This window comes from Candidatus Cardinium hertigii (assembly GCF_003176915.1).
Classification (GTDB): Bacteria; Bacteroidota; Bacteroidia; order Cytophagales; family Amoebophilaceae; genus Cardinium; species Cardinium hertigii_A.
Window position 1 is genome coordinate 922,744 of sequence record NZ_CP029619.1, and the last position, 57,671, is coordinate 980,414.

A 57,671-nucleotide genomic window follows, 5' to 3' on the forward strand; every position below is an offset into this window, starting at 1 on the left:
TAGGGGTATGTAAATAGATAAAACCACGCTCATGAAAGAAACGATGTATGGCATAGCTAATTACATGCCTAATACGAAATATAGCACCAAATGTGCGTGTACGGAAGCGCAGGTGTAGCAGAGTACGTAGAAATTCCAATGAATGTGCCTTGGGTTGCAGTGGATATTTTGGTGCATCCCCCAATACTACCATTTGCTGACCATGTAATTCTACGTTTTGCTTCTCCCCCATTGAAGCAACCATAAATCCCGTAATGGCAACACTAGCCCCTGTTCCTATTTGATTGAGTAAATTTTCTGGAAGCTGTGCAGGAGATAGCACTACCTGTAAATCTTGCTGACAAGAACCATCATTAATGGTAAGAAATACAGTTTGTTTGCTTACGCGTTTGGTCCGAATCCATCCCTTGGCTGTAACCGTTTCGCTATTTGGGGGAGATTGTAAAAGTTTCTTAATTTTAATTCTACTAGCCAATATAAATTACTTTTAGTCTAAAGAGGAGGATGTGCTACGAACACTTAAGCAAAAATGTTTAATGCATTAAAAGTTAATTTATAGATAATTTTTATTTTATCCAACTGGAATGCTGGCAAAAAAATAGCATAAAAATGAAATGAAATTTTTAAAGTAAGGAGCGTGCTACAACATGTATAAAAGTAGGTATAGGGGGCGATAAGGGTATCCTTTTATTGAGCGTGTAGTACAATAAGTGCTTAGTTTCTCTTTAGATAAAATTATACTGTTGCCGTTATGCGCTCAATTTTCAACTACAACAACTGGATTAGCATGTAATGCTGGGAAGAAAATTATACGTAGTACAAAACTAGAAAAGGTAGCATGTAAGTACACTTGCTGCTATTATGATAATAAGCGGTTTATAGAAGCGCACACAGAACTTCTATTGTAAGAATAGGATAAAGCTATAAAGTATAGAAGACCACGTATGGTATTTTCTTGGCATAGTGGAGTAAACAGCTAAGTTAATAGTTAAGAAGCTAGAAGAGCATGTTGGAGGTATAGCCCACAGAATATGTTACCAGAGCAAATAGTGTTTGTTTCTGAGTATATTGAAGCATTGGTTGAGTTTGATATAGCAATAAGAATCTTGTAAGTAAATTAGGAATATGCAGGTGCATGTGGTGCACGATAGGCAATAGCTTATATGTATTGTTGATGTTGATTATATTATAAGAACCTCTAGTTTGGAGACTATGTAGTAAAGAAAATTGTTTAAATGTTTAAAAGGTATGAAAGTAATCCATAACATCCATAATACGAAATGTGATATGATCTGGTTTTTATTGTTTTCTGTTATGCTAGTGGGATGTAGCCGAGCAGGGGGTCGGTTAGGGATGATGAGTGGAACCAGTAACCAAGATCAAAAGGGCATAGTTTCAAAAGAAGAACAATTTATAAAGAAAGAAAAAGAAATAGAGAAAAGTCAGAAAAAAAAGGAATATGGAAATGAATTTTTTCCTAATGATACAATTAAAACAATGCAAACATCTAAAGGGTCGATATGCGATATAGATTATTACTATGATTTATTTGATAAGTACAGTCAGGAGAAAGACGAAATAGCAATCGATGTATTACGTAGGCATGCAAGTAGTCCATTAAATCCAATGGCTATGCTTTCCTATATTATTAAAGAAGGTTCAAGTGAAATGTATAATTCCCTCCCTACTTTGTTTATAGCTATATATAAAGGGCGTACGACAATTTGTAAATTTTTGTTAGATAAAGGTGCAGATATCAATCAATATGCTAGTGTAGGTTCTGTTTATGGTGCTATTACTCCGTTACATTTGGCTGTAATTGAAAAACGCAAGGAAGTGCTTAACTTACTGCTTCAGGATAATAAGCTGAATATAAATGCTATAAATTCTAGAAATAGTGTTAGCGGGGATAGCAGGAGTTGGACAGCATTATATTTAGCTGTATATGATGATAATAAAGATATTGTTAGCTTGTTGCTTCAACATGCTAAAATAAATCCAAATATCCAATCTGGATTTGGTCACACACCGTTACACATTGCTGCATCTAAGAACAGTTTAGAAATTATCAAGTTATTGCTTCAGCATGATAAAAATAAATCGTTTCCTATAAATCCCAATATTCAAAATTGGATTCGTGAGACCCCGTTGCATATAGCTTGTAACTTGAACTGGATAGAGATAATAAAGTTATTGCTTAAGCATGGTCAAGATAAGGCACATTCAATAGATATATATATCCAAAATAGAGATGGTAGGAAAGCGTTGGAAGTTGACGGAAATAGGTGCATTGCTGATCTTTTCTTCGGGTTGAACCTACCGTAGCGCTTTGGAGGTTTCGAAAAACTGCTTTTTTAGAATTATTTGTTTTTGCTGCAGAACTGTTTAGGGTACATAATAATGTTTGTACAACAATAGTAAGGTAATACGGAAGGTTTAATGTGGCGAGCTTGTTGATCCCATCTATTTAACTAGAGACTGTGAAAGATATTGCCATGGTTGACATAGTGCGGTTACATCCTTAGGCTATTACTTAAAAGAGATCGCTAGGGTGTTAGTTGTCTTTTATAGAGCTTTCTTGAATCATGCTATTGATTTACTTGCCTTTTTAAGGTGCATTAAAAAACCGAGTAAACAGACCTGGTATGGCTTGAAAGTTATTATTAGGGTACCCACACATGCTGGAGACCGTTGTGATAGATCGATTTTTTCTATGTTTCTACGCTTATTAGGGTTGCTTTTTGATCTTATAGGGTTAGGTGTTTTTATTATTTATTGATTTTTATAGTTTTTAATCCATTTTGGATAGACTATCTCCCTAAGTACTGCTTACTATACTATTGGGAGACCTGTATACGTTGTGGGCTATTGCTTCCCTAAGCTGTTGCGTATGGGTTTTTGCAAGGCCTATATAACGGGCTCCTGAAGTATGGAACCAATTTTTAATATTACCAAATACGCGTTCTTCCCTTATAACGTGTCTTTGCTACCAATTGATTAAACCGTTTAGCTGTAGGGGATAAGGGGAATTACTGCTATCATGGCTAGAGGCTTTTGTGGTACGGACTGCTAGGACCAACCCTCTGCTAGGACCAACCCTTCTTTACTTTCCACTAGGAGGAATCGCTTATAGCCATAGTAAAGCGTATGCTTTTTTTTGTCCAACTTGCTTCTGGACCTACATCTTTCTGATAACTTTCGGACACATTTACAGTTCCATTTTTATGGTGAAGCAATACCATTTTAAACACAAGCAGTGGATTATAGGCAGGTTTGCCTGATAAATGTAAGTATTTACGTTGATTAGCTGTTCTATCTACTAAACTTAATGGATTACTTGGTTTGATTGCCCTAGAAATAGCATAAAAAATCCTAAAAATAATAACCCAAATCAATATAAATAATTAATGTAAGTCAACCTTTGACTAAAAATAAATGTGCATGGTTAGGTAAAAATTTTTAAAGTCTATTGCAACGGCCTCCAATCAGACATTACGTAGTCTAGCGTAAAAACGCTTACTTTATTCAAGCAGAAAAGGGGAATAGGTTCTTAGAACGGATTATCTCTTTGTACCTAACTTGGAACTATAAAAGATAAATCCTTTTCAACAGCTACAAAGTATTATCGCTTTAAAACCGCTGACCTGAACAGGCAATGGCGTCAATTTAAGAGTTGTATTATACTGATTAATAGGCATTATAGTGTAATTGCATATTTGCTTTTTGTTCTTACTGTAACGTGTAAATTTTCTTTTTTTATTCCATAAATAAAGTATATAATGCGTTTTGTATGGAAAATTTTTAGGGGGATATTTTTTTTTGGGAATTAAAGATAAAAGTATATTCATTTCTATTGCAGCAAACCCATTCCAAAGGCGGAAATAGCTTTACACGCAACAGGAAACGTACTTTTTCAAAAGTATTTTCTACTATTTTAAGTCTGGTTAAGAGAAGTTTAGGTAACTTCCACTTTCTAAGCAAGTTTTTTCTAAAGCAAGGTATAAACTTGCTTATGCTAGGTTTAAGGAATTGGTGGGAAGGTAGCATCCCGCATAGCTTATTAAAATGATCCTACTTATGGGAAATGGTAAACATACAGACTTATTGCCGTAGAGGGTATTTGGGGGAGATTGTAAAAGTTTCTTAATTTTAATTCTACTAGTCTATATAAATTACTTTTAGTCTAAAGAGGAGGGTGTTCTACGAACAGTTAAGCAAAAATGTTTAATGCATTAGAGATTTATTTATAGATAATTTTCATTTTATCCAACTGGAATGCTAGATGCAAAAACTACAATTAGAACAAAAGCTAGCGCATAAGCTATCTGGACAACAAATCCAATTTATTAAATTGCTGCAGTTACCTACTACGGCATTGGATAATTATATCACGAAGGAGATAGCCGTTAATCCTTTATTAGAGGATACCCAGGAAGTGAACCAAGAAGTAGTTGATAGAGAAGAGGATGAGATCCTGATGCAAGAATATACGTATGGTTGCCCAATAGGTTCCTATCCCAAAACAGAAGCCAGGGCAGCGCGGGATACCTGGACGCCAGCTATCCTTTCGTTTCAGGAAAAGTTAAAAGCACAACTGCAGCTGCTTCATTTAAGTGAAGTAGGGTATACCATAGGGGAATATTTAATCGGAAGTTTAGATGAAGGGGGGTTTCTTCCTTATGATTTGGAAATTATTGTGCAAGATTTATATGTAATGTATTATCTAGAAATTTCTTTAGAGGAGGTAGAACAGGTATTGCGGGCTATCCAAAGCTTAGATCCACCTGGTATTGCAGCTAGAAACTTACAAGAATGTTTATTACTGCAATTGCAGGCACAGAATCAACTGGATCCAGTTGTACAATTGGCCTATCAAGTAGTTAGCAATTGTTTCCAAGCATTTACTAAAAAGCATTATGCGGTCATTGTAAAAAAGTTAGGCATTACCAATAAGCAGCTATTAAAAGAGGCCTTTGCCCATATTACTCGGTTGAATCCAAGGCCAGCAAACGTACAACATACCGCACCCTATACTAATGAGTATCTATCTCCTGATTTCATAGTAATAGAAAAGGAAGGAAAGCTTGTAGTTGATCTGCTGTATTATTCCACTTACAAGCCCTGCTTGAACCAAAAGTATCTTACCATGTTGCAGTGCTATGAACAGAAAGCCAAGCAGGATGTAGCCACTCAGGAAATGGTAGTTTTCTTAAAAAAAAAGTTAGAAGATGCCAAATGGTTTATGGAAGCGCTTAGCCAGCGCAGCCAGACACTTTTAAAGACGATGGAAGCGATTGTTGCGTTACAAACGGCCTTTTTCTTAGAAGGGGAGGAGGTAGATAAATTGCGCCCTATGATTTTGCAGCATGTGGCCGATAAAGTTGCTATGGATGCTTCTACCATTTCCAGAATCGTTAATCAAAAATCGGTTCAAGGAAAATTTGGCATTTATCCCCTTAAGTTTTTCTTTTCAGAAGGCCTTCGTAAGGTTACGGGAGAAGATGTTAGTAATAAGGCAATTAAAAAAAGAATTTTAGAGTTAATTGATAGCGAGAATAAAAGTAATCCTTATCCAGATGGGCATATTGAGGCATTATTAATAGCAGAAGGCTATTCTGTAGCGCGTCGTACAGTAGCAAAATATAGGGAGCAGCTGCATTTACCTGTAGCTAGGTTACGTAAGGCATTGGTTTAAGCATTTTAAGAATGCTTCTTTTTACTTTCTGATTCCTTACTCCCCGTTAGGGGATCCACCTTGTTTTGGTAAACAAGATGGATAAGCGTTATAGTGGGCGTTTTTTCCATCCGTTGCGGAGAGCGTTATTTTCAATCCTCATCTTCGGTTAAGAACGCATTCTTCTCATCTTCGGTTAAGGAAATAGGATCCTCATCTTCAGTTAAGAACGAATATTCCTCATCATAAGAAAGCTTATTTTCTTCCTTGTGAGCTTTTTTATCTTCCGGTTTTGGGTTTCTGTTATTATTTCCAGTAATTAGCTTTGGTAACCATGTTTTAAGCTTTGTCCAACTAAATCTGCTTCCAGATGCGCTGCCATGCTGCGTTACACTGGTTGGTTGTGTAATCTGTTCTGTACTACTGCTGGGTAAGCTATGTGTATTTATACTATTTGGAATAGGTGTTGTAGCATGACCTACATGGGTCGAGTTAGGAAGGGGCAGTATATTTCTTGTGAGGTTTTCTTCTACCTTACGATCCCCATAGGGAATGGTTGGTAAGGAAGGAGGTGGCGTGTTTATTCCTTTAGTTGTAGAAGGAATTTCTGTTGAAAGGGATAGTGTATGGCTCGCAGATTTCTTGTATGGTTTGTTTGCTTGGCCACACCGTCCGCTTAATGCTAATAAAGAAACATACCACAGAGGGGTTGCCCATCCTTTCCTTTCTAGATTGTGTATCATTTTCATGTTTTCTAGCTTTAAAGGTTGAAGAATGTATGTCCATAACAAGTCTTGGAATAGGTTGATTGTATAAGTATGAAGTCTAACAAAGAAAGATAGCTTACTGTAAAAGACCTGTTAAAGGTTACTTATGTATATTTTTAATATAATCCAAATAAAGGCCCCTTAAAATTTGTGTAAATGTATAATCAGTTCTGTTGTTCTTTTTTTCCTAATCAAAAAGCAATACCCCCTACGCACGGCACAATTTTTATTAAAGGGAAGTTTATCAGCTTGTTCGATGCAATTAGTACCATTATATGTTGCATTTATTTTCACGCAAATAAGGTAGCGCTTGTAAAATTTTATGAAGACAGAATTAATTTTTATATTTGTAGATGTTGCTTTATGGCTATTCTTATTTACCCAATCCTGGGGGCAGGTTGTATTTCAGTATGTTAGCGTATGTTAGCAGTAGGAGAAGTGAAAAATTAAAATGATACGCCAACCTTTTACAGTAAGGCTTAAGCAACAAAAGATGCTAACGCCACGTGTAATAGAGTTAACCTTTACACGTACGGATAATCTTTCGTTCCATTTTATACCTGGCCAGTTTATTACTTTTTTATTACCTAATGAAGCGGGTAAACTGATGCGTCGCAGCTACAGTTTAGCCAATAGCCCTGCAGAAGGGGCTCCTTGGGTAATTGCCGTAGCAGCTGTTGACCACGGGTTTGCTACTGCCAAGCTCTTTAACCTAACATTAGGGGATGAATTACTTTGTATAGGTCCACAAGGTCATCTTATCCTTGACGAAGGAGAACCCGCTGCCCATTACCTATTGGTAGCTACTGGTACAGGCGTAACCCCCTATCGTTCCATGCTGCCTGCCCTTGCCCAACGACTAGAAAAAGATCCCTTGCTAAAGGTAACGTTACTGTTAGGGGTACGCTATACCCAAGATCTTTTATATGAGGCAGATTTTGTTGCATTGGCTAAAAAGCAGGCACGTTTCCATTTTCATGTTTACCTAAGTAGAGAAGCCATGCCTTTAGCAAAGGATTACTATTATACTGGTTATGTGCAAAATGCATTTAATACGCTTGCTTTAAATCCTATGCATAATCTGGTTTACCTTTGCGGTAATCCTTATATGATTGATGAAAGCAAAGCGAAGCTACAAGAGATAGGTTTTAGTAGGCAACAAATTAAACAAGAGAAATATTTTCCTGCGAAGGCGTTTGTGACTGCTGTAGGGAATGATGCGCTTAAAATAGAAGGGCAAGGAAGGGAAAGATAACAGATACTACCATGTGCCACAGATTTACTATTTACCGCAATCCTATATATATGTACGGGATGGTTGGATTATTGCTTGTAAATACAGGGCAAGCTTGTCAAGAAAGTAAGCCCAAGCTAGAACCAGATTCTTCTTTTGGTACACAGGAAACGTATCCAGCTATTCCGCTGAAGCCCAAGCCAGAACCAGAGTCTGAGCCCAAGTCCAATCCATCGTCCTCTAAGTCACCCAACCAACCACCCTCTAGCAACATACCTACGCCAACTGATGAATATGAGAAGAAAAAGCAGGAAAAGATTGTTTTTTTGTTAAGAACATTAGATTTCTTGGTAAGAGTAGGTAATTTGTTGTGCGTAGCAGAAGGGCGTGAAGGAATAAACATCGCTTGTAAAGAAGTAGAAGAAAAATTGGTGAGTATGCTACAAGAAACAGGTGAAAATAAGTTAAACCAACCAATTCAGCAATTTTATCAAATATTAAATGTAGCTTTACGAAGCGGTCAACCAGAAAGAAAAGAGAAGATAGAGGCTGCACTGGCAATGTTTAAAAAAAGCATAAAAGATTACTGTAATAGCTTAAATCGCTTATAGCTTACCAGTTGTTACGTGGCCAGCTCTTCCCTGGGAAGAAAGCGGGCTGGGGGTATGTTGGCCAGCCTTCTGTCCCGTGGCTTATTTCCCAATACAAAATTTAGAAAAGATTTCCCCCAGGATCTCTTCTGTAGTAATAGTGCCTGTGATTTCACCTAGGGAATGTAGGGCAATCTGGATAGCTGATGCCAATAATTCATTGGGTAAATGCTCCTCCAACCCTGTCCGTATTGCTTCCAATGCTGTTTTACTTTTTTGCAGTCGTTCATAGTGCCGTGCATTAACAACAACCGTTTCCGCTGTTTGTATTTGCGCTTGGTTGAATAGATTTAAAATTTTGCTTTTAAGTTTATCTATCCCTTCATTGGTTTGCGCAGCTGTAAGTAGATAATTTTTGGCTTTAAAAGCTGTTAGGGCAGCAGAGGAGGCAATATCCATCTTATTGCCAATTTTAATCAACGAAGCTTTTGCTAAGTTTAAGGTAGCGATTGCTTGCTCCGCCTGTACAACGGTCATACAAGAGAGATCTACTAAGTAAAGTACTACCAATGCTTTGCTTGCTTGCTGCTTAGCACGTTCTATGCCTATGGCTTCTATATCGTCGGATGCTTTTTCCCTTAGGCCAGCCGTGTCTACAAACCGAAAGAGCAAACCATCTAAATTCAAATGACCCTCAATGGTATCTCGTGTAGTACCCGCTATAGGTGAAACAATAGCGCGTTCTTCTTGTAACAAAGCATTCAATAGGGTGGATTTCCCTACATTAGGGGCCCCTAGGATGGTTACAGCTATCCCATTTTTAATTACATTGCCTAATTTAAAACTTTCTATCAGTTGCTGTAGCGTTGCCAACAGTTCTGTCGTTAACGTTTTTAAGTGGATCCTATCTACCAACGCAATATCTTCCTCTGAGAAGTCTAATTCTAATTCCAACAATGCTGCCATATGTATCAATGCTTTGCGCAATTCCTGTAATTGGGAAGAAAAACCACCCCGCATTTGGTTTAGTGCGATTTGATGGGTTAGGGCAGAATTAGCAGCAATGAGATCCGCTACGGCTTCTGCTTGGGTCAAATCAAATCGGCCATTTAGAAAAGCACGCTTGGTAAATTCTCCCGGATCTGCTACACGAACACCGCGCGCTACAAACAGTTCTATCAATTGTGCTACAATAAAGGGCGAACCATGGCAAGAGATCTCAACGGAATCTTCTTTGGTAAAAGAATGTGGGGCTATAAAAATGGAAACCAATACCTCATCAATTACAGTTTGACCTTGTCGTATAACCCCAAAATGAATGGTATGTGAAGCTTGTTGCGTTAGATCTTTTCCTTTAAATACTTGATTTACAGCATAAATAACACCACGTCCAGAAAGTCTTATTACGGCGATGGCACTTACGCCGTTCGGTGTAGCAAGCGCAATAATGGGATCTTGCATATGCGTTGTAGTGTGATGACTTATTATATAGTTTTCCGACGTTTTTTTAAATATTTAGTAACGCTATCATTGGCTTGCTTATCAACTAAATTTATAAGTTTTCCCCCCTTTTTTGTGCCCAAGTAGAAGATACGTTCCTCAATATTAAAGGCACCTGTTGGATGTTGTGAATATACATCTATTTCCTTATAGGGCTTCAAACTTTCCATATTATCTAAATCATGGATAGTATACCGTAAAGCCTTATTTAGATCATTGATTTTCTTTCCTTCGACTAAGAAGTTAACGATAGGCAGATGCCCATTTTTAATAGCTAAGGCTAAGACCAATAAGTTAAAACCATTATCATAGGTTTCTTGCTCGTATAGGTGTTTTACAATATCGATATATCCCTGTTCAACAGCCAGGCATAAAGCTGCTTTCCCATATGGAGAAGTAGTTTTATTTATGTCTAAATTATTATCATGATTGACTTCTTGCTCGTATAAATACTTTACAATAGCGCAATTTCCATATTCAGCAGCCAAGAATAGAGGCCTTGAAAGACTTTTTATTGGATCACCAGAAGCATTATTTATTAGCCAGTAATGTGCCGAATCCAAAGAATTTTTCGTTGCAGGGTTACATAATTCGATTACTTTACCATATAAATCATTTATAATGTCACAATCTCCCTGTTCAGCAGCCAATAATAGAGGCCGCCTAAGAAATTGACTGGTTATATGTATAGGAGCCCTATTCGTTACTAAGTAGCGTACGATACCCAAAGAATTTTCCTTGATAGCGTTACGTAATGCGATCATTTTATCGGAAGGATTTAATCTTATTTTTAGCGTATGATTACTATTTAGCAATAGCTTGATTATATCTTTGTTCAAGTTGCGTATAGCATAGTCTATAGCTCCATAACCTGCCCTATCTACGGTATCTGCCTTTGCACCACATTTTAGTAACCAGTGTACTAATTTTCTATCGCCTGCTTTTGCAGCTTTGCCTAGTGCGGTCATGCCATCTGGGTCTTGGCCATTAAAGCCATCCGTTATTATGTGTGCATAGTCAGGGATCCTTAGTATTTGATTAAATTGCATCATAAGCGATTCATGCGTAGGTTCTTTGTAGTATTTTGTTGCTAATTCTGTATTTAAATCCAGTAGCAATTTATTCGTTTGTTCAATCGCACTGCCTAATGCTGTCATGTCACTTGGTCCTTGTTTTGGCATAATATTTATAGTGGCTTCTTTTTTATTACATCCTGTTAACATTAAGCTTAAACACCCTAACAACAACGGTTTTGCTAAAATAGCTTTTGCACTTTTCATACTTAATTAAATCTTATTTTATTGTACATGTATTTCATCTTTCAAGCGTTGGTATTTCCTTTTTTTATCAGTCTAGCATAGCTGGAAATAAATGCCAAATGTACGTTCCCTTTATGAACGCTCTCTTTTATTTTGTACATCTTAATAGGCTTATGCGTCTATGTGCACATGCGGGTGAACGCTCACTTTTCTACAAACAACCTTTCTGGATAACCTATTTCTGTTAAAGTCAAACCATGAGATGGGACGAGCGTAAGTAAGGGGCGTTGCGCAGGCTTGGTTCGTATCCAGTTTGACAAGGTCTCTACGCTCATCGTACCATAGCCTACCTTCAATATGGTAGCTACGATAATCCGTACCATACCACGTAAAAAACGATCTGCTTTTATACGAAATATAATAGAATTACCTAGATCAATCCAAATAGCTTCTTTTATGGTACATACAGAAGTCATAACTTGAGGAGAAACTTTACTAAAAAATTCAAAATCTGTTTGTACACAAAAGAGGGCAGCTATTTGATTCAATAAGGGGAGTGGTGGTAACCGATAGAACCAAACAGTTGTAGCAGCATAAAATGGATTTTTATGATAAACAATGGCATATTCATATATGCGGTAGCAGGCATCAAAGCGGGCATGCGCATCATCCTGTACGGGGCGAATAGCTGTAATACTGATATCAATGGGCAACATGCGGTTTAACCTATAGATTAGGTTTTCCACATCATCTATTGGTTTAATGGCATCAAAATGGGCTACTTGCTGCTGGGCATGTACCCCCTTATCCGTTCTACTACTGCCATGAATGCGTGTCTTTGTAGCTAGTAGCCTGCTCAATACTTGCTCTATTACTTCTTGCACGGAACAGGCGTTCTGTTGGGTTTGCCAACCACTGTAGGACTTACCTAGGTAGGCTATGTATAGGAAATAACGCATAAAGTAAGGTACGCTTGCTATAAAATTTAAATAAAAGAGCAGGTCCGTAAGGCTATCAATTTTAAATAATAATTATAATAGATTAAGTGCTTTTTTGTTATATTTTGCCTAATTTGCTTTTAGTACGGCATAACTATTGCTTTATTCGCTTTTAGTAGGGTATAAATATATGCTTTATGCATGTGAAAGCAACGTTTACCACAAGTGGTTGTTTACATTTATTTAGAAACTGATGCAGCTAACACCAGAAAAATTACTTATTGCCAGCTCATTTCTACTTTTTATAAGTATTATAACAACCAAATTATCTACCAGGCTAGGGATTCCCTCCTTAGTTATTTTTTTATTGGTGGGCATGGCTGCTGGTCATAAACAATTGGGTAATATCGACTTCCACAACCCTGTAGCTGCTCAGCTATTGGGTGCTATTACGTTAAGCCTTATTCTTTTTACAGGAGGCATAGAAACAGAATACAAGCATATACGTCCTATTGTATGGAGTGGTATAGCATTGGCAACCGTTGGTATTCTCATTACTACTGGGAGTGTTGGTTTATTTATTTGGGGTATAACCAAGCTATGGAAAAACAATATTCAGTTTACCCTTTTAGAGGGGATGCTTATGGGGGCTATTGTCGCCTCTACAGACGCGGCTGCTGTTTTTGCGATCATTCGGTCTAAAAATATACGCTTAAAAAATAACTTAAGCCCATTACTGGAATTAGAATCGGGCAGCAATGATACCATGGCTTGGTTTTTGATGTTTTTGTTTAAAACATTATTGATAACCCAGCAATCCATTCGTCCCATGGATGCTATTCTTATGTTTGTACGCGAAATGGTCGTAGGTGGTATAGCAGGCTTATTGGTAGGTAAGCTTATGCTTTTGCTGCTTGACAATCTACGGCTTACAAACCGCTCCCTCTATCCAGGATTGATTTTAGCGGTAGTTATTTTTACCTATTCCATTACCCATTCCCTGCATGGCAATGCTTTCTTGGCAGTTTACCTGGTAGGATTGCTATTAGGCAAGCAAAATTTCCCCTATAAGAAAAACATCATACAATTTTGCGAAGGTATTTCTTGGTTGATGCAAATTATTATGTTTATAATGCTTGGCTTATTGGTTTATCCACATAAACTGCTCCCTATTGCAGGCATAGGCCTATTGCTTTCCATTTTTTTAATGTTTATAGCCCGTCCATTGAGCGTTTTTATTTCGCTATGTTTTTCTAGAAAAATGGGCTTCAATCATAAGGTTTTTATATCTTGGGTAGGGCTTAGGGGGGCAGTTCCCATTGTTTTTGCTACGTATCCGCTGCTAGATAATATCCACCAAGCAGATGTGATGTACCATATTGTTTTTTTTGTGGTACTCACTTCTATTTTATTTCAGGGTACTACGCTTTCTCCATTAGCTAAATGGCTGCGGTTAGAGGAAGAGGCAGTGGAGCAACAGTTCCCTAGTATTAAGCTCCCAGAAGAAATAGAAAGTGAATTAGTAGAATTGATTGTGCCTAGCCATTCACCCGCTATCGGTAAAAAACTGGTACAGTTGAATTTACCAGCAGATTCGTTGATTTTGCTAATAAGAAGAAACGATACCTATGTAATACCTAGAGGAGATATCGTTCTTACAGCATTTGATTTACTCATGCTTATAGCAGAAAATAAAGAAACAATCGATACCGTAAAACAGATTTTAGCTATTGTAGATTAACTATTGTAATGGTAGCGTTACGCCAAGCAGTAATTCAACTACCATACGAACATAAGATTACAGTATAATGACCACAATGACTCCCGTAGACGCACAATATGACCTTATCGTAATTGGAAGTGGACCAGCTGGTTATGTAGCTGCCATTAGGGCGGCGCAATTAGGCATGCAGGTAGCTGTTATAGAGCAAGAGGCCGTGGGCGGTATTTGCCTCAACTGGGGGTGTATTCCCATGAAGGCATTGGTAAAAAGTGCACAGGTATTTGACTATCTGCAGCATGCAGCAGATTTTGGTATTCAAGTAACAGCTGCCCAACCAGATTTATGCGCCATGGTTCAACGGAGCAGAGCCATTGCAGCTACTATGGCTAAAGGCATTGATTATCTTTTTAAGAAACATAACATTGTACTGCTAAAGGGGCATGGCAAAGTAGCCTCTCCCCATACAGTTACCCTTACTCTTTCAGCGGGCGTTACAAGGCATTATTGTGCACAGCATATTATACTAGCAACGGGAGGTAGAAACCGCTTACTGCCTGGTTTCCCTACGGATGGGACTAAGGTTATGGGCTATAGGGAAGCACTTGCACTCTCTACACAACCGGCCACTATGCTCATCATAGGAGGGGGCGCTATTGGATGTGAATTTGCCTATTTTTACCATACGATAGGCACAAAGGTCACATTGGTAGAACGGCAACCCTATTTGTTGTCTTTAGAAGATGAGGCTATTTCCAAGCAGGTATACCAATCTTTTACTAAATCGGGCATGCAGGTTTATACAGCTGCAACGGTCACTGCAGTGGACGTAAAGGGAGCGAACCCTACTGTAACGATCCATACGGCAGCAGGAGAGATCTCCCTCGCATGTGATACTATTCTTTCTGCTGTTGGCATAATGGCTAATGTAGAAAACATAGGGCTAGAGGAAAATGGAATTCTTATAGAACAGGGTAAAATTGTAGTGGATGCTTATTATAGGACCAGTTGTGAGCGGGTGTATGCTATTGGAGATGTAATTAAGGGGCCTGCACTAGCGCATGTAGCTTCTGCAGAAGCCATTATTTGTGTGGAAAAAATAGCAGGTCTTGATCCAGAACCATTGGATTACCATAATATACCTACTTGTACCTATATAACACCAGAGGTGGCTTCTGTAGGGTATACAGAAAAAGCTGCGCAAGAAGCTGGTTATAGTGTTAAAGTAGGCGTTTTTCCTTTTTCTGCTTCTGGAAAGGCGCATACAGCGGGTGCTTCAGAGGGGTTTGTAAAGGTAATTTTTGATGCGCAATATGGGGAATGGCTCGGTGCACATATGGTAGGTACTAATGTTGCAGAAATGATTTCAGAAGTCGTGGTGGCACGTAAGCTAGAAACTACAGCGCATGAAATACAGAACAGTGTACACCCGCATCCAACTATGTCTGAAGCCATTATGGAAGCCGTTGCAGCAGCTTATGGAGGAGCGATTCATATTTAAAGGCATAGGGTCTTCCTTATAATCTTCTGGGCCATATTTTCACTTTAGCACGTATACATACAGGCCTCTATCGAAGCGTACTCGAAAGTTTTTATTGGGACAATGTCCCATAAGGACTTAACGAAGTTTCTGACGCATTACATCAAACAAAATTGAAAAATTTAAATGATAGTTAGCCTACCTTCCTTGGGTTCTAAGGCCTTGCTGAATCGCACCTATGCAAGGCTGATAGATGACACATTAATTTAATACTTTTGAGTAAGTTATCTTTATGGTAAAAAGATTAAAACATGATGGACTAGCCAAACTAATCCTTTCAGATCCAATAGCTGCTCAGGAATTTCTAACCCATTATTTACCAGAATCTTGTAAATCGTTATTGGATTTAACCACGATTAAGGTTGAAAAAGAATCCTTTGTAGAGGAAGATTTAAAGCAAAAGTTCAGTGATTTGGTTTTCTCGATCAGAATGAAAAACAATGAACAAGCATTCATTTACACATTGATAGAAGCTGAGGTTAGTCCTAAGTATTGGACGGCATACAAATTATGGAAATATACATTTTTGCTACTCGAAAGACATAAAACGAAAAAGACATCAAAATTACCCCTCATAATTCCCATAGTCGTATATCATGGGAATAGACCCTTTAATGCCCCAAGAAATTTATGGGACTTATTTAGTCACCCCGCTCTTGCTCAATCGTTTATGGGAGGAGATTATCAACTGGTAGACTTGTATGCTATGTCCGATGACGAGATTAAGCAAAAGGCACATTTAGGCATGCTCGAATACTTTATGAAGTATATATATTCTCGTGATATAATTAAGTTATGGGAAGAATTTTTAGAAACCTTTAAATCTTGTATTCTTCTTGACAAGGAAAAAGGTTATATTTATATGAGAAATTTCTTATGGTATAGCGACAGCAAACTACCTGAAGATAAACAGTCTGTTCTAGAAAAGGTTATCACAAAATATCTACCTAGAGAGGATAAAGAAGATATTATGAGAACTATAGCACAAAAATATAGGGACGAAGGGATCCAAATAGGGCAAGAAAAAGGGATCCAAATAGGGCAAGAAAAAGGGATCCAAATAGGGCAAGAAAAAGGGATCCAAATAGGGCAAGAAAAAGGAAAGATAGAAATAGCTAAGGCTATGTTTCTCAAAGGCTACCCTATGGAAGATATCGTGCTTCTTACTGGCTTGCCTTTTTCTCATATCCAAGGTCTTATAAAGGAAAAAGGTTCCTAATTAGGATAGCTCTGGTAGTGTTCAATGAGTTTTGTCAGCCTCCTGCTTCCTTAAGGAGACTAGCTATAAGAAAGGCATAAGGTCTTCCTTATAATCTTCTGGGCCATATTTTCACTTTAGCACGTATACATACAGGCCTCTATCGAAGCGTACTCGAAAGTTTTTATTGGGACAATGTCCCATAAGGACTTAACGAAGTTTCTGACGCATTACATCAAACAAAATTGAAAAATTTAAATGATAGTTAGCCTACCTTCCTTGGGTTCTAAGGCCTTGCTGAATCGCACCTATGCAAGGCTGATAGATGACACATTAATTTAATACTTTTGAGTAAGTTATCTTTATGGTAAAAAGATTAAAACATGATGGACTAGCCAAACTAATCCTTTCAGATCCAATAGCTGCTCAGGAATTTCTAACCCATTATTTACCAGAATCTTGTAAATCGTTATTGGATTTAACCACGATTAAGGTTGAAAAAGAATCCTTTGTAGAGGAAGATTTAAAGCAAAAGTTCAGTGATTTGGTTTTCTCGATCAAAATGAAAAACAATGAACAAGCATTCATTTACACATTGATAGAAGCTGAGGTTAGTCCTAAGTATTGGACGGCATACAAGTTATGGAAATATACATTTTTGCTACTCGAAAGACATAAAACGAAAAAGACATCAAAATTACCCCTCATAATTCCCATAGTCGTATATCATGGGAATAGACCCTTTAATGCCCCAAGAAATTTATGGGACTTATTTAGTCACCCCGCTCTTGCTCAATCATTTATGGGAGGAGATTATCAACTGGTAGACTTGTATGCTATGTCCGATGACGAGATTAAGCAAAAGGCACATTTAGGCATGCTCGAATACTTTATGAAGTATATATATTCTCGTGATATAATTAAGTTATGGGAAGAATTTTTAGAAACCTTTAAATCTTGTATTCTTCTTGACAAGGAAAAAGGTTATATTTATATGAGAAATTTCTTATGGTATAGCGACAGCAAACTACCTGAAGATAAACAGTCTGTTCTAGAAAAGGTTATCACAAAATATCTACCTAGAGAGGATAAAGAAGATATTATGAGAACTATAGCACAAAAATATAGGGACGAAGGGATCCAAATAGGGCAAGAAAAAGGAAAGATAGAAATAGCTAAGGCTATGTTTCTCAAAGGCTACCCTATGGAAGATATCGTGCTTCTTACTGGCTTGCCTTTTTCTCATATCCAAGGTCTTATAAAGGAAAAAGGTTCCTAATTAGGATAGCTCTGGTAGTGTTCAATGAGTTTTGTCAGCCTCCTGCTTCCTTAAGGAGACTAGCTATAAGAAAGGCATAGGGTCTTCCTTATAATCTTCTGGGCCATATTTTCACTTTAGCACGTATACATACAGGCCTCTATCGAAGCGTACTCGAAAGTTTTTATTGGGACAATGTCCCATAAGGACTTAACGAAGTTTCTGACGCATTACATCAAACAAAATTGAAAAATTTAAATGATAGTTAGCCTACCTTCCTTGGGTTCTAAGGCCTTGCTGAATCGCACCTATGCAAGGCTGATAGATGACACATTAATTTAATACTTTTGAGTAAGTTATCTTTATGGTAAAAAGATTAAAACATGATGGACTAGCCAAACTAATCCTTTCAGATCCAATAGCTGCTCAGGAATTTCTAACCCATTATTTACCAGAATCTTGTAAATCGTTATTGGATTTAACCACGATTAAGGTTGAAAAAGAATCCTTTGTAGAGGAAGATTTAAAGCAAAAGTTCAGTGATTTGGTTTTCTCGATCAAAATGAAAAACAATGAACAAGCATTCATTTACACATTGATAGAAGCTGAGGTTAGTCCTAAGTATTGGACGGCATACAAGTTATGGAAATATACATTTTTGCTACTCGAAAGACATAAAACGAAAAAGACATCAAAATTACCCCTCATAATTCCCATAGTCGTATATCATGGGAATAGACCCTTTAATGCCCCAAGAAATTTATGGGACTTATTTAGTCACCCCGCTCTTGCTCAATCATTTATGGGAGGAGATTATCAACTGGTAGACTTGTATGCTATGTCCGATGACGAGATTAAGCAAAAGGCACATTTAGGCATGCTCGAATACTTTATGAAGTATATATATTCTCGTGATATAATTAAGTTATGGGAAGAATTTTTAGAAACCTTTAAATCTTGTATTCTTCTTGACAAGGAAAAAGGTTATATTTATATGAGAAATTTCTTATGGTATAGCGACAGCAAACTACCTGAAGATAAACAGTCTGTTCTAGAAAAGGTTATCACAAAATATCTACCTAGAGAGGATAAAGAAGATATTATGAGAACTATAGCACAAAAATATAGGGACGAAGGGATCCAAATAGGGCAAGAAAAAGGGATCCAAATAGGGCAAGAAAAAGGGATCCAAATAGGGCAAGAAAAAGGGATCCAAATAGGGCAAGAAAAAGGGATCCAAATAGGGCAAGAAAAAGGGATCCAAATAGGGCAAGAAAAAGGAAAGATAGAAATAGCTAAGGCTATGTTTCTCAAAGGCTACCCTATGGAAGATATCGTGCTTCTTACTGGCTTGCCTTTTTCTCATATCCAAGGTCTTATAAAGGAAAAAGGTTCCTAATTAGGATAGCTCTGGTAGTGTTCAATGAGTTTTGTCAGCCTCCTGCTTCCTTAAGGAGACTAGCTATAAGAAAGGCATAGGGTCTTCCTTATAATCTTCTGGGCCATATTTTCACTTTAGCACGTATACATACAGGCCTCTATCGAAGCGTACTCGAAAGTTTTTATTGGGACAATGTCCCATAAGGACTTAACGAAGTTTCTGACGCATTACATCAAACAAAATTGAAAAATTTAAATGATCAGTTAGCCTACCTTCCTTGGGTTCTAAGGCCTTGCTGAATCGCACCTATGCAAGGCTGATAGATGACACATTAATTTAATACTTTTGAGTAAGTTATCTTTATGGTAAAAAGATTAAAACATGATGGACTAGCCAAACTAATCCTTTCAGATCCAATAGCTGCTCAGGAATTTCTAACCCATTATTTACCAGAATCTTGTAAATCGTTATTGGATTTAACCACGATTAAGGTTGAAAAAGAATCCTTTGTAGAGGAAGATTTAAAGCAAAAGTTCAGTGATTTGGTTTTCTCGATCAAAATGAAAAACAATGAACAAGCATTCATTTACACATTGATAGAAGCTGAGGTTAGTCCTAAGTATTGGACGGCATACAAATTATGGAAATATACATTTTTGCTACTCGAAAGACATAAAACGAAAAAGACATCAAAATTACCCCTCATAATTCCCATAGTCGTATATCATGGGAATAGACCCTTTAATGCCCCAAGAAATTTATGGGACTTATTTAGTCACCCCGCTCTTGCTCAATCGTTTATGGGAGGAGATTATCAACTGGTAGACTTGTATGCTATGTCCGATGACGAGATTAAGCAAAAGGCACATTTAGGCATGCTCGAATACTTTATGAAGTATATATATTCTCGTGATATAATTAAGTTATGGGAAGAATTTTTAGAAACCTTTAAATCTTGTATTCTTCTTGACAAGGAAAAAGGTTATATTTATATGAGAAATTTCTTATGGTATAGCGACAGCAAACTACCTGAAGATAAACAGTCTGTTCTAGAAAAGGTTATCACAAAATATCTACCTAGAGAGGATAAAGAAGATATTATGAGAACTATAGCACAAAAATATAGGGACGAAGGGATCCAAATAGGGCAAGAAAAAGGGATCCAAATAGGGCAAGAAAAAGGAAAGATAGAAATAGCTAAGGCTATGTTTCTCAAAGGCTACCCTATGGAAGATATCGTGCTTCTTACTGGCTTGCCTTTTTCTCATATCCAAGGTCTTATAAAGGAAAAAGGTTCCTAATTAGGATAGCTCTGGTAGTGTTCAATGAGTTTTGTCAGCCTCCTGCTTCCTTAAGGAGACTAGCTATAAGATTGGTAAAGATCCAGCACCATCCTAATTTGTCTCTATTATAATGACTCGTTTCATCTATATGAAATATTTTACTTTTCCTAATGGTTTTTTAAAGCTTGGTAGGCTGTTTGGTATTTTGAGAATACGCTAGATCCGTGTAAAAGCCTATTAAAGCTTCAATTACTGGTTTTACCTTAGGGTCAAAGGTATCTGATGTAACAAACACCTTTAGGTAGAGAAGCAGCGTAGCGCTTGCCACATTGTCTACAATGGCCGTGATGCACATGATAATTGATAGGGTTTAATTTCCGGTAGATCTGCTTTTTGGTGCACATAAGGGTTGGGTGCTATCGCTGCCGCTCATCTGAACGGACACCGATAGTTAGCCCTATTCTATCGGGGTAAAGCATTAAGAAAGGCAGACTGCTTGGTCAGCCAGCATTTTCTTTAAGGATTTACTTATGGCATAGAATAGGCCTATTGTAATGGTATTTAGAAATAAATATGCAAATCCTGGTTGTAAAGATATCAGTTTTTCGGACCATAAAGGGTAGGAAGCTAATATAAGAAATGTTAATACAAGAAGTATAAATCCCTTTTTATAGTAGGGTATAGGGTAATAGCTTTGGCCTATACAGTAAGCGGATAGAGCCATAGCGATGCTACTGCTCATGGTAGCATAGATGCAACCCCAATGGCCAAATCTTGGGATCAGCAGGCATACTAAAACCCATGCAATAAGACTTCCGCCTGCAGTTATCCAAGCAATATAGAAGGTTTGGTTGCTAACTTTGAAGGAAATTGTAAAGTTGTAAAAAATACCCAAGCAAACATGTATAAAAGCTAAGTAAGGCAGCACTTCAATAAAGTGATGGGAATAAGCGCTGGGTAAGAACACTTGTATTATCCACTTTATATTGAGACTGAAAAGTGACAAAGCTAGGCAAGCTGTATAAAGGTAGAGGTACATAAGTTGACTATATAATTTGGGGCTATTGTTGTGTTTGGTCTGCTTGAACAGGAATGGTTCCACTGCATATTTAAATGCTTGTATGCCCCATGCAAAGCAAGTTGCCCATTTGTAAGTCATGCCTAACTTCCCTACTATTGCTTCTTTGGTATCCCCATTACAGAAGGCGGAGGGTAGTAATGAGCGAAAGAGTAGTACGGGTAATTGATCATGCAGTCTTAAGAACAACGTGCTAAGTAACGCAGGGGTAGCATAGCGTACCATGCGCTGTATGGTATGGCCGTGCCAAATCCAGCGGAATCCTTTAAAGTAGGGGAAGGTAAAAGGTAAAGTAAGGATACTAGCCAGTAAATTAGCTATAAAAATAGCGTCTTCAGGATTCAGCTGTACGGTGATAAAGGGTAAATAGGTAGAAATGGTGCGCGCGACAGCAGCTAATCCCATAGGAAAATAAAGCAACATAAAGGATAAGCCAGCAAAAGCCAAAACTTGTATAAATTTGAGCAATAGTAATTGAGACATTTTGTGTGTGGTACGTAACCTTGTATGGACTATAGATAGCAGTGTGTCTAGTGGAAGGAGCAAGGCTACATAATAGAAATAACGTATGTGCATCAAATGGCCAGTTATTTGGGCGATCTGTGGGGCTGCCATCCAGATGGTTAGGGATAGCAATAAGCCTGTAAGCGTCAGTAGGGTGGTAACAATATTGAAAGTATACTGCTGTCCTAATGTAGGTGCAAATCTGCAATAGGCCATATCCATAGCTAGAAAGTAGAGCACTTGGCCCAAAGCCAAATAACCATAGAATTCTGTAATTACCCCATAAGCACTAGGGGAGAGTCGGGTTGCGTGCAGCCATAAATTAATTAGGTAGGAGCATCCACGTAGGGCAAAAGATCCGAAGCTATATAGAATGGTTTCCTTAGCAACTGTTTTAAGGGGATGTTGCATAGCTATTTGTATTTTATGCGCTGGCCGTAAGGTTACTAAGTATCGTATAGCGCGATAAGTACCTGGGGCCGGAATCGAACCGGCACGATATCTCTATCATTGGTTTTTGAGACCAACGCGTCTACCTATTCCGCCACCCAGGCAAACACAAAGAGGTCGCGAGTGGGTTCGAACCACCGTACGAGGTTTTGCAGACCTCTGCCTAACCACTCGGCCACGCGACCAATTATACGTTTTCCCTGCCTGCAAGGAAGCAGGTCTTATTCTTTATGCGTTTCTTTTTTTTGTTTCTGTTGGGTTCCCAGTTTTTCCTTTAAATCAGCAAAAGCTTCAAATCCTCCCTGTAATGGTTTAGCAGAAGCAGCTGTTGTTGTTTTTTTTGTTTCTTTCGGTGGTGTTTTGCGCTTTATTTCTTGTTTGGCATGCGCTGTATCCTCTGAAGCAGGCGTATGTACAACTTGATGCGATAAAATAATCTTTTTATCTGCTTTAGAGAATTTCATTACCTGAAATTCTAATTCTTCCCCTACTTCTGCTTCTTTACCATCTGCTTTGAGGAGATGATGGATAGGCACATGTCCTTCTATGCCATGCACTAATTCAACAGAAGCACCACGATCAGAAATCTTCTCTAGGATAGTTCCTTTGTGTGTACTTCCTATTTTAAAGATTTTTTCACAAACTTCCCATGGGTTTTCTTCTAGTTGTTTGAGACCCAGAGAGAGCCGTCGATTTTCTTTTTCAATGCCCAGTACAATGGTTTCTAACTTTTCTCCTAGCTTTAAAACATCAGCAGGGTGTGCAATGCGTTTGGTCCAAGAGAGGCCTGAAACATGGAGCAACCCCTCTACACCAGGTTCCAGCTCTACAAAAGCACCAAAGTGGGTAAGATTGCGAACAATACCTTCCTGTTTAGATCCTACTGCATAAGTAGTTAAGAAGTTATCCTGCTCCCACGGATCTCCCGTTAGTTGTTTAATACCTAAAGATATTTTATGATTCTTACGGTCTAATAGCAGCACCATAGCTTCTACGATATCACCTACTTTGTAGTGCTCATGCACATTACGCAAATATTGAGACCAGGAGATTTCTGAAATATGTATAAGCCCCTCAATACCAGGTATCACCTCTAGAAAAAGACCATAGTCTGCGATATTCGTAATTCTACCTTTTACGCTGGATCCTACTTCTATCGTATCCGGTAGTAAATCCCATGGATGCGTTTCAAGCTGCTTCATCCCTAAGGATATGCGTTTTTTATCCTCATTAAATCCTGTTACCACTACGCGTATCTGCTGGCCAAGAGAGAGGACGTCCTCTGGATGATTGATTCTGTTCCAAGCAATATCTGTAATATGTAGCAACCCATCTATGCCACCCAAATCAATGAAAGCGCCAAATTTTGTCATATTTTTAACGTAACCTTCTAGAATTTGTCCCTTCTCAAGGTTATTGATGATTTCCAGTTTTTGCCCTTCTAATTTTTTCTCAATGAGCGCTTTATGAGAAACCACTACGTTATCGTTGGTATGGTTGATTTTGATAACAGCTACATCAATTGTTTTCCCTACGAATATATCAAAATCTAAGACTGGCTTAATGTCTATTTGGGAACCAGGAAGGAATGTTTCAATTTCATTAATTTCTATAATCAATCCACCTTTGGTTCTACGCTTTACTACTCCCTCCAATATTTCCCCATATTCCAAAGCATGCTGAATTTTTTCCCATGCCCTTACTAGTTTTGCTTTTTTTCGGGAGAGTATCAATTGACCCTGTGCATTCTCTGTCTCTTCAATATATACCTCCACTTTATCACCTGGTTGTAAATCTGGAAGATCCCTAAACTCAGAAGCAGCAATCAGACCGTCTGACTTGTACCCAACACTAACGATCACATCTTTAGCTGTTAGGCTGATAACTACCCCTTCTATTACCTCATATTGATGGATAGTACTTAAGGTTGCACTGTATTGGGCAGCTAGTTCACTTCTTTCTTTATCCGTATAGACATGATCCAACTGGTTGGCGCTGTCAAATTGATCCCGGCTCAAAACGCCTTCTGCTTTATTCATAAGGACAAGTATTGCTTGTATGGTTATGTTGCTGTAAATAACTAAAGATGTGCTACGTTACAAGTTAGCTATTTACTGCTTGTGATTGAAAAATAAACTATATGCTAAACCTTTTCCTACAATTAATGTAAATTAAATAGCATTAGCCAGGTTAAAGCTAAATAAATTTACGAAAAAAATAATAGGGATCATACCGTCTTACAGACTTATAGGAATGTGTTGGATATAAGGCTTATTTACATAAGATAACGGCTGCAATAGTTTGTACAGTATGTTCACCTGTGGCACAATGGGGATCTCAGTATGATTTTTACAGCATAGGGTAGCCCTGTTGTATAAATAGTGGATAACTAGCCTAGCTATACAAAAAAAGAAGTGTATAGAAGCCATCATTCAGATTAAACAGAGGGTTACTTTGTTTCTAGCAAAACTGTTTTATCAACGATTTTAATTAGTTTTTCTTTGATATCTGCTGTCTTAAAGCAGCTAGCGAATCCATTTGCTTCTGTTTGAAAACCATTTTCATCCGGGTTTTCAGCTGCGTTGACACAGGCTACTAGAATGCCTGTAATGTCTTTATTATTGACAATGGCCGTAAGGTATTGCTTAGCTTTTTTTAACATTTCTTCTTTATAGCTTACTACTTCACTGACCAGATCCAACTGTTTAGCATGTTCTGCACGAATTGATTTTTTAATCATTAAGTATTCCAACGCCTTTGCTTTCCCCAGTAATTTAGTTAAGCGCTGGGTTCCTCCAAAAGCAGGAATAATACCAAAAGAAGTTTCTGGAAAAGCAAGCGTGGCATTCTCAGTAGCCACGCGAAAATGGCATGCCAAGGCCAATTCAACCCCTGCACCCAATGTATGGCCATTGATAGCAGCCATAATAGGTTTGGGACAGTTTTCTATAAACGCCAGCACGTCTTGACCATTTTCTGCAAATTTTCTTGCGTTCAATTCGTTCAGTTTTAGTAGCTCAGCTATGTCTACCCCTAATGAAAAGATTTGCTCACCCGCTCCCGTAATGATTACACCCCTTATATCCTCATTATCATAAACCTCTTGAATGGTAGCATGGAGCTCACTCAAGCTTTGTTCTGTTATCGTAGAAGATTTTGGATCACCTGTAAAGGTAATTGTTAAAATACCTTCCTCTAGATTACAATGTAATGATTTCATTTTTTCCATTTTAGAGCCAAATTGATTGGTGAATTGACAAGTATAATTCATAATAAAATAAAATAATTGCTATTATATTGCCTGTATAAACCATAGGCTTAAGCAAAAAGCCTAACCTTGATAGGCTATTCCAAATATATAGGATATTTAAATAGTTAAGCAAATTTTTTGAAGCTAGCTTAGCTAGAAATATACCACTTCCTAAGCTTAAGCAGTTCCAGAAACTGCTCTTACCTTTTGGGTTCAGCTTAAAAAGAAAGATATAAACCAACGGGTAATCCTTGTAGGATAGCAGATAAGAAGAAAGGAAGGCAGGTCTTTGTAGCGGTTTAAGAAAAAAGTTGAAAGCGAATGGGAAGTTTATACAATAAAGCAAAAAGCTCGTTACTGAGTGCCACACGGTATTGCTTGGATAAGGTAGGGATCATTATTTTTTCTTCTTGATCTAGAATAGATACTTTAACAAAAGAGTGGCCTGGATGTTCTTTCAAACAAGTTTCTAACGCATCGACCAATGGTTCAGTAATATGATGTTGCTTTAGCCGAAGATGGATCCCTTTTCCTATTTTCTCCCTGATATCCTCTAATAAACCAATGGTTTGCGGTTTAAAGGTTGGTAGGCTAGGGTTTTTGTAGTAGGCAGCCTTATTACCTGTAAGAAAGAGTAGCTTTCCCCTTTCTAATAAATGTTTGTACTTCAAATAATCTTCCCCAAAAAGCGCAAACTGCAACGATCCATGGTAATCCTCTAACGTTAGTAGGGCAAAGGCACTTCCCTTGCGATTGTGTTTCACCGTGCATTCGGTAAGCATACCGCCTAACCGTAGTGTTTTACAACTCGAAAGGTAAATATTTTGTGTGGTTACATTGCTAAAACTCTCTAAATCAATTTTGAAATTATCCAATGGGTGACCTGAAATATAAAACCCAACTATTTCTTTTTCTATATGCAATTGCTCTAATGGGGCATAAGCGGCACAATCCACAGGCAGTGGCTTCTTAATGGGGTTATAAGCAGTAGCCGAAAAAAGAGATTGTACAGCGTTTTCTTTTTTGGTATTGTGTCCATACTGGATAATTTTTTCTATAAAGCTACCTTCTTTTGTTTCCTGTACATACTGTTTTCTATGTAGCCCTTCAAAACAATCGAAGGCCCCTGATAAAGCCAATGCTTCCATGGTTTTCTTATGGATGGCTTTCGACGGAAGGGATACTACAAAATCGTATATGTCCTTAAAGTGTCCTCTTTGCTTTCTCGTTTCTATGATAGCTGAAACAACAGCTTCCCCACTTCCCTTAATAGCACCTAGGCCAAATCGTATCTCTTTTTTATGGGGATTTGCTGTAAAATTCACCTCACTTTCATTGATATGAGGGCCTAATACCATAATACCTTGCTGCCTACTTTCTTCCATAAAGAAAGCAATTTTATCTATATCTCCATGATTATGTGTTAAGACTGCTGCCATATATTCTGTAGGATAGTGTGCCTTTAGGTAAGCGGTTTGATACGCAATGAGCGAATAGGCAGCTGCATGGGAGCGGTTAAAGCCATATTGTGCAAACTTTTCCATTATAGCAAAAATGGCCGTTGCTTGTTCTTTTGTAATAGCATGCTTCTCTATAGCACCTGCTACAAAAATGGCACGTTGTTTAGCCATTTCCTCCATTTGTTTTTTACCCATGGCTTTACGTAGTAGGTCTGCGCTACCTAAGGTATAACCTGCCATCTGCTGCGCTGTTTGGATAATTTGTTCCTGGTAAATCATAATACCATAGGTAGGCCTTAGGATAGATTCTAGTAGAGGATGTGGATAATCAATAGCTTCTGTTCCATGTTTGCGCGCAATGAAATTAGGAATAAACTGCATAGGGCCTGGTCTGTACAGCGCATTCATGGCAATAAGTTCTTCTATGGTATGGGGTTGTAATTTGATGAGCCATTGACGCATGCCCTCTGACTCAAATTGGAAAGTACCTTTGGTATTGCCCGTTTGATAGAGCTTAAAAGTAAGCGGATCGTCCAATGGAATGCGATCTATATCTATGTGTATGCCCTTGTTTGCTGCAATGTTTAGTAGGGCATGCTTAAGGATACTCAAGGTTTTAAGTCCTAAGAAGTCCATTTTTAACATGCCCATCTGCTCCAAAACAGATCCATCGTATTGTGTAACGCGTAGATCAGAATGTTTATCTGTTTTGATCGGAATATAATGCAACAGATCATCAGGTGCGATAATAATACCTGCTGCGTGAATACCTGTGTGGCGTACCATCCCCTCTAGTGTTTCAGCTAAATGAAGCACTTTTCCTTCTGGTGTCGTAAGGGCTTTGTGAATGGTAGCCAGCTCTGCTACCTCCTCAAAGGCTTCTGCAAGGGTAATCGCTAGTCTATCTGGGATTAACTTAGCGAGATAGTTGGCACGTGCCAATGGGATCCCTAATACGCGCGCTACATCACGTATGGCAGATTTGGCCGCCATGCTGCCAAAAGTAATAATTGAAGCAACTTGGGCCTTTCCATATTTTTCTACCACATAATCAATTACTTTATTGCGTCCTTCGTCATCAAAATCAATATCTATATCAGGCATAGAGACGCGTTCTGGATTCAGGAAACGTTCAAAGAGCAGTTGATAGCGGAGGGGATCTATTTTTGTAATACCTATGCAAAAAGCTACGAGGGAGCCTGCTACCGATCCTCTTCCTGGCCCTACTATAACATTCAGTTTGGTAGCTGCCTCAATAAAGTCTTGTACAATTAGAAAGTAGCCGGCAAAACCTGTTTGTGCAATAACGGATAATTCATACTGCAATCTATTTTCTATTTCTGGTGTAATAGTATTAAACTTAGCGTGTGCGCCAGAGAAAGCCAACTGTCTAAGGTAGTGGTTAGCATCTGAAAAACCTTCTGGGAGTTTGAATATAGGTAACAGTACATCCCGTGTTAAGGAGGGGGGATCTACTTTTTCAACCAATTCTATGGTATTGGTAATGGCATCGGGTACATCTGCAAAAAGCAGTGCCATTTCTTCTGGAGATTTTAAGAAGAATTGATCATTGCTAAAGCGCATGCGATGGGGATCATGGTAATCTTTTCCTGTTTGTAAGCAGAGCAGTACATCTTGGGCAAGGCTATCCTCTCTGCTAATATAATGCACATCATTGGTAGCGATGATTTTTACATTATATTTGGCAGCCCAACGCAGCAATACTTCGTTACAAATCGCCTGTTCCGCAATACCATGCCTTTGCAATTCAATGTAATAATCCGATCCAAATAGGTCCAGCCATTCTAAAAATAGCTTTTCTGCCGCTGTTTCACCCTGTCGAATGATTGCTTTTGGGATTTCCGCTGACAAGCAACAAGTCGTAGCGATTAAACCTTCTTTATGTTTTTTCAGTAACGCTTTGTCAATTCTTGGCTTATAGTAGTAACCTTCTAAGAAGCCTAAAGAGCATAGGGTACTAAGATTGCGATAGCCTATGCTGTTTTTGGCCAATAGCAATTGATGGTAGCGGGTTTTATCTTTATGGTCATGCCTATCCGCTGCCATATAGAATTCGCATCCTATAATAGGTTTTACTTTTTCTTTTGTTGCAGCAGCTACAAAATGAGGGACCCCAAACATATTGCCATGGTCTGTAATGGCCAACGCCCCCATGCCCAATGCTTTATTGGCAGCTAGCAAACGCGTTACCTTAGCAGCTCCATCAAGCAGTGAATATTCTGTGTGACAGTGTAAATGGCAAAAATTATGTGTCATTATGCATCGCAATAACTTCCCTTCGTTGTACGAATGCAGTAAAGTGGTTCAGAAGCTAACGCACTTAAGCTATATACTAGAAAAAATAAAAGACTTATATGCTAACGCAGCACTGATCTTGAATGGAAAATGGGTGAAAGACGGGATTCGAACCCGCGACCCTTGGCTCCACAAACCAATGCTCTAACCAACTGAGCTACATTCACCATACAATTCTCTACTATTCCATTTATCCCTTTCCAAGGGCTAAATATACTTAAAGGATTTCAAAAGTTAGCATGGCATAGGGGCGGTCAAGCGAACGGCTCGTAGTAAAACATGCGCTTGCTGCTGTATTTCGGAAGCCCCCCTTACCTCTGCTGTATTCCGGAAGCCCCCTTACCTCTGCTGTATTCCGGAAGCCCCCTTACCTCTGCTGTATTCCGGAAGCCCCCCTTACCTCTGCTGTATTCCGGAAGCCCCCCTTACCTCTGCTGTATTCCGGAAGCCCCCCTTACCTCTGCTGTATTCCGGAAGCCCCCTTACCTCTGCTGTATTCCGGAAGCCCCCTTACCTCTGCTGTACCGTTACACCAAATGTGTTAAAACATAAAACTTTTTTGGTCTGTTTTAATGAACACTACCCCCTTACTTTGTAAGTAAGAGAAAATAGATAAAAAAAGCAAAAACCAATTTGTTCCGAATAGGCTTTGGGGATGGGGGCATGCTACAACTGTAACGTACGCTATAGGCTTATAGGTTACCATTGTAATAGTTGGTATATTCCTATAAAGTGGTCTACACAAAAAAACAATCATTCTAACTTTTCTTATTGTTTAACAGCATGGAACCTTTAATAATAAATAGACAAAATGTATTGATCAGATGCTTATATCTTCTGTTTCTGCTAACCATAGTGGGCTGCTCCAGAGGGGGCTATGCTATGTATGATTATGCTGCTATAAGCCATATAGAAGCATGTAGTAGTGGAACTCAGCATAAAGCAGAAGATTCATTAGATTTATATGGTAGCTATCCTGCACTATCTATACAAGAAATATTGAAAATCATTATGAATAAATTAGAGCGCATAGCAGGAGCTATCACCCTAGATAAGGGAATCCTATTTTTAGAGGATTTGAAACAGTTGTTTGAGGGAGAAAATAGTATACAAGCGGCGGTTATGGCATTAAGTAAAACAGTAGAGGAAATAGCTGCTATAAAAAAGAAAGGAAATATACCGAAAACAGGAATAGAGCAACGGGTATTGGAACAAATCGTAGATATATGGCATGCCATAAAGCGCAGATATCCTACCTTAGCAGTAGAAAACCTTATTACATATTGGAAAGATTTACTAAATCTATACAATAGCAGAAACAGTGTAATGTTAAAAGGGCAGGAAGTAATGAAAATGGTGTGTTGGCAAACAAGCTTTATGTTGGGCAAGCTTTACAGCATGCAATTAAAGTTGCAACAAGAAAAACAAAAACAAAGGCGGGCAGGATATTGTTACCTCAGATTAAATGTATTTAAAAGATTTCGCAATTTAGTAAGAAACATGAGTGGTAGAAGGAGGGGGTCCTATAGACCATGCGGTTACACCGCATCCTAAAAAGGATGCGAAGCTTTAGGGATATGGTTTGATGAATCGTCCTGTAGCGATATATTTTGTTTTGAGAGAGGGCGCTTTCATTCGGTGGCTATCCAAAAGGGCTTAAGGATTGTTTGCATCCAAGGTAATGAAATTTCATCCATGGACCAAGGAGGAAGTAAGGTTAAATCATCCTCATCCTGTGGTATAATATTTAAATGCCAACTGCTATGTACTTCCCTGTCTTCATCTGGTAGCTTTCGCAGTATGCCTGGTTTATTTAAAAAATAATGCCTAAAAATAGCAGTTGTCATTCCTGTTTGGTCTGCTTTTTTATGTTTGCTTATGTTTTTCCAACGTTTGATTACCTTTTCAATCAACTTTTGGCTATTGGATTCTATTGTTTCCATGGGAGAGAGGGTTTCTTTTTGCAGAAGAGCGGTTTCTGTTTCGTTATAGTGGGGTAGCTGTAGAGAGCGGTAAGGTAAGAGTACGGTATCATGCGTCAATCCACAAAGTAATTTGGGAATGGTAAGTAGTGATTCTGGATGGTTGAGTTTCCCTTTACATAAGTATTGCAAGAGATAAACCGCATTATGTGCTGCCTGTTCACAGAAAAATTGAGTGTCCAGCATAAGATGATGTGCTGTAAAAAAATCATACAAAAAGGGCCATAGAAAAACCAATCCACTGTTGCTAGTGTATAAGCTTATTTCTTCTGCTTCTGCTTGATGCGCATTACGCTTATCGCTATAGGTATTATTTTTTGTTGCTGCTGCTATTGAGCTACCGTAAGGATCTTCTGGTAGGGGTGTTGGCGCAGCGCTCAATGGATCACGATATGTTAATAGTTTGCCAATAGGTTGTAAAAGAGAGATAATTTTATGTGCCATGGAGCTAGTGGGTTGCACAGTTAGTACAGATGCGATGAGTTGGCAAATGGTTGAGGTATCATACCGAGTGGAAAATAGTGTAGTGGTAAGGAATGCGCTGCTATCCCACTGTTCTACGGTAAGCAAATAGGCTAACGTAGCTGTTAAAAGCTCTCTTTGCCAGGTAGCAGCTGTTATTCCATCGGGCAGTGCTTGGTTGAACAGCTGTAAATAGCTTTCTACGAAGGGTTGTTGCGATTTGGCTAAGTGTGCTATAATTTTTGTGGAAAGTTCCGGGCTAAAGTAATATACCATGCGTCTAGCTATTACATTTTTATTATACGGTTGTTTAAGCATAGTTATTAAGCTAGCAGGTTGTTCTGTTATGCATTGCACCAGCTCCTTTTCCAGCTTATCCAAGGTCATTCCATGCGGTTGTGAAAACAGGAATGTGCCACTGTGTACCAATAGGTAGAGCTGCTCTAGTGCAGCTGTCTTACAACCTTGTTGGGTTGCCTCTTTTTGGAGTGATTGCAGCTGTTGGGTCAATACTTTATCTAGTGCAAGACGGAGCAGTTCTATTTCTGGTAGTGTTTGCATATCAGCTATTACGACTTTAAAGGTTTGTAGTAATATAAGGGGTGTGAGGCCTAAAGCACTACTCCATTGGGCAATGATTGCGTTAAGCCAGCGTGTTGGATGCAAAGGAGAGGATAGCTGTGGTATCATTTCCAATACTTTATCCCAGAAAAGCATTTTAGTTGTGTTTTCTTGTGCCAGTATGCCTTGTGTAGCGCACCATAATGGATAGCTACTCGCTAGGTAAGGCTGGAGATTGCTGCCCATAGGCGTTAGTTTTTGTACCAATAGCAGCAGCTGGGTAGGGGTAAAATGCTGCATCAATTGCTTCCGTACTACTGTTTTGTTTAGCATGGATGCTAAAGGGAAGGTGGGCAGCTGCCTAATGACTTCCTCTAGTAGTTCGGTTGCATCGGCATAATGTCCTACATTGCCGGTATATAAAAAGTGTTTCCATCTTTGCGTAATAATTGCTTTTGAACGGCGCAACGTATGGTTTAATTTTGTAATCAGTAGGTTATAGATAGCCGTTTTCTGCTGATTAGGGAGAGGAGGGAGGGAGTGACTTATCCATTGATGCAGTTTTGCTGGATCCTTAACGATGGCTTCCATGGCTATGGTTCTATCTGGATTGATTTGCTTAAGTGCTGGAAGCAATTGACTATAATAAACAGCTAAAGCATGCCTCTCTAGCTTCTCCTGTAGAGGCCACAGGGTTGGGTCCATCGCCTCTATTTTTTCTAGTTGTGAGCAAGCTAAAGGTTGTTTGAGCGCAATAAAAGTAGCTGCTAATTTAGCATACTGCAGTTGTTGTGCAGTGGAGGCTAGCTGGTCACATAGTAGGGTAGGATACAGCTGGCTATGCCTTCCCAAATAAAAAAGTAACCGTTCGATGTATTGCGGTATGGTAATAGAAGCTGGATGGGCAATAGCTACCCCAATCAATAGGGTTGGTAGGGCATGCCGTTTTGTTTGCTCTTCGTTATACGGTAATAGGTTCGCTTGTATAATAACCCTCCTTAATTGATCTATATGTTCTGTTGCAAAGGGGATAAACGCTTGCAATAATTTATCCATTGCTATTTCTGTAGCATACTGTAGAAGGGTTTCTAGTATGGCGGTTTCTTGGCATATAGCGGTTAATTGCTGGGCTATTTCTGCTGCTGTAGACATAGCTAAGCTTTTATCGATGAAATAAGCCGGGACACTTTGCCCATGGGGTAGCTCATTGTATAGCAGAAAATGCACTACATGCCGCAATAAAAAAGGGTTTTGTACGATTTCTTCGCTTGCCGCTTGCTCCTTAGCGAGTATCTCTAGCAGGGATTTTGTATCAGTTGGTAGCAGGGATGTTTCCGTTTGTTCCTTAGCGAGTATCTCTAGCAGGGATTTTGTATCAGTTGGTAGCAGGGATGTTTCCGTTTGTTCCTTAGCGAGTATCTCTAGCAGGGATTTTGTATCAGTTGGTAGCAGGGATTTTGTATCAGTTGGTAGCAGGGATGTTTCCGTTTGCTCCTTGGCATGTGTCTCTAGCAGGGATTTTGTATCAGTTGGTAGCAGGGATGTTTCCGTTTGTTCCTTAGCGTGTGTCTCTAGCAGGGATTTTGTATCAGTTGGTAGCAGGGATGTTTCCGTTTGTTCCTTAGCGTGTGTCTCTAGCAGGGATTTTGTATCAGTTGGTAGCAGGGATGTTTCCGTTTGTTCCTTAGCGTGTGTCTCTAGCAAGGATTTTGTATCAGTTGGTGGAAGAGATGTTTCCGCTTGCTCCTTAGCGTCTATCTCTAGCAGGGATTTTGTATCAGTTGGTGGAAGAGATGTTTCCGCTTGCTCCTTAGCGTCTATCTCTAGCAGGGATTTTGTATCAGTTGGTGGAAGAGATGTTTCCGCTTGCTCCTTAGCGTCTATCTCTAGCAGGGATTTTGTATCAGTTGGTGGAAGAGATGTTTCCGTTGATTGCAGAGCGGGTAGTAGTTGCTGGAGGGGCAAAGTTCGGTTGTCCCTGTTCGGTATTGCTTTGCGTGGTGTGCTAGCTTGTTCTTGTTCGATCAAATAGGATGGTTGCCTATCTTTTTGGGGCAGCCCTATTGCGGGTAGGGTAGCTGTAATATGTTGATCTAAAAGTTTCTTTATTTTTTTAGAGACGTTTACAGTGGATGCTTCAACGGAGCAATAAGCCAGTATACTGTCTTTAAGGATAGGATCCCATGTAGCAATAAAAGAGCTATTTTCAGGTATATATCCAGAAAATAGCGCAATCATAGCGGGCTCTATGGCTTGTACCAACCTAATAAAAAGGGTAGGGGATAGTTTTTGGATTAACTTTATTCTGTTTTTCTTTTCTTTAAGCCAATTTTTTATTACTGTGCGTACCGAAGGCTGCTTTATGTTAGATTGTATGTGGTACAGTATTGCTTCTAATTGAGCGGGTGCATGCTGGTTTATATTTTTTAGATCTTCGGTAATCTTTTCTTGCAGTTGCCTGTTTTTGTACCAGTAGATAGGAGGTGTAACGGTTAGTTCATGCAAGGAAGTTAACCAGCGTTGGATGGTGGCTGCCACAGGAATGGTTGCCATTCTTTTTTTATTGTGCTTATAATAGGTTTGCATTTTATGTAGGATGCTCGCATAGTCAATTGATGTTTGATGGGCCACCTCTTTCAGTAGCAGCGTAAAGAGGTCTATGCGGTGCAGTAGGCGCTGTGGATGCGTAAGCAAACTGGATAATGCAATAGCTAGTAGCTCCTGTTTAGGAGCATAAGGGAAATTGGTTAAAACAGCTGTTTGATGCAAGAGATAGGAAGTCTCATGGAGTATAGGCATGCAATCTTCCTTTCCCCAACATATTTTTACTGTATTTTCTACAGTTTCTTTATCAAAAGAGGCAACAAAGCGTTGGACAGCTTTGTCTTTTTTCTTAAGGCCATGCCAGAGCTGTTCTATCTGTAGCGGTGCCTGCTGCAATAAGGTTGTATAGGATTTTTCCATTTCCTTCTGTGTTGGCATCCACCAAGCAATATGCCCTTCTGATAGATAGTAGGCTATGGCTTGCAGCTGTGCCGCTGGCAAGGGCGTGTAGCGGTGGGGGTTTTGTAGCGCTTGATGGATTTCTTTCTGTAGCATAGGACCTAGCATGGCTGCTATCTGCAGAGGCAACTTTTTTGTTAGGCTTCTTTTGCTTAGCCCTCCTACATCTAAAATCAGTTTGTCTAGGTGGATTACTATGTTCTCTGGTACGTAGTGTGTGAAAAGCTTATTAAGTAAAGGTATGATGTGTTGGGCTATGCTCCTGTCAATGGTTTTTTGTAATGATTGCACTTGGCTAGCACATGTAGTAGTGACTTCAATCTTTATGTATTTAATGACATGAAGCGGTGATAGGTCCATAGGTTTCTATTGTATTGTTGGTTAACCAAAAAGAATGCGTAGCTAAAATGGCCTTATGCCCAATTTTAATTTATTTATCCTGGAATTTGCGTTAAATCAAGGCTGCTTACTTCTCTGGATCATTAACTTTAGCTTACTGGTTTCTATTTTAGAAAATAGGGTGAGCAATTTTACTGTTTTTACTACAGAAGCGTACACAAAACACTTTAAGAGGTATTATATATATAAAGAATTTAACTTACACGTGTATACAGGGGCTCAGCAGCTGCTGTTTAAAACGCACTATTTTACTTGACCATGCTTAAATGTAGTGTTTTAATATGCCATTGTAGTAGCAAGGCAATGCTTCCCTCTGTTTCCTTAAAGTGGTTAACAATAGCCGAAAAGGGATTGTTGCGGTATGATATTGTAATGGATATTTGTGTAGCAGATGTAGCAATGGATCCAGCCGATGGAATGGGCCATACAATTAACGGTTTATTCCTTTTTATAAAGAAATATACTGTATATGCTATTAATAAGCACATTCTCAGTCCATAATTACTTGGATTATATAAAATTATTTCATAAATATAAAGGTATGTTACTTAAAAATGCCTATAAAACAGCTATTTTTGTTTAAGGTTACATGGCTAATCCAGCATAAGGCTACTTTATGATGCGGTTAGCCATAGTTGGCTATTTCATAAATTCTTATAAAATAAAAAATCATGCAGAATAAAATAATGCAATTAGGGAGATATGGCGTTATGGTAGTTTGTATACCAACGTTTATTGGCTGTGGTAAGCTCAGTAATCAATTAGGCATGCAATCAGGAGGAAAAGGAAGTCCAAGTGTAGTGGCAAAAAATGTTTCACCAGCAAAATCACAGAGTAGATTACAGCGGAAATCCAAAGATTCAACAGGCCAAGCCATAAATCCAAAATCATTATTAGTGACGGCACTATTATTAGCGCAAATACGGCTGGGATGTAATCAAGATTTAGTACAAAATGGTTCAAGTACAACAAACGAATGCGAACAAAACATAAAAAAATTGCAGCACATGAGGATGCATGAAGCATTTAGGAGGAGCCGAGCACACCACGATTTAAGCATGTGTGAGGCAAAATTGAAAAATGAGTCTGAAGCACATAACACAATAAAAAAGGAAATGGATGTGAAAAAAGTGATAATAGAGGATCTAGTATCTATTATAGAGCGGAAACGAGGAAAAGATTTAAGCATGTGTGAGCAAAAATTGAAAAATGAGTCTGAAGCACATAGCGCAAGAAAAAAGGAAATGGATGTGCAAAAAATGATGATACAGGATCTAGCATCTATAGAGCGGGAACAAGGAAAAGCTTTAAGCATGTGTGAGGAAAAATTGAAAAATGAGTCTGAAGCACATAGCGCAAGAAAAAAGGAAATGGAAAGTGAGCTAGCAAGACGCGTGAACTTCCTGTTTCTTATTGAAAATTCATTAAATCAGTGCCTAACAAAAGAGCAACAGTACTTAAAGGAGAAAGAGAAACTAGAAAAGGCCGTTCAAGCTGCAGAAGTGAAAGCAAGGGAAAGGCGGGAAATGCGCCATAAACGGTTTACGAGAGGTAAGCATTAATTAAGTCAACAATACGTACTAGATTTGAAATTGTAACCTTGCACGGCATAGATAGTATATACATGCCGTGCAGGTTTAAGCATTTATCAACAAACATATCTAATTTGTTTAATACAGAACTATGTAAACTAGTAGGATTGTATCCGAAAATTATATGGATAAAAGATTTCCTTGCTATGGAAATTTTAGGGAAGCCCAAGATGAAGCTTTCGATAAAATAGTTAAATTAATGGGGCTGGTTTATCCAAGATAATGCAGCACAACCCTGATTCCCTTTTAAATAAATACGCCTTCCTTTCCAGCAATAGTAGGATCGCTACTACTGTGAAGGCTTTTATGCTAAACGCACCCTAACTCATTAGAAGGTCTTGCATCCCGGCCAGCAGCCGCGGATCTTTTTTCTTTTGTTTGTCTAGTCATTGTAACATCCATTTTAATTGCCTTCTACAATTTATTATCTTTTATACAAACACAATTGATAGGACGTAGCTACGTATTTACTTGGTTTCTTGCCTTAACAAAGGGTATATTTTTAATCCTATCGTATTAGAAGGTATTCAAGTAGCTGTAACGGCTAGAGGTTTGTGGCATGGAATGGCCTAGGAGAAGGGGCTTCTTTGGTTACATTTGGGCGTATAAGTTTAGGAAAATAGATTTAAAATATGTAAATTATGAGTCATGCCCTGAAGTAGGGGGGGTGATCATACATAATAAATCAGTTCTATCGTGTTGCGTGGCGCCTTTTATTATCATTTATTCTATCGTTTATTGTTGGATCCTTTTGCGCATGCTATTGTGTGCACACTGGTAGCCTATTTGTTAGCACCTACTCAATTTATTAAGGTAATTTATCAGGAAACGGGGAAAAGCTATAGCAGCATTATTAGGCGATACTTACAGGCGCGTAAGTATCGTTGTTTTTATGCGGGTGCACACATGTATGCCTTGCGACAGTTTATTTCTTCTTTTACCTTTGGGTTGGGATTATGGTTTTTCCAACTTTCGGTTACCTATTATCCCATTACCCATCTTGGATTATCTATTGTTTGGGCGTGCTGTTTGGTCGGTATGCTGGAAACAATTGTAACAATAGCTAGCGAGATGAGAGAGATTACTGCTAATAAAGGTCCTTTAATGAAACGCAAAGCAGCCTACAGAGATATAGCGGTCCCCCTATTGCTGCGTAATATTCTTTTTAATATAGCAGCGATAGCTCCCTATGAATTTACCAAAGAACAAGATAATCCATTTATGAATATGATTTTCGGCATAGTTTTCGGTATAGTGGTTTCTGTTTTAACGATGCCATTTGATCTGGTAATCACACAAAACTGTGGGTCTGAAACGCGTATGACCTGGATAAGCAGACTAAAACAGAATATACTAATAGAAAAAAAATTGGGTGTAATTTTCAATGGGTTGACCATGCGTATGTTGCAAGTAATACCTTATTCTATTGCCCATAGTATGGTAATGCTTTGTTTAGAAAAATTTACTGCTTGAATTTTCTTAACCCTAAGATAAGTGCAGGCAGAGCTGTTATAATTTTTGTTGTACAGAAAAGCCAATTAGTATAATTGATGATTAAGACTAGTAGTCTACTAAAAAAATGGCAGATAATCTGCTGGCCCATTCAGCGGATTGAAGCGCGCAAATTTTGCGCTATGGCTGCTTTAATGTTTCTTATTCTACTCAATCAAAATTTTATTCGCAGTATTAAGGATGGCTTAGTAGTTACCCGAATAGGTCCAGAAGTATTAAGCTTTATTAAATTATTTATTGAAATGCCTGTGGGGTTATGCTTTGTAATCTGTTATACGGTTTTATGTAACAAGCTGCGTAGTGAAACTATTTTTAGGATCATCCTACTTTTTTTTCTTACCTTTTTTATCTTATTTGGCTTGATTCTTTTCCCTTACCAAGCTTATTGGCATCCCAATAAGCTGCTTATAGATCAGTACATCCAGCTTTATCCCCAATTAAAATGGTTTTTTATGATGTGGAGCAAGTGGACGTTGGTATGCTTCTATGTAATGGGGGAGTTATGGCCTATGATAGTTTTTACATTACTCTATTGGCAGTTAGCTAATCAGATTACTACTATAGAGGAAGCAAGTCGGTTTTATTTTTGTTTCAATCTGGTGGGACAAATTAGTTTACTTGTTTCCAGCAGTGTAACTATTTTCTTAGCAGATAAAGGGGGGAGGATATTGTCTTTTCTGGGTATCCATACAACGGGCGCTATACAGAAGATAACCCCTCTTATGGCAATGATTGTATTACTTTGTGTCGCTATTTTGTTGTTGCATCAATACATAGAAACCGGTGTGATACGTCTACAGCCATTATACGTAAAGCCTGATCATTCCGTTAAATTACCATTGGGCTTGTGGGAAAGTTTTAAGCGCATCACGCAATCAAGCTATCTTGCGTTGATTTGTCTCCTGACAATCGCTTATTCTACGACCGTTAATTTAATAGAAAGCGTATGGTTATATGAAGTTAATTTATTTTATCACAACGATACTACCTGTTTTCAACTATACCAAGCAAAGATCTTATGGTGGACAGGTATAGTTTCTTTTATTTGTGCTATGTTAGGTAATTTTATTATGCGAAAGCTGGGATGGTTAGGAGCGGCATTGATTACGCCAGTTATGACAATGGTAATGGGGGGTGTTTTTTTTCTATTTGCTATCGCTCAGTATTTTAATTGGTTGCCTGCTACCATTGGTGGGATATCCAGCTTAGCGTTTATAGTAGCTATAGCAGGTTTACAAAATATATTAGCCAAAGGAAGTAAGTATTCCTTTTTTGATGCAACCAAAGAAATGACTTACATTCCCTTAGATAAGGAAATGCAAACAAAGGGAAAAGCGGCTGTAGATGTCCTGGGTGGTAAAATAGGTAAATCTGCTGGATCTATTTTACAGGTTATTTGTTATACGATGGTTCCTACCAAACATCCAGGTCAATGGGCACCATTGCTAATGGTGTTTTTTTGTTTGATCAGTATTATCTGGATTATAGCTACCTGCATGCTTTCAAAAAAATACCATAAGCTGACCACTGGTCTATCGCACAGCTAATGGTAATTGCTTTGGCCTTTGTCTCTAGCAGCTATTGTTTCTATTGGTGTGGATATACTTTTCTAAATAAAAATCTTTCATGTCCATATCTAGGAACCAAACCTACCTTATAAAAGCTTAGTTTTTTATGTGGAAACATATAGGGTGAGACCGTTGTGATAGCTCGATAGAATAATTTTTTCTATGTTTCTATGCTTATTTGGTTATAATGTGTCTTTGCTACCAATTTATTAAACCGTTTAGCTGTAAGGTATAAAGGATTATTGCTAGTAGCTTTCTTCTGCATAGCTGATTGTAAGGTTTTTTCACCCTGCTGCCAGATTGTAAGGCTACTTTATCCAGCAAAACCTGTAAATGCATTGCTAGCATGACTAGATACTTTTGTGGTACTGACTGCTAGAACCAACCCTTTTTTACCTCCCAGAAGGAGATATCGCTTATAGCCATAGTAAAGCGTATGTCTTTTTTGTCCAACTCGCTACTCCTTTCTGATAACTTTCGGATATATTTACAGTGCCATCTTTATGTAAATTATAGACTTTTTTGCTTTTAGGACGTCTAGGGGTAGGCGTGATAAGGGTGGTCCTGAATCTGCTTACTACCCTATGATCTGGAACAGAGCTATCCATAGCAATTCCACAAAATCTGCTAAAAGTTATTCGATCATTTACTGCTTCTTCTACTGGATAGTCACGCAGTCCATATCCAGTCTGCAGTAATAACATTGTAAACAAAAGCAGTGGACTATAGGCAGGCTTTCCTGATAAACGCAAGCCTGTAGGATCATACAAATGCAGCGTTTCTTCTACGGATGACCAATCTATTAGCTTATTCATTTGATCAAATGATCAAAGAAAGTATGCTTGCATTTACGTTGACTATCTGTGCTATCTGCTAAACTTAATGGATTATTTGGTTTGATTGCCATAGAAATAGCATAAAAAATCCTAAAAATAATAACCCAAATCAGTATAAATAATTAATTTAAGTCAACGTTTGACTAAAAATAAAAGTGCATGGTTAGATTTAGATAAAATCTTTAAAGTCTATTGCAACGGTCTCATGGTATTATTTCAGGAAGGGGACAACCTTTTTATAATGCATAGTGCTCCATTGTTATTCTTTACCAAAGAATAACAATTAATAGTTAAATTGATAGCAGCTATTGCCCCTGTTTATAGGTAGGCAGAGGTAAGATGTTGTATGGTTATGGATCCTTCTTAATATGTTTAAAAGTATGTTACTTTCATCTCAGATTCCGCTTTTAATGGTAGTGTTTTTTCTATTGTTTACTTTAGGGATTGCTTACCGTTTTACGAAATCTTCCCCTTCATTTCAAACCTATGCAGTAGGCGATAAGCAATTTTCTACGGGTTACCTAGTAATTACGTTATTGTCTACAACCTGTGGTGGCGGAATGTTGTTCCGTAATATGGAATTGATCCATCGCTATGGGCTCTATTGTATGTTAGTGCTACTTTTTGCTAACTTTCTAGTTTATTGGAGCATTAGCCTACTAGCCTTGCGTATGGATCCTTTTATGCGACATCTTTCTATGTCAGAGACAATAGGGTATGTATATGGTACAAAACCAAGAATTATAGCAAGTTTAGCTTATATATTTTCCGCTATTCCCTGTATTTTGATACAAATTCATGTTATAACTTTTGCTATCGATATGTGTTTGGATTCGGTTAATCCGAATCTATTGATTACCATTGTTATAGTAAGCTTTATTTTGTATACTAGCATTGGCGGTATTCGTGCTATCATGGTTACAGATATCGTACAGCTCTTTGCCTTTTGTACTATTTTACCATTCTTTGCTTGGTGGATTTTTACAAGAACAGGCAAATCATTAGGCGAATTGTTTTCGTTTGTACAGGCTCGGGAGCAATTTCAGTTTGGATGTATGTACCATGGTAAAATGCAGGTAAGACCTATAATAAGCCTTGTGCTGCCTTATTTGGTGACAGGGATAACTCCCCCTATTATGCAGAAAGTGTATATGGCGAAGGATCATTTTCAAGCTAGTAGAGTCTTTTTGATAACTGGTATTGTCAGTGTATGCATGCTATTTTTCACCTTAGTCACTGGGTTATTTACTTTTGACATTGCGCCAGACGGGTCGCTAGAGAACGTACTGCGTTATATACTGGCGGGTAGTCCATATTTACTTAAAGGATCTGTTGCTATAGGGATGCTTGCTTTAACTATGTCTACGGCTGACGCTTATCTAAACAGTTGCTCTGTTATACTTAGCCATGATATTGTAGAAACCATCATAGGACCTAAAATTGTTCCCTATAACCAGCAGCTTCGGTTGGCTAAGTACATTGCCTGTTGTATAGGTGCCGTGGTTGTATTATTCAGCTACCGCCGCTATCACCTTATCTCCTTTATTGGGTTTTATTTCGATTGCTTTGTGCCTATTGTAATAGCTCCCTTTATTTTAGCTGTGTTAGGCTTTAGGGGTAGCGGCTATTCGGTTTTGGTAGGCATGGTTACAGGTATATTGACTATATTGTCGTGGAATCTATGGGTTAAGCCTATAATACATATGAATGGCTCTTTTTTCTGTATGCTTGCCAATGGCTTGGCTACACTTATGTCCCATTGTTTGGCCCCTATTACAAAGCCTGCAGAGAAAAATCTTGATGAATTGTAAATTTTCAACGTAAAGCGAATGATTCCTTTAATTTGTAAACACATTAGAGAGGTTCTCGATGCCTATGATATCTTTCTATTTGATATATGGGGGGTAATTATAGAAGCAGATCAACCCTGTGTTAGGGTAGTACATACGATTGCCACTATGATTGAGCAAAAGCGTAAAGTTTTTTTTGTTACCAATGCGCCGAGAACCGCAGCATTTTTACAGGCAACATTGCAATCATGGGGTATTCCTGCTACAGAAGAGATGATCATAAGTTCAGGTTCGGTAGCACTTAGTATGCTACAGAACAGTGCAGCGGAATGGGGCATTCCAGCTCCTTTGGTGTACCATTTGGGTAGAGCAAGCAATAACCTTATCCACGACCAGCCAGTGGCTATTACCCATGACATCCATGCGGCCAATCTGGTTTTATTAACTTTTTTTTGTGAAGAAACAGAAAAAGAAATGTTAGAAACAGTGGAACGGACCCTAGCCGTGATAGGTCAAAGAAATATCCTTACACTTTGTGCCAATCCAGATTTAGGTCTTATGCGAGAAAGTACCTATAGGTATTGTGCAGGCTATTTTGCTGAAAAAATTAAACAGCTAGGCGGAAAAGTAGTGTATGCCGGGAAACCTTACCCCAAAATATTCTACAAATTACTCGATCAACAGCCAGCTGTAGCCAAGAACCGTATTTTGATGATAGGGGATACTTTCGATACAGATATTTTAGGGGCGTATAGGGTAGGTATTGATTCCGCACTGGTGTTAACGGGTAATGCACGTAAGTACTATGATCCGTTGAGCCCGCTCGAACAACAGCTGCAGCAACTCACCATAGCTGCCATGGAAAAAAAAATGTTTCCTAACTTCTGCATTCAGTTGGCATAAGAGGTGTATGCTTGGGCAAGCCTAGTTGGTTGCTATCTTCTACTAGAAAAGTTATCGTTGTGGGTAGCACGGTATGCTTATGCAGTTTTAGTAGTTGAATAGGTAACATAAGCGTTGCTGTTAAGCGTAAGGCAGGTCTATTTTTAAAACCCATTGTGTATGACTTGCCCTTATTCTATTGAATGTAGGCATATGAGGAGATTTACAGAGGGAAATAGCTATTGTAAGTAGCCTATGGTAGGGAGGCATAGATAAAAGTTAAAAAATAATGATTATATTCACCTTTATCTTTTTGGGTCTTTAGCTCAGCTGGTCAGAGCATCTGTCTTACACACAGAGGGTCGCAGGTTCGAATCCTGCAGGGCCTACATGTCAATTTAAATTTTTTAATTACATTACTATGCCTGTTCGGTTACAACGTAAAGCAAGAAAAAATAAAGTCAGAGCGGCCCAACGTAAAGCGGCTATTAAACGGCTTATGTTTAAGCCTGTTATAAAATGTGTAGAAATAGAAGCCATGCGCCAAAGTTTTGGGCATAACCAAACGAATTGTTGAAAAATCATTTTTTTTCTATTTTTATTAGAGGATACTTCTGGCAAGGTGGTTGAACCCATTTGAAGCGTTACAGGCTATCTGCTTTAAGTTTACAAGAGGAGAAGTGGATCAAGGGGACAAGCGGTTTGAGGGGACAAACGGTTTAAGGGAGCAAGCGGTTTAAGGGAGCAAGCGGTTTAAGGGAGCAAGCGGTTTAAGGGAGCAAGCGGTTTAAGGGAGCAAGCGGTTTAAGGGAGCAAGCGGTTTAAGGGAGCAAGCGGTTTAAGGGAGCAAGCGGTTTAAGGGAGCAAGCGGTTTGAGGGAGCAAGCGGTTTGAGGGAGCAAGCGGTTTGAGGGGGCAAGCGGTTTGAGGGGGCAAGCGGTTTGAGGATATGCCACTTGGTGCTAGGTAGGACAGGCAATAGAAAGAAATTCTTCCATAAAGCATATGCATTTATCTATTCTTACAGCTAGTCAGATAGTTTTTAATGGAACAGTTCAAAGTGTAGGTCTTCCGGGTACGGTAGCCCCTTTTCAAATTCTTGCTGGTCATGGGCCTATGGTAAGCAGCTTAATGAGGGGTAATATTACCTATGCAAAAGAGGGTAATCTCTATTCCTTTTCCATACAGCATGGTTTTGTGTCCATTGCACGTGACCAAGTTAAGGTAGTTTGTGCACCGGTGGAATCCACTCATTGAGTTAAGCTATGCCATTTCCTCATCTTATCATTATGTATAAAACTTTCCTTCTCCTGTAAAGACAGCCTGCTAGTGGTACTAAAAAAGTATTGCCCGATCGGCGCTATATGGCTAGATGTATGGGTTTTTATTACTCTGTGCGCAGAATCTTTGTTGTCGGTAACCATTTACTGTGCTATGGCCAGTATCCATTGCTGCTGATAAAAAGAACACTTCTTTCCTTCCTTCTCCTGTACGAATTATTTTCGTAAGGATTGCACGTTTACTTAAAAAAAGGCAGGTTCCTGCTATAGGTTGCCTATCCTTGAGGCGCGTAGTACGAAAAAATGTGTAAGAATTTGTTTTTATATCAATAATTGATTATAATCTAATTCAGGGGTGGAGGAGAATGTAGGGTAAGATAAGATAAGTTCTCTTGTTGATAATCAATTACAAGTATGTAATTAGGATCGGGCGGGTGAGGTATGTCTTCCATTCAGTAGGCAGGTTCTGTGCGTATTATAATTTTTGTCGTGGGCTCTTTTTTCTATGGGGGTTGTAATAGACTTTTTATTTTCAAGAAGTGAAAGAGATAAAAGTATTGTTAACCAAATTAATATAGAAAATGCTACACCATTGTACAGCTGTTTTATTAGCTGAATTAAATCGCTACATTCAAGCTAAGCTATCCATAAAAGAGGCAGCTGTTGTAGGAGCCATTGTAAGCAATGCTGCAGGGGAGCATAAAGAAGCCAAACCCATTAGGATGCGGCTGGTAGATATTGTTCCTGTGGAATTGCGCAGCAGTCCGCATGAGTATGTTCCACAGGGGGATAGTTTCATTGTTCGCAAGCAACCCAGCGCATTTAGTCTTTATTTTTTATTTTCTATTGCTTATAAAGAGGTCGACTTGTTAAAAAATTTAGAATTGCTTGCTTATGTGGCTGCTTTTTTTCAACATAAGCCTTATTTTGATGGCTGTAACACACCTATTTTACAGCAGATGGGGATAGAAAATTTTTCTGTTGAGCTGGTTCGGTTAACGTCTACAGAACGATCTATGCTCTGGAGTGGTTTACAGCTTCCTTATGCACCTTCCTTGCTCTATAAGGTTGGGTTAGTGTTTATAGAAGATACGACCATGGGCACACAGATAGTATCCTCGTTTGAAATACTTAAAAGGTAAGGGGATATGTCGTTTTTCATGAAAATATTTCAAATAGTCCTTACGAATAGCTACTATAAGTCCCATGATCTTGGCCATGATTTTTCCATTCAACCAACGGCCTCAACCATTTCCTGGATGGAAAAGCGGAACATTCGTTTATTGCGTTATGGGAGTAGAATTGTACTCGTATGGCTTGCTCAGCATTATGATGATCCCTTGGAGCTTTTTAAAAAGAAGGTGGAGGGGTTAACCATTTCTTTTATCGTAACTTTGCAAAACAGTCAGCTTTTGAATCTTTCCGAGTTAGAGATAGGGCATCCCACTGGAACAGTTTATTATTTACATAATCGGCATCCCCATAAGGATCATCTGTTGCACAGCAAAACTTTTATAGGCCCTACAGATTTGCTTGAAGTACAAGCGTTAGCCCATGAAGCGCTTATCCAGCCAGGTAACGCGGTATGGGGTGTGATTGACATTGATTTTTCTTACTGGAGTGCTACGGTATCCAAACAGCAGGATCTGCCTATAACCTATCCCATTCAAGTTAAGAACCGTGCTACTTTCTGGAGGTATTATTTTGTAGATATGACGCAGCAGTTGACGGGAGAGCTGTCTATAGTAGCGAACGGAACTTCAGCTTCTTTTGCTGCTGTACAGCATGTCCCAGAACGTCTCCATACCTATTGGACAGAATCTAAGGCACCTATAGAACTATATGATCACTATGCGCATTCCTTTGCATTGTGCAAGCGTGATAAAAAAAATGAAACGATTGTAGTAGCAAAATTACCCTATCCTACCCCCGGTACGCTTACAAGGGGGAGAACCAATAAGAAGAAACTCTATAGCGATATAGTTGTATATGTTTAGTTTTAATTCATTTATATATCAGTAATTTAAAAATAAAATAAGATGGCGGAAAATTTAAAAACTCCCGGCGTGTACATCGTCGAGAAGGATACGGGTGCCAACGCTGTGGTTCAAGTATCAACTGCAGTTCCTGCTTTTATAGGTTTCACAGAAAGAGCTGAAATTAATGGCAGGTCTTTTCATATGAAACCGGTTCAGATTTCTTCGCTTTCGGAATATGAATTATTTTTTGGGGGGCCAATCGTTCCAATATATACGGTTAAAGAGGTAAGTGATGGTGAGAAAGATTTAGTAATGAACGGTAAATCCTATGTATTAGAGCAGAGCCCTCATTCTACTTTCTATCTTTACAATAGTTTAAAGCTTTTCTTTGACAATGGGGGAGCGGATTGTTTTATTGTATCCATTGGTCAATATGGTTCGGAGACGAATCCGGTAGATATTAGTGCAGAAGTGTTTAAACAAGGGATAGATGCATTAGCTGGAGAGGAAGTCCCCACTATGTTACTGATGCCAGATTCCTTATTATTAGAAGAGGAAGATGCTTCCTACTATTCCGTTCAGACTTATGCTCTAGCACATTGTGGCAAATATCTTAATAAGGTGGCGTTATTTGATATATGGGGTGGCAACCATGAGTGGTCTATTGAAGATAAAAATAAATATGTAAATAGATTTCGTGAATATATTGGGCTAGATAATTTAAGCTATGGGGCTGCTTATTATCCATGGTTGAGGACCAATATTATTCCATTGAACAGCATTGATTATCGAAATTTTGATCTTGCATCGCTCAAAAATGTTTTACAGGGGGAGCAGCAAACCATGCTTGCTAATTTAGTAAATGCCACTACGGATAAAGAAAAACTATATTGGGATGCTGGTTTAAAAAATACAAGTAAGGAATATAAGTTACTGCGTAAGACGATTGCGGATCGTTTAAACATACTTCCATCAGCTCCAGCCATGGCAGGCCTGTATACCCGAACAGATAAGGCCAGAGGTGTATGGATTGCCCCTGCTAATCAGAACTTAAATTCTGTACTTGCGCCAGTGGTTAAAATTACACATGAAGAGCAGGAAGCACTTAATGTAGATGGGATTAGTGGTAAATCTATTAATGCCATTCGTACGTTTAAGGGAGCGGGTGCTGCTGTAGTTTGGGGAGCGCGGACATTAGCTGGGAACAGCCCAGAGTGGCGCTATATCAATGTAAGGCGGTTGTTTATCCTGATTGAGCAATCCATTAAGAATGCTGCTTTTTCGGTTGTATTTAGACCCAATGTTCCGGTTACTTGGGCAGTTGTGCAGGGTATGATATCTAATTTTTTAACCAATCTTTGGAGGCAGGGGGCTTTGGTAGGTACAAGTCCTGGTGAAGCCTTTACCGTACTTTGCGGGTTGGGAGAAACCATGACGCAGGATGATGTTAATGAAGGTATTATGCGTATTTCAGTTAAAGTAGCAGCGCCTAGACCCGCTGAATTTATTGTGATTACCTTTGAGCAAAAAATGGGTGCGGATGGGTAAGGCATTCCTTCCTAAACAGCTCATGTTACAAGGGGGGGGGTACGCCCCCCTCATTTGAGTTATAATCTTTCTAAAAAATTTAAGCAACCATTATGGCGGAAAACTTATTAGTACCTGCTATTGTTCATTTTAATTTGGGCTCTAAGGCAGTAAATATAACAGATTATCAGGTAGCTATTACCATAAAAAATGGGTGCCACTATGTGGAATCATTGAACGCAAAGGGTATTTCTGTTTATGATATACGTAAGGGGGGAGAACTTATACAATCAGGTGATATTAAGGTGTCTGTACTTAAGACGCCTGACAAAAAGTTTGATGATGATATAGAAAAATTGGAAAAGGCTTTAAAGGAAACAGGAGAGAATGATCCTAAAAAATATACAGAAAGTATGCTCTTTACATTTGCTACCAATGATGATAAGCCTTTTACACATATACAATTTGATGGTTATGTTAGTGAAATAAGCAGCACAGTAAATGAAGAAACTGCTTTCCAAGAAGTAACAGCTGAGATTGAGATCTATGATCCAATAAGTTTTACTATAAAGAAATAATTTTTGATGTGGAACGATGACATTTATTTATTTAGTTAGTTATTAGATCCTCTTACTTAGAATCTTAAGCATATGATACGGAGAACAACAATTGATTATTCTATTTTTACAAAAGCAGGTTTTGACAATAAAACTGCCAGGTTACTGGATGCGCCTTGGCCCAATAGTAAAAAATCTACTAGAGCGATGGTATATAATACAGCCTCGAAAGCACCTGTTTTTCAGAATCAGCACCTTGTTCAAGGAATTGTAAGCTTTACAGTGGATTTTTTTCCGCTTATGACAGGAAAGGATTTATTGGTAAAAGCTTATGAACTGGTTCAAGAGGTACATACAGATACATATAAAGCAGAACCATTTACCTTTTGTTCGCATAAAAAAGATGGCTCCATAGATAAAAAAATAACCATCAATGATGTTATCGTGCAGCAGGTAGAATTGTTTTTAAATCGTAAGTACGAAGCACAAGGTGAGATGGGGCCTATTCGTATTCGTTTTACGCTACAGGGTATAGATCCAAGTTCTTAAAATAATTTTGTAGTTAAGGGTAAGTGGTTGTAAAGGTATGGCTAATGTTAATTTGATTTATACCTGTTCTTTTCAGGTAGAAGTATTAGGTATAACGGATGGGAGTTCTCCTGAATATTTTTACAGTGTGGAAGGGTTGAATCATTTTTTAAGGGTAGAGCCTTATCTGCCGGGGGGAACTAATAGGCCTTACTACAGATCTGAGGCATGTGAAACCACTGATTTAGTTTTAATCAGGCCGTTAGTAGAAGGTAAAACTAAAATTACGGTTTGGTGTGAAGAGGCCCTTGATAGGGGCAACTTTAAACTAACACAAGCACATATTCTCGTATTGAGTAGGGAGGCTAAAATCTTAGCCCAATGGACCATAGAGGATATCTACCCGAAAGGAATAGGTATTACGCCTTTTCATTCAAATAATCAGGTAAATAATTGTGTTGCAGAAACCATTACCATAGGTTATTCCAGGCTAGCACGTACCAAATAACAACTTCCCTAGTATGGATCCTTATTGTTAATAAATATAGATTATGCCTATTAAGATTAATGAGCTGGTAATTCGGGTTAAGGTTTGTGAAACAAATAAGCAGGAGGAGTCAGCTGTGCACAGGTCGGGACATTTAGTTTCGGAGCAGCAAAAATTAGATCTGATACAAGACTGCTTATATCTGTTAGAAGAGCGTGAAGTACGGTAGAGTGGGCGGATTAATTTTCGTTTGTTCCGTTTAGCTGATTATTGGTGGCACCTATTTAATTTAATGCCGGGTTTACACTATGAGTAAGGTTAGTAAGTTAGCCATTAAGGCGTGTAGAGATAATAAGTTTTCCTCTTTTACAGGGGAGTTTAATACTTCTATTAATCCAGAGCATTTAATTATTAAGAGTGGCATAGCGTATCATATTCCTCAGGGGATGTCTGGTACCCATTTGATGTATTACCGTGATTCACCTCCTAAGCTGCTTTCTTTTAGTCTTTTATTTGATAATACGGGGATCATTCCTGGCAGTAATGATCTCTCTGTTATGGAGCAAGTAAAGCAGCTACAGGATATCGTATACAATGTGCCTACGAAGGGAGGAAATGGTCCGAATTATATTCGGATAATCTGGGGGGAGGTTGACTTTAAGGGAAGGCTTGTGGAGTTGGATATCAGCTATACGCGCTTTCAAGTGGATGGTATGTTGCTAAGAGCTGAAGCACATATAGCGGTATTAGAAGAAATCGTACCTTCAGGAAGTGGGAAAACAGCTGTTGGCGTAGATAGTACTTATGTACCGCTGCAAGGTAAAATGGTTCAAGCGCCTGCTGGAATAGCGCATTCAGCTAAGTCTAATGAGGCTGTTTTTGCGTCAACGCCTGATGGCATGGATGGTGCTTATAGTGGTGCGCCAGTAGGTGCTTATGATGGTGGACCTGATACCCCTTACCAAGCGGGAAGTAGTTCAGTGGTAGGTTCCGGTATGGGCGCAGGGGATGGATCAACGGCGTCTATAGGAAAAAATGCAGCTGGTGAAGCAGGCATAGGTGGGGGAGATATGAGTGGAAAGGGCAATAAAGCTATAGGTGGGGGAGATATGAGTGGAAAGGGCAATAAAGCTATAGGTGGAGGAGATATGAGTGGGAAGGGCAATAAAGCTAGTGGTGTAAAATTAGACAGTGACCGCAGCAAAATGATACACAGCTCTAACAAAATTGGGATTGGTGGTAGTTCTGGGAAATTAGATAGCTTGCGAAAATTAAAAACGGTTGGAGCGGCTGGCCTTGCAGCTGCAGGGGGCGTTGGAGCAGTTGCCCTTGCTGGTAAGCTTGCCTTGAGTAAAATAAAGGATCAGCTTAGTTGGTGGCAAAGATTGAAAATGCTTGCTAAAAAAGTGGTCCCTAAAGCATATGATGCGGGTAAAAAAGTAGCCAGCAAAGCATATGATGCGGGCAAAAAAGTAACCAGTAAAGTAGCAAAATAGGAAACAAAACAACCTGCTAAGCAACATTGTAAGAAAATATTATTTTTTATCCTATTGTATTGTATATACGCTTTGTAAAGCTAATTTTTAGGCTATCATGCCATCAAGTGAAATAGCTAGAAACAATGCCATGTTTTATCTGTCAAGGACGTAGCGTAACGGAGCGCTTCTGACTCATTTTTTCAAAAGCTATGTATCTTGCAGTGTGCATTGCGCTTATATTAGGACTAAAAAATAGGATAAGGTATGGAAAAAATTACCCCAAAGGTTGACTTGGCCTTCAAAAAAATATTTGGCGTAGAAGAAAATAAGGACCTGCTGATTTCCTTAATAAATGCTACTGTTTCTCCAGAAGATCAAGTGGTAGATGTTACGCTATTAAACCCTTATAATCCAAAAGATTTTAGAGGTGCAAAGCTATCCATACTAGATATAAAAGCAGTAGGAGAAACGGGGAAAAGGTTTAATATAGAGATTCAAATCACAGATGAAGCAGATTATGATAAGCGAGCCTTATACTATTGGGCCAAGTTGTATACAGATCAATTAAAAGTTTCAGAGGATTATTCCACTTTAAACAAAGCCATAGGAATTCATATTCTAAATTTTATTTCTATAACAGACAGTAGTAAGTATCATAATGTATTCCATATCACAGAAAAAGAGAGTGGTTTACCCTACTTTAGGGATTTAGAGTTGCATACTATAGAGCTGATTAAGTTCAGTAAAGATCCCAAGGAAGATTTAGATAGTTTATTAAAGAAGGTAAAAAATTCGTTAGATATTTGGACTGCTTTTTTGACCCGCCATGAGTTACTTAACAAAGACAACTTACCTCAACCGTTAGCGAATAACAGCCTAAAAAAGGCGTTGCATGTTTTAGATACGATGAACTTTACGGATGAGGAAAGAATGGCCTATGAAGACCACTTAAAATGGCTTAGAATAGAGGCTAATACACTAGAAAAAGCTAGAAGGGAAGGCATGCAAATAGGCAAGCTAGCAATAGCTAAGGCTATGCTTCTCAAAGGTTACCCTATGGAAGATATTGTTCTGCTTACTGGCTTTCCTTCTTCTCATATCCAGGATCTTATAAAGGAAAAAGATTTCTAATTAGGAATGGCTATCATTGTTCCCCCTTATTTATCATAAAGCTAACCTACCCAGCAGGGTCGTAAGAAAATACTTTTTTATTCTATACGCTTTATAAAGCTAATTTTTAGGCTATCATGCCATCAGGTGAAGTGCTAAAAAATCATGTTTTATCTGTCAAGGACGTAGCGTAACGCAGCGGTTTTGACTCATTTTTTCAAAAGCTATGTATCTTGCAGTGTGCATTGCGCTTATATTAGGACTAAAAAATAGGATAAGGTATGGAAAAAATTACCCCAAAGGTTGACTTGGCCTTCAAAAAAATATTTGGCGTAGAAGAAAATAAGGACCTACTGATTTCCTTAATAAATGCTACTGTTTCTCCAGAAGATCAAGTGGTAGATGTTACGCTATTAAACCCTTATAATCCAAAAGATTTTAGAGGTGCAAAGCTATCCATACTAGATATAAAAGCAGTAGGAGAAACGGGGAAAAGGTTTAATATAGAGATTCAAATCACAGATGAAGCAGATTATGATAAGCGAGCCTTATACTATTGGGCCAAGTTGTATACAGATCAATTAAAAGTTTCAGAGGATTATTCCACTTTAAACAAAGCCATAGGAATTCATATTCTAAATTTTATTTCTATAACAGACAGTAGTAAGTATCATAATGTATTCCATATCACAGAAAAAGAGAGTGGTTTACCCTACTTTAGGGATTTAGAGTTGCATACTATAGAGCTGATTAAGTTCAGTAAAGATCCCAAGGAAGATTTAGATAGTTTATTAAAGAAGGTAAAAAATTCGTTAGATATTTGGACTGCTTTTTTGACCCGCCATGAGTTACTTAACAAAGACAACTTACCTCAACCGTTAGCGAATAACAGCCTAAAAAAGGCGTTGCATGTTTTAGATACGATGAACTTTACGGATGAGGAAAGAATGGCCTATGAAGACCACTTAAAATGGCTTAGAATAGAGGCTAATACACTAGAAAAAGCTAGAAGGGAAGGCATGCAAATAGGAGAAAAGCAAGGCATGCGCATAGGGGAAGAGCAAGGCATGCAAAAGGGCAAGCTAGCAATAGCTAAGGCTATGCTTCTCAAAGGTTACCCTATGGAAGATATTGTTCTGCTTACTGGCTTTCCTTCTTCTCATATCCAGGATCTTATAAAGGAAAAAGGTTTCTAATTAGGAATGGCTATTATTGTTCCCTCTTATTTATCATAAAGCTAACCTACCCAGCAGGGTCGTAAGAAAATATTATTTTTATTGTATTGTATATACGCTTTGTAAAGCTAATTTTAGGCTATCATACCATCAGGTGAAGTGTTAAAAAAACCATGTTTTATCTGTCAAGGACGTAGCGTAACGAAGCGGTTCCGACTCAGTTTTTCAAAAGCTATGTATCTTGCAGTGTGCATTGCGCTTATATTAGGACTAAAAAATAGGATAAGGTATGGAAAAAATTACCCCAAAGGTTGACTTGGCCTTCAAAAAAATATTTGGCGTAGAAGAAAATAAGGACCTACTGATTTCCTTAATAAATGCTACTGTTTCTCCAGAAGATCAAGTGGTAGATGTTACGCTATTAAACCCTTATAATCCAAAAGATTTTAGAGGTGCAAAGCTATCCATACTAGATATAAAAGCAGTAGGAGAAACGGGGAAAAGGTTTAATATAGAGATTCAAATCACAGATGAAGCAGATTATGATAAGCGAGCCTTATACTATTGGGCCAAGTTGTATACAGATCAATTAAAAGTTTCAGAGGATTATTCCACTTTAAACAAAGCCATAGGAATTCATATTCTAAATTTTATTTCTATAACAGACAGTAGTAAGTATCATAATGTATTTCATATCACAGAAAAAGAGAGTGGTTTACCCTACTTTAGGGATTTAGAGTTGCATACTATAGAGTTGATTAAGTTCAGTAAAGATCCCAAGGAAGATTTAGATAGTTTATTAAAGAAGGTAAAAAATTCGTTAGATATTTGGACTGCTTTTTTGACCCGCCATGAGTTACTTAACAAAGACAACTTACCTCAACCGTTAGCGAATAACAGCCTAAAAAAGGCGTTGCATGTTTTAGATACGATGAACTTTACGGATGAGGAAAGAATGGCCTATGAAGACCACTTAAAATGGCTTAGAATAGAGGCTAATACACTAGAAAAAGCTAGAAGGGAAGGCATGCGCATAGGGGAAGAGCAAGGTATGCGCATAGGGGAAGAGCAAGGCATGCGCATAGGGGAAGAGCAAGGTATGCAAAAGGGCAAGCTAGCAATAGCTAAGGCTATGCTTCTCAAAGGTTACCCTATGGAAGATATTGTTCTGCTTACTGGCTTTCCTTCTTCTCATATCCAGGATCTTATAAAGGAAAAAGGTTTCTAATTAGGAATGGCTATTATTGTTCCCTCTTATTTATCATAAAGCTAACCTACCCAGCAGGGTCGTAAGAAAATACTTTTTTATTCTATACGCTTTGTAAAGCTAATTTTAGGTTATCATACCATCAGGTGAAGTGTTAAAATAACCATGTTTTATCTGTCAAGGACGTAGCGTAACGAAGCGGTTCTGACTCAGTTTTTCAAAAGCTATGTATCTTGCAGTGTGCATTGCGCTTATATTAGGACTAAAAAATAGGATAAGGTATGGAAAAAATTACCCCAAAGGTTGACTTGGCCTTCAAAAAAATATTTGGCGTAGAAGAAAATAAGGACCTGCTGATTTCCTTAATAAATGCTACTGTTTCTCCAGAAGATCAAGTGGTAGATGTTACGCTATTAAACCCTTATAATCCAAAAGATTTTAGAGGTGCAAAGCTATCCATACTAGATATAAAAGCAGTAGGAGAAACGGGGAAAAGGTTTAATATAGAGATTCAAATCACAGATGAAGCAGATTATGATAAGCGAGCCTTATACTATTGGGCCAAGTTGTATACAGATCAATTAAAAGTTTCAGAGGATTATTCCACTTTAAACAAAGCCATAGGAATTCATATTCTAAATTTTATTTCTATAACAGACAGTAGTAAGTATCATAATGTATTTCATATCACAGAAAAAGAGAGTGGTTTACCCTACTTTAGGGATTTAGAGTTGCATACTATAGAGTTGATTAAGTTCAGTAAAGATCCCAAGGAAGATTTAGATAGTTTATTAAAGAAGGTAAAAAATTCGTTAGATATTTGGACTGCTTTTTTGACCCGCCATGAGTTACTTAACAAAGACAACTTACCTCAACCGTTAGCGAATAACAGCCTAAAAAAGGCGTTGCATGTTTTAGATACGATGAACTTTACGGATGAGGAAAGAATGGCCTATGAAGACCACTTAAAATGGCTTAGAATAGAGGCTAATACACTAGAAAAAGCTAGAAGGGAAGGCATGCGCATAGGGGAAGAGCAAGGTATGCGCATAGGGGAAGAGCAAGGTATGCGCATAGGGGAAGAGAAAGGCATGCGCATAGGGGAAGAGCAAGGCATGCAAAAAGGCAAGCTAGCAATAGCTAAGGCTATGCTTCTCAAAGGTTACCCTATGGAAGATATTGTTCTGCTTACTGGCTTTCCTTCTTCTCATATCCAGGATCTTATAAAGGAAAAAGATTTCTAATTAGGAATGGCTATCATTGTTCCCTCTTATTTATCATAAAGCTAACCTATCCAGCAGGGTCGTAAGAAAATACTTTTTTATTCTATACGCTTTATAAAGCTAATTTTTAGGCTATCATGCCATCAAGTGAAGTGCTAAAAAATCATGTTTTATCTGTCAAGGACGTAGCGTAACGCAGCGGTTTTGACTCATTTTTTCAAAAACTATGTATCTTGCAGTGTGCATTGTGCTTATATTAGGACTAAAAAATAGGATAAGGTATGGAAAAAATTACCCCAAAGGTTGACTTGGCCTTCAAAAAAATATTTGGCGTAGAAGAAAATAAGGACCTACTGATTTCCTTAATAAATGCTACTGTTTCTCCAGAAGATCAAGTGGTAGATGTTACGCTATTAAACCCTTATAATCCAAAAGATTTTAGAGGTGCAAAGCTATCCATACTAGATATAAAAGCAGTAGGAGAAACGGGGAAAAGGTTTAATATAGAGATTCAAATCACAGATGAAGCAGATTATGATAAGCGAGCCTTATACTATTGGGCCAAGTTGTATACAGATCAATTAAAAGTTTCAAAGGATTATTCCACTTTAAACAAAGCCATTGCAATAGAACATGGTCCAAGTTGTAGTATACAAATACATTCTTAGTTTATACGTTTTTTGTAAGTTAATGGTTCTAAAATATTATTTTTGTAGTGTTAAATACATTTTAGTAACAATAAGATAAGTCATTCCTTCTTTTATAAAATTTTATTTTTCTATTAAAAAGACTCATCTTGTTAAGACAATTTCCTTAAGTTGACGCCATTGAGCGTTTTGGTTTATAGTTCGATTTGATTGCTGGTATTTACAATCTAGAATTATAAATGTATGCTTCAAAAGAAGTTTAATAATTGTGCCAAGAAAAAATTAGCTATGCGGGCTTATAATTTTACTTTAATAGAAGAAAAGTGGCAAAGTATATGGCAAAAACAGCAAGAAACCATACCACATGAGCCTTCCCACTATGCACGCAAGTATTATGTCTTAAACATGTTTCCTTACCCTTCAGGATCTGGACTTCATATTGGGCATTATACCGGTTATGTAGCTTCAGATATCATAGCCCGTTACT

The 57,671-nt window shown here is 38.3% G+C and carries 43 protein-coding genes, 4 tRNA genes and 4 pseudogenes (2 of these 51 only partly in view); 36 read left to right on the forward strand and 15 right to left on the reverse strand.

Going from position 1 to position 57,671, the window contains the following annotated elements; genetic code table 11:
• Positions 1–475: the beginning of an asparagine--tRNA ligase gene (gene asnS / locus DK880_RS03775; RefSeq protein WP_420886308.1), read on the reverse strand. The gene continues 947 nt to the left of window position 1, outside the view; 475 of the gene's 1,422 nt are visible here — the first part of the coding sequence; its start codon is at positions 473–475; its stop codon lies beyond the left edge, outside the window.
• A gap of 235 nt (positions 476–710) precedes the next feature.
• Between asnS and DK880_RS05710 the strand changes: the two genes are divergently transcribed.
• Together DK880_RS05710 and DK880_RS03785 are read left to right on the forward strand one after the other, a co-directional pair.
• A complete protein-coding gene (locus tag DK880_RS05710; protein ID WP_109997474.1) occupies positions 711–908 on the forward strand; it encodes a ferrochelatase in 198 nt (65 codons plus the stop codon).
• Positions 909–1,248: 340 nt separating this feature from the next.
• Positions 1,249–2,325, forward strand: coding sequence for an ankyrin repeat domain-containing protein (locus DK880_RS03785; RefSeq protein ID WP_109997475.1), 1,077 nt, complete (start codon positions 1,249–1,251; stop codon positions 2,323–2,325).
• A 493-nt stretch (positions 2,326–2,818) separates the two neighbouring features.
• Here the strand turns inward: DK880_RS03785 and DK880_RS03795 are convergent.
• Positions 2,819–3,224: pseudogene (locus DK880_RS03795) on the reverse strand (transposase); the annotation flags it as partial.
• 260 nt (positions 3,225–3,484) lie between these two features.
• Between DK880_RS03795 and DK880_RS05560 the strand changes: the two are divergent.
• Both DK880_RS05560 and rpoN read left to right on the forward strand, forming a co-directional pair.
• A pseudogene (locus DK880_RS05560) lies at positions 3,485–3,648 on the forward strand (IS66 family transposase); the annotation flags it as partial.
• A gap of 634 nt (positions 3,649–4,282) precedes the next feature.
• Entirely contained in the window at positions 4,283–5,695 is a 1,413-nt protein-coding gene (gene rpoN / locus DK880_RS03805) for an RNA polymerase factor sigma-54 (protein WP_109997478.1), read from the forward strand.
• Positions 5,696–5,826: 131 nt separating this feature from the next.
• On the opposite strand, the gene DK880_RS03810 is transcribed toward rpoN, so the two are convergent.
• On the reverse strand, positions 5,827–6,417 hold the full coding sequence (locus DK880_RS03810; RefSeq protein ID WP_204082255.1) for a hypothetical protein: 591 nt from the start codon (positions 6,415–6,417) through the stop codon (positions 5,827–5,829).
• Between the two features lie 475 nt (positions 6,418–6,892).
• On the opposite strand from DK880_RS03810, the gene DK880_RS03820 reads away from it, so the two are divergent.
• Both DK880_RS03820 and DK880_RS03825 read left to right on the forward strand, forming a co-directional pair.
• Complete coding sequence (locus tag DK880_RS03820; protein ID WP_109997481.1) at positions 6,893–7,696, forward strand: FAD-binding oxidoreductase; 804 nt, start codon at positions 6,893–6,895, stop codon at positions 7,694–7,696.
• A gap of 50 nt (positions 7,697–7,746) precedes the next feature.
• Positions 7,747–8,286 (forward strand): hypothetical protein, encoded by a 540-nt coding sequence (locus tag DK880_RS03825; RefSeq protein WP_109997482.1) that lies wholly within the window; start codon positions 7,747–7,749, stop codon positions 8,284–8,286.
• An 81-nt stretch (positions 8,287–8,367) separates the two neighbouring features.
• Here DK880_RS03825 and mnmE read toward each other — a convergent pair whose 3' ends face one another.
• The 3 genes from mnmE to truA all read right to left on the reverse strand — a co-directional run bounded on the left by mnmE (position 8,368) and on the right by truA (position 11,983).
• The gene (gene mnmE / locus DK880_RS03830) at positions 8,368–9,726 is read right to left on the reverse strand and encodes a tRNA uridine-5-carboxymethylaminomethyl(34) synthesis GTPase MnmE (RefSeq protein ID WP_109997483.1); all 1,359 of its coding nucleotides are present in this window, start codon (positions 9,724–9,726) and stop codon (positions 8,368–8,370) included.
• 23 nt (positions 9,727–9,749) lie between these two features.
• The gene (locus tag DK880_RS03835; protein ID WP_109997484.1) at positions 9,750–11,045 is read right to left on the reverse strand and encodes an ankyrin repeat domain-containing protein; all 1,296 of its coding nucleotides are present in this window, start codon (positions 11,043–11,045) and stop codon (positions 9,750–9,752) included.
• 182 nt (positions 11,046–11,227) lie between these two features.
• Positions 11,228–11,983: a tRNA pseudouridine(38-40) synthase TruA gene (gene truA / locus DK880_RS03840; protein WP_109997485.1), complete on the reverse strand. Its 756-nt coding sequence runs from the start codon at positions 11,981–11,983 to the stop codon at positions 11,228–11,230.
• Positions 11,984–12,215: 232 nt separating this feature from the next.
• Between truA and DK880_RS03845 the strand changes: the two genes are divergently transcribed.
• The 6 genes from DK880_RS03845 to DK880_RS03870 all read left to right on the forward strand — a co-directional run bounded on the left by DK880_RS03845 (position 12,216) and on the right by DK880_RS03870 (position 20,360).
• Entirely contained in the window at positions 12,216–13,703 is a 1,488-nt protein-coding gene (locus DK880_RS03845) for a potassium/proton antiporter (RefSeq protein WP_109997486.1), read from the forward strand.
• A gap of 76 nt (positions 13,704–13,779) precedes the next feature.
• The gene (lpdA, locus tag DK880_RS03850; RefSeq protein ID WP_109997487.1) at positions 13,780–15,183 is read left to right on the forward strand and encodes a dihydrolipoyl dehydrogenase; all 1,404 of its coding nucleotides are present in this window, start codon (positions 13,780–13,782) and stop codon (positions 15,181–15,183) included.
• A gap of 271 nt (positions 15,184–15,454) precedes the next feature.
• Complete coding sequence (locus DK880_RS03855; RefSeq protein WP_109997488.1) at positions 15,455–16,441, forward strand: Rpn family recombination-promoting nuclease/putative transposase; 987 nt, start codon at positions 15,455–15,457, stop codon at positions 16,439–16,441.
• Between the two features lie 343 nt (positions 16,442–16,784).
• Positions 16,785–17,699 (forward strand): Rpn family recombination-promoting nuclease/putative transposase, encoded by a 915-nt coding sequence (locus DK880_RS03860; protein ID WP_109997489.1) that lies wholly within the window; start codon positions 16,785–16,787, stop codon positions 17,697–17,699.
• Between the two features lie 343 nt (positions 17,700–18,042).
• The gene (locus DK880_RS03865) at positions 18,043–19,077 is read left to right on the forward strand and encodes an Rpn family recombination-promoting nuclease/putative transposase (protein WP_109997490.1); all 1,035 of its coding nucleotides are present in this window, start codon (positions 18,043–18,045) and stop codon (positions 19,075–19,077) included.
• A 344-nt stretch (positions 19,078–19,421) separates the two neighbouring features.
• Positions 19,422–20,360, forward strand: a complete 939-nt coding sequence (locus DK880_RS03870; protein WP_109997491.1) for an Rpn family recombination-promoting nuclease/putative transposase — start codon at positions 19,422–19,424, stop codon at positions 20,358–20,360.
• Between the two features lie 460 nt (positions 20,361–20,820).
• On the opposite strand, the gene DK880_RS03875 is transcribed toward DK880_RS03870, so the two are convergent.
• The 7 genes from DK880_RS03875 to DK880_RS03910 all read right to left on the reverse strand — a co-directional run bounded on the left by DK880_RS03875 (position 20,821) and on the right by DK880_RS03910 (position 29,568).
• Complete coding sequence (locus DK880_RS03875; protein ID WP_109997492.1) at positions 20,821–22,335, reverse strand: lipopolysaccharide biosynthesis protein; 1,515 nt, start codon at positions 22,333–22,335, stop codon at positions 20,821–20,823.
• Positions 22,336–22,394: 59 nt separating this feature from the next.
• Positions 22,395–22,478 (reverse strand) — tRNA-Leu (locus DK880_RS03880).
• Between the two features lie 10 nt (positions 22,479–22,488).
• Positions 22,489–22,559, reverse strand: a tRNA-Cys gene (locus tag DK880_RS03885).
• Between the two features lie 36 nt (positions 22,560–22,595).
• Positions 22,596–24,413, reverse strand: coding sequence for a 30S ribosomal protein S1 (gene rpsA / locus DK880_RS03890; protein ID WP_109997493.1), 1,818 nt, complete (start codon positions 24,411–24,413; stop codon positions 22,596–22,598).
• A gap of 410 nt (positions 24,414–24,823) precedes the next feature.
• On the reverse strand, positions 24,824–25,645 hold the full coding sequence (locus DK880_RS03895) for an enoyl-CoA hydratase/isomerase family protein (protein WP_239302514.1): 822 nt from the start codon (positions 25,643–25,645) through the stop codon (positions 24,824–24,826).
• Between the two features lie 278 nt (positions 25,646–25,923).
• Positions 25,924–29,361, reverse strand: coding sequence for a DNA polymerase III subunit alpha (dnaE, locus tag DK880_RS03905; RefSeq protein WP_109997496.1), 3,438 nt, complete (start codon positions 29,359–29,361; stop codon positions 25,924–25,926).
• Between the two features lie 131 nt (positions 29,362–29,492).
• Positions 29,493–29,568 (reverse strand) — tRNA-His (locus DK880_RS03910).
• Between the two features lie 615 nt (positions 29,569–30,183).
• Here DK880_RS03910 and DK880_RS03920 point away from each other — a divergent pair.
• A complete protein-coding gene (locus DK880_RS03920; RefSeq protein ID WP_109997498.1) occupies positions 30,184–30,954 on the forward strand; it encodes a hypothetical protein in 771 nt (256 codons plus the stop codon).
• Positions 30,955–31,031: 77 nt separating this feature from the next.
• On the opposite strand, the gene DK880_RS03925 is transcribed toward DK880_RS03920, so the two are convergent.
• The gene (locus tag DK880_RS03925; protein WP_109997499.1) at positions 31,032–35,768 is read right to left on the reverse strand and encodes a contractile injection system tape measure protein; all 4,737 of its coding nucleotides are present in this window, start codon (positions 35,766–35,768) and stop codon (positions 31,032–31,034) included.
• Positions 35,769–36,110: 342 nt separating this feature from the next.
• Between DK880_RS03925 and DK880_RS03935 the strand changes: the two genes are divergently transcribed.
• The 4 genes from DK880_RS03935 to DK880_RS03950 all read left to right on the forward strand — a co-directional run bounded on the left by DK880_RS03935 (position 36,111) and on the right by DK880_RS03950 (position 40,458).
• Positions 36,111–36,308: a hypothetical protein gene (locus tag DK880_RS03935; RefSeq protein WP_162534185.1), complete on the forward strand. Its 198-nt coding sequence runs from the start codon at positions 36,111–36,113 to the stop codon at positions 36,306–36,308.
• 170 nt (positions 36,309–36,478) lie between these two features.
• Positions 36,479–37,369 (forward strand): hypothetical protein, encoded by an 891-nt coding sequence (locus DK880_RS03940; RefSeq protein ID WP_109997502.1) that lies wholly within the window; start codon positions 36,479–36,481, stop codon positions 37,367–37,369.
• A 726-nt stretch (positions 37,370–38,095) separates the two neighbouring features.
• Complete coding sequence (locus tag DK880_RS03945; protein ID WP_162534186.1) at positions 38,096–38,872, forward strand: hypothetical protein; 777 nt, start codon at positions 38,096–38,098, stop codon at positions 38,870–38,872.
• A 77-nt stretch (positions 38,873–38,949) separates the two neighbouring features.
• On the forward strand, positions 38,950–40,458 hold the full coding sequence (locus DK880_RS03950; protein ID WP_109997504.1) for an Npt1/Npt2 family nucleotide transporter: 1,509 nt from the start codon (positions 38,950–38,952) through the stop codon (positions 40,456–40,458).
• Between the two features lie 205 nt (positions 40,459–40,663).
• Here DK880_RS03950 and DK880_RS03955 read toward each other — a convergent pair.
• Positions 40,664–41,386, reverse strand: a pseudogene (locus DK880_RS03955) (transposase); the annotation flags it as partial.
• Between the two features lie 309 nt (positions 41,387–41,695).
• Here DK880_RS03955 and DK880_RS03960 point away from each other — a divergent pair.
• The 19 genes and pseudogenes from DK880_RS03960 to leuS form a co-directional block, all read left to right on the forward strand.
• Positions 41,696–43,126 carry a sodium:solute symporter family protein gene (locus DK880_RS03960; protein ID WP_162534187.1) on the forward strand — a complete coding sequence of 477 codons (1,431 nt, stop codon included), beginning with the start codon at positions 41,696–41,698 and terminating at the stop codon, positions 43,124–43,126.
• Positions 43,127–43,144: 18 nt separating this feature from the next.
• The gene (locus tag DK880_RS03965; protein WP_109997506.1) at positions 43,145–44,008 is read left to right on the forward strand and encodes a TIGR01459 family HAD-type hydrolase; all 864 of its coding nucleotides are present in this window, start codon (positions 43,145–43,147) and stop codon (positions 44,006–44,008) included.
• Positions 44,009–44,302: 294 nt separating this feature from the next.
• Positions 44,303–44,376 (forward strand) — tRNA-Val (locus tag DK880_RS03975).
• Between the two features lie 32 nt (positions 44,377–44,408).
• On the forward strand, positions 44,409–44,564 hold the full coding sequence (locus DK880_RS05240; protein WP_162534188.1) for a hypothetical protein: 156 nt from the start codon (positions 44,409–44,411) through the stop codon (positions 44,562–44,564).
• Positions 44,565–44,991: 427 nt separating this feature from the next.
• Complete coding sequence (locus tag DK880_RS03985) at positions 44,992–45,243, forward strand: F0F1 ATP synthase subunit delta/epsilon (RefSeq protein ID WP_109997509.1); 252 nt, start codon at positions 44,992–44,994, stop codon at positions 45,241–45,243.
• 604 nt (positions 45,244–45,847) lie between these two features.
• Positions 45,848–46,408 carry a Pvc16 family protein gene (locus DK880_RS03990; RefSeq protein ID WP_109997510.1) on the forward strand — a complete coding sequence of 187 codons (561 nt, stop codon included), beginning with the start codon at positions 45,848–45,850 and terminating at the stop codon, positions 46,406–46,408.
• Positions 46,409–46,426: 18 nt separating this feature from the next.
• Positions 46,427–47,263, forward strand: coding sequence for a hypothetical protein (locus DK880_RS03995; RefSeq protein WP_109997511.1), 837 nt, complete (start codon positions 46,427–46,429; stop codon positions 47,261–47,263).
• Between the two features lie 42 nt (positions 47,264–47,305).
• On the forward strand, positions 47,306–48,793 hold the full coding sequence (locus DK880_RS04000) for a phage tail sheath family protein (protein WP_109997512.1): 1,488 nt from the start codon (positions 47,306–47,308) through the stop codon (positions 48,791–48,793).
• A 92-nt stretch (positions 48,794–48,885) separates the two neighbouring features.
• The gene (locus tag DK880_RS04005; protein ID WP_109997513.1) at positions 48,886–49,350 is read left to right on the forward strand and encodes a hypothetical protein; all 465 of its coding nucleotides are present in this window, start codon (positions 48,886–48,888) and stop codon (positions 49,348–49,350) included.
• A 72-nt stretch (positions 49,351–49,422) separates the two neighbouring features.
• Complete coding sequence (locus tag DK880_RS04010; RefSeq protein WP_109997514.1) at positions 49,423–49,878, forward strand: hypothetical protein; 456 nt, start codon at positions 49,423–49,425, stop codon at positions 49,876–49,878.
• A 37-nt stretch (positions 49,879–49,915) separates the two neighbouring features.
• Entirely contained in the window at positions 49,916–50,365 is a 450-nt protein-coding gene (locus tag DK880_RS04015; RefSeq protein ID WP_109997515.1) for a phage tail protein, read from the forward strand.
• A gap of 43 nt (positions 50,366–50,408) precedes the next feature.
• Positions 50,409–50,573: a DUF5908 family protein gene (locus DK880_RS05245; RefSeq protein ID WP_162534190.1), complete on the forward strand. Its 165-nt coding sequence runs from the start codon at positions 50,409–50,411 to the stop codon at positions 50,571–50,573.
• 79 nt (positions 50,574–50,652) lie between these two features.
• Positions 50,653–51,840, forward strand: coding sequence for a CIS tube protein (locus tag DK880_RS04020; protein WP_109997516.1), 1,188 nt, complete (start codon positions 50,653–50,655; stop codon positions 51,838–51,840).
• Between the two features lie 246 nt (positions 51,841–52,086).
• Positions 52,087–52,953: an Rpn family recombination-promoting nuclease/putative transposase gene (locus DK880_RS04025; protein WP_109997517.1), complete on the forward strand. Its 867-nt coding sequence runs from the start codon at positions 52,087–52,089 to the stop codon at positions 52,951–52,953.
• Between the two features lie 260 nt (positions 52,954–53,213).
• Positions 53,214–54,128, forward strand: coding sequence for an Rpn family recombination-promoting nuclease/putative transposase (locus tag DK880_RS04030; RefSeq protein ID WP_109997518.1), 915 nt, complete (start codon positions 53,214–53,216; stop codon positions 54,126–54,128).
• Between the two features lie 268 nt (positions 54,129–54,396).
• On the forward strand, positions 54,397–55,335 hold the full coding sequence (locus tag DK880_RS04035) for an Rpn family recombination-promoting nuclease/putative transposase (protein WP_109997519.1): 939 nt from the start codon (positions 54,397–54,399) through the stop codon (positions 55,333–55,335).
• Positions 55,336–55,595: 260 nt separating this feature from the next.
• Positions 55,596–56,558 (forward strand): Rpn family recombination-promoting nuclease/putative transposase, encoded by a 963-nt coding sequence (locus DK880_RS04040; RefSeq protein ID WP_109997520.1) that lies wholly within the window; start codon positions 55,596–55,598, stop codon positions 56,556–56,558.
• A gap of 260 nt (positions 56,559–56,818) precedes the next feature.
• Positions 56,819–57,166: pseudogene (locus DK880_RS04045) on the forward strand (Rpn family recombination-promoting nuclease/putative transposase); the annotation flags it as partial.
• A gap of 261 nt (positions 57,167–57,427) precedes the next feature.
• On the forward strand, positions 57,428–57,671 hold the start of the coding sequence (leuS, locus tag DK880_RS04050) for a leucine--tRNA ligase (RefSeq protein WP_320409224.1). 2,582 nt of this gene lie beyond the right edge of the window; 244 of the gene's 2,826 nt are visible here — the first part of the coding sequence; the start codon lies at positions 57,428–57,430; its stop codon lies off the right edge, out of view.

Excerpts from the sequence above, each read along its gene's own strand:
- DK880_RS03785 (WP_109997475.1), top strand. The coding sequence starts at position 1,249 with ATGAAAGTAATCCATAACATCCATAATACGAAATGTGATATGATCTGG.
- rpoN (WP_109997478.1), top strand. The coding sequence starts at position 4,283 with ATGCAAAAACTACAATTAGAACAAAAGCTAGCGCATAAGCTATCTGGA.
- DK880_RS03810 (WP_204082255.1), bottom strand. The coding sequence starts at position 6,417 with ATGATACACAATCTAGAAAGGAAAGGATGGGCAACCCCTCTGTGGTAT.
- DK880_RS03820 (WP_109997481.1), top strand. The coding sequence starts at position 6,893 with ATGATACGCCAACCTTTTACAGTAAGGCTTAAGCAACAAAAGATGCTA.
- DK880_RS03825 (WP_109997482.1), top strand. The coding sequence starts at position 7,747 with ATGTACGGGATGGTTGGATTATTGCTTGTAAATACAGGGCAAGCTTGT.
- mnmE (WP_109997483.1), bottom strand. The coding sequence starts at position 9,726 with ATGCAAGATCCCATTATTGCGCTTGCTACACCGAACGGCGTAAGTGCC.
- DK880_RS03835 (WP_109997484.1), bottom strand. The coding sequence starts at position 11,045 with ATGAAAAGTGCAAAAGCTATTTTAGCAAAACCGTTGTTGTTAGGGTGT.
- truA (WP_109997485.1), bottom strand. The coding sequence starts at position 11,983 with ATGCGTTATTTCCTATACATAGCCTACCTAGGTAAGTCCTACAGTGGT.
- DK880_RS03845 (WP_109997486.1), top strand. The coding sequence starts at position 12,216 with ATGCAGCTAACACCAGAAAAATTACTTATTGCCAGCTCATTTCTACTT.
- lpdA (WP_109997487.1), top strand. The coding sequence starts at position 13,780 with ATGACTCCCGTAGACGCACAATATGACCTTATCGTAATTGGAAGTGGA.
- DK880_RS03855 (WP_109997488.1), top strand. The coding sequence starts at position 15,455 with ATGGTAAAAAGATTAAAACATGATGGACTAGCCAAACTAATCCTTTCA.
- DK880_RS03860 (WP_109997489.1), top strand. The coding sequence starts at position 16,785 with ATGGTAAAAAGATTAAAACATGATGGACTAGCCAAACTAATCCTTTCA.
- DK880_RS03865 (WP_109997490.1), top strand. The coding sequence starts at position 18,043 with ATGGTAAAAAGATTAAAACATGATGGACTAGCCAAACTAATCCTTTCA.
- DK880_RS03870 (WP_109997491.1), top strand. The coding sequence starts at position 19,422 with ATGGTAAAAAGATTAAAACATGATGGACTAGCCAAACTAATCCTTTCA.
- DK880_RS03875 (WP_109997492.1), bottom strand. The coding sequence starts at position 22,335 with ATGCAACATCCCCTTAAAACAGTTGCTAAGGAAACCATTCTATATAGC.
- rpsA (WP_109997493.1), bottom strand. The coding sequence starts at position 24,413 with ATGAATAAAGCAGAAGGCGTTTTGAGCCGGGATCAATTTGACAGCGCC.
- DK880_RS03895 (WP_239302514.1), bottom strand. The coding sequence starts at position 25,645 with ATGAATTATACTTGTCAATTCACCAATCAATTTGGCTCTAAAATGGAA.
- dnaE (WP_109997496.1), bottom strand. The coding sequence starts at position 29,361 with ATGACACATAATTTTTGCCATTTACACTGTCACACAGAATATTCACTG.
- DK880_RS03920 (WP_109997498.1), top strand. The coding sequence starts at position 30,184 with ATGGAACCTTTAATAATAAATAGACAAAATGTATTGATCAGATGCTTA.
- DK880_RS03925 (WP_109997499.1), bottom strand. The coding sequence starts at position 35,768 with ATGGACCTATCACCGCTTCATGTCATTAAATACATAAAGATTGAAGTC.
- DK880_RS03935 (WP_162534185.1), top strand. The coding sequence starts at position 36,111 with ATGCTTCCCTCTGTTTCCTTAAAGTGGTTAACAATAGCCGAAAAGGGA.
- DK880_RS03940 (WP_109997502.1), top strand. The coding sequence starts at position 36,479 with ATGCAGAATAAAATAATGCAATTAGGGAGATATGGCGTTATGGTAGTT.
- DK880_RS03950 (WP_109997504.1), top strand. The coding sequence starts at position 38,950 with ATGATTAAGACTAGTAGTCTACTAAAAAAATGGCAGATAATCTGCTGG.
- DK880_RS03960 (WP_162534187.1), top strand. The coding sequence starts at position 41,696 with ATGTTACTTTCATCTCAGATTCCGCTTTTAATGGTAGTGTTTTTTCTA.
- DK880_RS03965 (WP_109997506.1), top strand. The coding sequence starts at position 43,145 with ATGATTCCTTTAATTTGTAAACACATTAGAGAGGTTCTCGATGCCTAT.
- DK880_RS05240 (WP_162534188.1), top strand. The coding sequence starts at position 44,409 with ATGCCTGTTCGGTTACAACGTAAAGCAAGAAAAAATAAAGTCAGAGCG.
- DK880_RS03985 (WP_109997509.1), top strand. The coding sequence starts at position 44,992 with ATGCATTTATCTATTCTTACAGCTAGTCAGATAGTTTTTAATGGAACA.
- DK880_RS03990 (WP_109997510.1), top strand. The coding sequence starts at position 45,848 with ATGCTACACCATTGTACAGCTGTTTTATTAGCTGAATTAAATCGCTAC.
- DK880_RS03995 (WP_109997511.1), top strand. The coding sequence starts at position 46,427 with ATGAAAATATTTCAAATAGTCCTTACGAATAGCTACTATAAGTCCCAT.
- DK880_RS04000 (WP_109997512.1), top strand. The coding sequence starts at position 47,306 with ATGGCGGAAAATTTAAAAACTCCCGGCGTGTACATCGTCGAGAAGGAT.
- DK880_RS04005 (WP_109997513.1), top strand. The coding sequence starts at position 48,886 with ATGGCGGAAAACTTATTAGTACCTGCTATTGTTCATTTTAATTTGGGC.
- DK880_RS04010 (WP_109997514.1), top strand. The coding sequence starts at position 49,423 with ATGATACGGAGAACAACAATTGATTATTCTATTTTTACAAAAGCAGGT.
- DK880_RS04015 (WP_109997515.1), top strand. The coding sequence starts at position 49,916 with ATGGCTAATGTTAATTTGATTTATACCTGTTCTTTTCAGGTAGAAGTA.
- DK880_RS05245 (WP_162534190.1), top strand. The coding sequence starts at position 50,409 with ATGCCTATTAAGATTAATGAGCTGGTAATTCGGGTTAAGGTTTGTGAA.
- DK880_RS04020 (WP_109997516.1), top strand. The coding sequence starts at position 50,653 with ATGAGTAAGGTTAGTAAGTTAGCCATTAAGGCGTGTAGAGATAATAAG.
- DK880_RS04025 (WP_109997517.1), top strand. The coding sequence starts at position 52,087 with ATGGAAAAAATTACCCCAAAGGTTGACTTGGCCTTCAAAAAAATATTT.
- DK880_RS04030 (WP_109997518.1), top strand. The coding sequence starts at position 53,214 with ATGGAAAAAATTACCCCAAAGGTTGACTTGGCCTTCAAAAAAATATTT.
- DK880_RS04035 (WP_109997519.1), top strand. The coding sequence starts at position 54,397 with ATGGAAAAAATTACCCCAAAGGTTGACTTGGCCTTCAAAAAAATATTT.
- DK880_RS04040 (WP_109997520.1), top strand. The coding sequence starts at position 55,596 with ATGGAAAAAATTACCCCAAAGGTTGACTTGGCCTTCAAAAAAATATTT.